We start from the raw sequence: 57,671 nt of genomic DNA on the forward strand, positions 1-57,671 counted from the left end.
CAAGTAAGGCTCACCAGGACAACAGACTTTTTCCCCCAGAGTAAAAAGATCACGAACACACTTAAGAACAAGAAGAAAAGTCCCGCTGCATAAACGAGATAACTCTTACTCATCACATATAAAACCAATTGAGACTTAGAATGATACAACGCACCAATAACTCCAGTGGGCAAAACCAACAAGACAAAAGGCGATAATATTAGTAGGACGATGGCTGCAGCTAAAAATAAATGCCTTGTTTCATAATCTCTCATTATTTCACCCCCCTATTCTAAAGAGCCATGAAAATAGCGCCCTCTAATCGAAGGGCGCTACTATTTAATTAATCAACAGTGACAGAAAGCTCTTTCACAAGCAGTGACGGCGAGCCAAAACCGCCCGGCGCAAATTCTAAATCTGAACCTGTTTCTACAATGTTTTTCATATACTCATAGTAGTTTCCGGCAATCGTCATTTGCTTCACCGGCGACGCTACTTTTCCGTCTTTAATATAGAAACCCGTAGCCGCAACCGAGAAATCGCCCGAAATTGTGCTGGCTCCCGAATGTAGACCGGCTAAATCTGTGATAAGAACGCCTTCCTCCACTGATTCGATTAGTTCCTGCTTACTTTTGACGCCAGGTGCAATATACAGATTAATCGGCGCAACAGAAAGTGTTCCTTTGTAGGATTCTTTATGCGCATGCCCCGTCGTTTCTACACCGTCTTTTTTAGCTGTTTTCCGGTTATGAAGAAGCGTTTCAAGTTTTCCGTTCGAAACGATGGTTTGTTTTTTAGTCGCAACGCCTTCCCCGTCAAAATTCGCCCCCATAATTGATTCAGCGTGAAACGGGTCATCGATCAATGTGAAAACTGAAGATGCGATTTCCGTGCCGACTTTTCCTTTTAATAAAGACTGATCTTTTTGCGTGTTTTCAGCTGAAAATATGGCTGTAAATGTAGCAAGTAAAGACGCAGCAGCATCATATCTCATAATGACCGGGTATTTCTTTGTCGGAATCGATTTTTCACCTAAATGAGATAAAGCTTCTTCCGCAACTTCTTTTGCGATTCGATCAGCATCAAGTGATTGATAGTCTCGCGTCATCTCAAAAGTCATGCCTGTTTTCATTTCATCGCCTTCTTTAACAACGGCTGAAATGAAAACAAGAATCCCGTTCTTCTTTTCATTCAATGAAAGGCCTTTGTTGTTCGCCATCATGCGGTCTTCTGAAAACTCTTGCAACACGCAATAATTAACTGTAGTGATGCGCGGATCGTAAGCGAGAACTTTCTTTTCGATGGACTTAATCAGCTCAATCTTTTCAGCAGTCGGGATATTCGCAAGTTCTTCACTGTAAAATCCATGGTCGTTATAACTATCGCTACCTTCAAAAATGTCGGTGCCGTCATCTTCATCAAGAACATCGGCATTGGCAATCGCGCTTTCGATTAAGAAAGGAATCGATGCTTCCTCTATTTTTTCCGTGTATGCATAACCCATTTTTCCGTTATGAAGCCCCCGAAATCCGAGCCCACCTTCTACAGAAGTTTCGTAAGTATCGATTTCCCCTTCAAAAATCATGCATTGGAATGATTCCGTCTTTTTATAAAAAATTTCAGCTTCCTTGAAATTAGCGTTCACCGCTTCAGACAACAACTTCTCTTGAAATTCATGAATCGTCATCATTCGTTATTCCCCCTTTGTCCCGCCGACAGTTATTTCACTGACTCGAATCATCGGCTGGCCGACGTTTACAGGCAAGCTTCCACTGATTGATCCGCACATTCCCGCTCCGTGCGCAAGATTGTTCCCGACCATATCAACTTTTTGCAGCGTCTTTGCACCATTCCCGATTAATGTTGCACCGCGGACAGGTCGGTCGATTTTTCCGTTTTTCACAAGATAGGCTTCTGAAACCGCAAAGTTATAGTCGCCTGTTGCCGGATTCACCGAGCCGCCCCCCATATATTTCGCATAAATTCCATTTTCCGTTGACGCAATAATATCTTCAGGTTTTGATTTCCCAGGCGCGATATAGGTGTTTGTCATCCGTGATGTCGGATTAAACCTGTACGATTCACGGCGCGAAGAACCTGTTGCTTCCGCATTCATACGGCGTGCGTTGAATTTATCGATGAGATAACCTTTCAAAATACCATCTTCAATAAGAATATTTTTACGCGTCTTCTCACCTTCATCATCAATATTGAGCGAACCCCATTCATTCGGAAGTGTCCCGTCATCGATATACGTCACGATATCCGGCGCCACTTTTTCACCGATTCTATTTGCGAAGACCGAGTTGTTTTTCGCTACGGAAGTCGCTTCAAGGCCATGGCCACATGCTTCATGAAAAATAACGCCGCCGAATTCATTGTCAATAATGACAGGAAATTTCCCACTCGGACATTCATCGGCTTCAAGCATCGTCACCGCAATACGCGCCGCCTCGCCCGCATAATAATCAAGGTCCAGGTTTTCAATAAACTCAAAACCCGCATGGGCGCCCGGTCCGTAAAAGCCAGTTTGCAATTCTACACCATCAGATGCCGTCGCTTGAATCGCCAATCGACTATAAACCCGCGTGTCTTCCACGAACTTTCCTTCGGAGTTTGCGATGAGTATGTTTTGTTCCTCGTCAATATAGCGCAAGCCGACTTGTTGAATGCGCTCATCGTAATTTCGTGCAATATCATTCGCTTTTTTCATCACAGCCGCCCTCCCGGCGTGCTTTACCGTTTGCGGCATTTGTGCAATCGTGTGGATTGGCTTGATAATTTCTTTTTGAAGCGGATGAATGGTGCCACTTCCCCCACCTTTTATCGCCAACGCTGCTTTTTTAGCCGCCTTTATTAATCCTTCTTCCGAAAAATCGGTTGTGTATGTATACACGTTTTGAAGGCCCGAAAAAATTCGAATTCCGATACCGAAATCGCGTCCCGATATACTTCTTTCAATTTTATTGTCTTGTAGTGCCAATGTGTTTGCATAGCGATCCTCCACAAACACCTCAGCAAAATCGCCGCCCGTCGATAATGCGACCTCGATTACATTTTCGATAATGGATTGTTTAATCATGTGTTTATTCCCCCCTTGTATTTAGTATAACGAATCTACCACAATACGAAAGTGATTTCTTTAATAGTTTAGTATTTTTAATTAATTCTAAAAGGAAAAAGGTTTTGCTTGCACTAGTGAGTGGTTTGCTTGCACTAATCACTGTTTTGCTTGCACTTAACCGATGTTTCCTTGCACTCCAGCGATTTTGCTTGCCAGTCGGGACCTTACTACTACCTCATACGTTCCAAAGGAAAGCGATAAAATCTTCCCCTGTTCACGCCGTCAGCTTCAAGTGGAAGTTCGCCCAATAATCTACTAGCCGTGTAGTTATTTGGAATATGTAAAAACTCCCTGCACTCGCTATTATTCATGGTTTCGCTTACAAGCATAAACCAATCAGTTATCGCTTGGATGTGGGCAGTTTTACTAATATGACGGCAAGTGTTACACCCCCACCCCTTTACGATACGTTGCATTCCTAGTGACCCGCATTTTTCACATTGGACGCCACTTCTAATTTCATCTGGTTTAATTTGATAGCTTTTGCATATCGGAAAAGGATTATAATCTTTATGGGCATCTAACAATTCATTAGCAACACGTCTAAAGGTTTTAAGGTCTATAACAGGCGGGTTTGAATCTCGTTTTCTAAGCATGGTTGGGACTTCATTTGGAAATAGAATGTTCAGGTGGGGGCGGGTATTTTCAACGAGCTGCCTTGGATTAGGAAAGACTACCGCTGTATGAATGGGTATGGAAAAATTTCTACTATGAAACCAATCCTCAAGAAGATAACGATTGCGTTCCAATTGTACGGACGGGCATTCAAATGCATCTACCTGACCAGTGTCTAGGGTTCGTATCATTTGATTTGTTTCTTCCGAAAAACGAATACGACCTTTAATGTTTTTCACTTCTAAAATAAAAACACCTTGCCGAGACAAAAATAAATTGTCTACTTGAAATTTCCCCGTGGATCTTAGGTTCATCCCGTGGTAAATGGCATGGTCAAATGTTAACTTGTATTTATTGAAGATCGCTTCTAGAACTTTTTCTCCGTTTATTCCTGCGTTGGCTATTCGAATTTTTTCGTCAAAGTCAATTTCCTTGGAACGACTTGGCGGTAATCGACGTTTTAATGCTTCTAATCCGAACAATTTATACGGGGTTGATCCTGTTTTAACTATCATCAACTTTCACCTCCAAGATGAGCGTAACACAGGATAAAACCGTTTACCATATACTGGGTGAAGATTGATTTTTGCCCTCAATCAAGGCATCAAAAATGAATTTTGCTCATAAAAAAGTGACCGGGAAAACTTTGCTTGCACTTGGACTGGTTTTGCTTGCACTCAACTACTATTTGCTTGCACAACTATGTAGTTTGCTTGCAGTTAGCAGCCATTTGCTTGCACTCCAGCGATTTTGCTTGCAAGTCATGACCTTCGCACCACCCACGCCACCCACCTCACCAACATTTCCGCCACATCCCCTGATTGCCCACTGCGATAAGTAATGATATACTATAGGAAAGAGATTTATCGACAAAGGAGTGAAATGCTCACATGTGGTTCTTATACATTATGTTCACATTATTCGCTTTCGTCATTGTTGGGACGACTGCAGGTCTGATTCGTACGTTCAGCAGCGACAAGTAAATCATACGAACTCAAAAGGGCTATCATCATAAATTGATGATAACCCTTTTTTCATTTATGCCGTTACGTCTCTTTTATTAAACGTTAAATAACTAATTGCAAGGAACAAAATGGCATACACACTCACAACTACGACCGAGAACCCCATCGTGTTGCTATCTAACATTTTGAAACCAAGCTCATATTGCGTCAAATCATGGGCAAAGAAGATATACTTCGCAATTTCAAATCTCTCCAGGAACAAAACAATCATCGTGCCTGAGAAAAATAAGAAAATCGATAAACCAACCGCCAATGAGGTAGAACGGAAAACCGATCCGACCATGAAGGCAAACGTTGAAATCATGAACACATTGATAAGCGATAAGAACATCATATAGGCTGACTTGCCCCAAATCGCCGACAATGCCAAATCTGAGCCGCTCCAAATAATTGAATTACCTTCCGCTGACGGGAAAAAGATAAATGCGCTGATGATGGTAAATACATACACGAGTACGGTTAATAACAATCCGAACAATAAAATCGTTAAATACTTAGAGGTTAATATCTTCCACCGTTTCACGGGTCTTGATAACAACATCTTTATCGTCCCTTGTGAAAACTCGGACGCCAAGATACCAGCTGAAGCAATAATCGTGAACAACGTGACAAGCGACATGGTCCCGTATGCATCAACGATGGTTCTTTCACGACTTCCTGGTTGACTCCATTCTTCGTTCATAACAATCGTTTCTACTAAACCTTGCTTCTCGGCCTCTATTTCAGCTCGTTCATCATCCGTTAAATCAGGTGATGCAAGTTGTTCGTCCATTTGAACAACATCTGCTTCCATCTCCTCAATCCAAGTCGTGTCTGTAAATCGTTCGGACAGTTTTGTAAGTCCAGAAAGTCCTATAATGGCGACAACAAGTAGTATGGCCATAATCCAAGTCGCTTTTTTATGCCATAATTTCATCCATTCATTTTGTATGAGCTTCAGCAATTTGGCCACCTCCTGTGATTTCTAAGAATTGATCTTCAAGCGTTTTACGATACGGATTAACCGCGAACAGCTCAATCTCTTCCATAGCAAGTTTTTTCATTAGCATTGGAATCTGTTCTTTTTCAGCCTCGATAATAAATCCATCATTATTTAATTCAACCGTGAAACCTTCTGCTACTAGTATGCTTTCAACCAAGGTAGTTGGCAAAGCTTCGATATAGTAATGCGATTTTTCGGTATCAGCCGTCTCTTCGACATCGATTAACTTTCCATTTTGGATAATCGCAATCCGATCACACATCAATTCAATTTCAGACAACATATGACTGGAAACAAAAACTGAAACGCCTTCCTCCTGCGCAATCTTACGCAAATACATCCGGAACTCACGAATTCCCGCCGGATCTAGTCCGTTAGTCGGTTCATCGAGTATCAAAAACTTCGGTCGGTGTAAAAGAGCTTGTGCAAGCCCAAGTCGTTGGCGCATCCCAAGTGAATACGTCGACACTTTCTCATGAATTCGATTTTGCATGCCAACTTGCGCAATAACCTCGTCAATTCGCGCTTTTGTTACGCCGTCATGCATTCTTGCGAAATGAAGCAAGTTTTTATACCCTGACATGAACTTATACATCTCCGGGTTCTCGACAATAACGCCGACCTTTGAAACGCTGCCTTCAAAGTCTTCTTTTAATGACTTTCCCTCGATTAATACATCACCCTCAGATGGTTTCATTAATCCAACCATCATCCGGATTGTTGTTGTTTTCCCAGCCCCGTTCGGCCCGAGAAACCCTGTAATTTGACCTGGATACAACGACAGATTCAAATTATCGATGATTTTTTTCTTACCGATTGTTTTCGATAAATTCTTCAACTCTACTACTGGTTTTACACCCACATTATGACCCCTTTCTAAACAAAGATACCATCCAACTCGTGGCATCTTTCCCGTGTGTATCACGGATTTCATCAACCGCCTCTTGCGCGATTATTTGCCCCTCTTTAAGTACTACGATTTCATCGAGCAAAGGTTCCATTTCTTTTAATTCATGCGTCGACATCAAGATTGTTTGGCGTTCTGTATCTGTAAAACGGATAAGCCCTTTCGCAATATCATCGCGCACCATCGGATCCAGCCCAGAGAAGGGTTCATCCAACAAATAGTAACTCGCTTCACGACCAAGCGTGACCGCAATTTTAACCCGACCGCGATTTCCTTTTGACAAGTTTTTTATTTTCGAATCAAGACTCACGTTCAAAAACTGCGCAATTTCCTTTGCTTTAATCAAATGAAAATCTTCAAACTGTGTAGCATAAAAGTCGAAAAGCTGCTCGACAGTAAAGTATGGATAGAAAAGGTCCGTATCCGGCATATAGGCAATTTCAGAGGCAATTTTTCGTGTAATCGTTGCGCCTCCATATAACGCTTTTCCACTATCCGGCGTTAATAAACCAGCCGTCAATTTTAGAAGCGTTGTTTTCCCACTTCCATTTTCACCGACCAACCCAATAATCTTCCCCTTTGGAATTATCAAATCGATATCATGAAGCGCCTGTTGTCCGCCATACTTTTTTGAAACTTTTTTCAGCTCAATCATTTTCGCCACCCCGTTTCGTTAAATAATCCACCATTTCAGACGTCGTAAAACCAAGCGCCTCAATATTTTGAATGAATGACGCGATGAGTTGTGATTTCATTTCGTCACGGAGCCCAGAGATTTTCCGAATATCTTCTGTAACAAAAGATCCCTGCCCCCTTTTCGTTTCGGTAATCTCCATTTGCTCCAGCTCCTTATAGACACGTTGCATCGTATTTGCATTCACACCAGCTTGAACGGCATACTCTCTAACCGACGGCAATTTCTCGCCAGGCATCAATGATCCACGAATAATATCGCCGATAATCCGGTCCATCAGTTGCTGATAAATTGGTTTATCTGGAAGAAAATCCATCGTCATAACCTCACTTTCTTCTCAAACAACTTGGCACCCACCGCGAAAAAGATTAAAGTTAAGGCACCATAAAGGATAAGGCCACCAACCGAGAAGATGACGCCATCAGGTACAATTCCCGTGAAAAAATTACTGTTATGTTCGTTATAAAAAGCTAATCCTGTTAATTTAACCGAGCCAAACCCTTTGATTGTTGTTAGAAGCTCTATTGATCTAAACAACTCTGCAATTACGGATCCCGTAAAAACACCTGCGAAAAAGAAGAGCGTGGTGAAAATGATTGATAAGCGTCTTGACCGCGAACGGCCGATTTGATAAAACGACCAGAACAGAAAACCAAAACCCATCATGTAAATTGACTTCAAAAAGATTGCAATCATGACACTGGCCATTGACAGCGCCCCGTCAAACCTTGATATCGCTCCGTACGCATCAGACATTATAAACAATATACTTAATAGAACACCATTCAATACGAGTATTAACCCCGTCACCGCTACCGCAAATACGGCTTTAACGCCAACGAGTTGCCACATTGGCACAGGAGAATGCAACCAAATATCGGGTTGTTTCATTTCCTTCTCAAGACTTGTCAATAAAATACTTACGCTTATAAACATCGAAAATACAAACCAAGTACCCGATATGATCAGCGCGTTTTCAAACGTATTCATCGGCAAATCGAATGCACGGTTAATCAGCGGAGGCACGGCCACCACAACTGCGACGTTCACAATAAACAGGACGAGAATTCCCCACTTTAAAAGAACCCATTCTTTTTGCAGTAACCCTTTCAAGCGTTTTACGTCCATATTAAAGCCTCACTTTCTTTTCGAATAAAGTGATTGCAACTATAAAAAACAAAGCCGCTATTACAAAATTAATCAGCAATTCACCCGCATAGATTTCCATACTTGCGAATTCAAAGAAGAAATTTTCTTTTTCTAGGTCAAAGCTATATTCCTGATTCAACTGACCGAAATGAGTCATTTTCCTATAAATTTCCGATTCCGCTAACCTCGCTTGCAACCAAGATAAAAACAAAAAGACGATCACAACGATTGGTCCTGAAAACCCTTTTACAACTGGTTTTAATAATTGATAGAGCACCCCAAGAAATAAACCCATGCACATGATAAAAATTGATAACAAAAAGAACATGACAGCCACTATCGTTCCAATTTGAAGTAGCACGTTAAATGGCATGGATATTTGAAACACTGAAAACCTTGATGCGATAAGAACAATCATAAGTGGGAGCAGTATATTCACAAATCCAATCATTGAAGCAAATAGCATCTTAACGCCGAAAAGTTTAACTGGCGGGGACGTTGAATGAAGCCAGATGTCCGGTCGATGCATTTCCTTATTCAATGAGACCAACAAAACAGTTGTCGGTAAAATAACGCCGAGCATCACTCCCCAAACCCCATTAAATATCGGCAAAATCTCGAACATACTTACTTCCGTCATTATGATAGTACTGACAAACGACAGAAAAAGGACACCAGATAATTGCGTAATGATTGATCCGTAAAACCAGCCTTTCATCGCAAGCCATTCTTTCTTCCACAACCCATTCCACTGTTTCATATGTTCATCACCTTTCCGTATTGGTGTATTAGTTATATAGTACACTATGCGTATGTAATTAGTAAAGTGTTTATTCGAAAATATTATTAATTATTTGAATTTGATTATACAAAAACACCTCTTCCAGGTGCAGAAGAGGCGTACCAATCAAATAAACCGATTTATAATGAGTTGAATAATCAGTGCGACAGTGACGCAGCGTAAAAGGATTTTAACATGTCGCGGGTTCAGTTTTTCCGCAAGGCGGACACCGATTTGTGCGCCCGACAATGATCCGGCCATAAGCGCGAAGGCAATCGGCCAAATGATTTTTCCCATGGCAATATAACTTATTGCCGCTCCAAAACCGCTAGAAAACGTGGCCAATCGAACGAAACCGATTGCTCTGAGGTACGCAATACGAAGATGACCGAATAAATACAGCAGAAGCGTTCCTTGCCCCGGCCCAAACATGCCATCGTACAGGCCAATGCTAAACAATCCCGGCACGGCCAGTTTGGTCGGCCGCAAATCTTCCTCGCCCGTGAAATCAGCTTTTGAAAAGAATGAAGTTAAAAATGCGAAAATTAAAAGCACAACAGCAACGGTATACATCGTACTTTCCGTCAACCGCGTGGCGATAAAGCCACCTGTGAATCCGCCTGTTAGCGACACAGGAATAATCCAAACTGATTCTTTCAAGGTAATCTGCTTTTTTAATAAAACCGTTATAAATGTTGAAAACGAGCTAACGGTTGTCGATATTTTCCCCGCCCCAATGACGGAATGAATCGGAATCCCCATCAAGAGCATGGCCGGAACAGTTATTAAACCGCCGCCACCCGCAAGCGTACCTAGCGTCATCGCCACCACGCCGATAAAATATAATAATACATAATCCAAATCAGCCACCGCCTTACTACAAGTATACGGCTAGTTCACTGATTAGGTAATTCGATTGTTTCAAATTAAGTACATAAGGTTTCCTTATGAGGTTAATTCCAAAAACGGTCATTGGGATTTCTAAGCGCTAACAGTATACTAAAGCTATGAGGAGGAGAGTTCATATGCATACATTTTTAACAGGTATTGACCATATCCAAATGGCAGCACCAAAAGGATCCGAAGACAAAGCGCGTGCGTTTTACGGTGAAATTCTTGGGATGAAGGAAATTCCCAAACCAGAAAACCTGCAAGCAAGCGGTGGTTGTTGGTTCCAAGTTGGTGCCATGGAAGTGCATATCGGCATCCAACCAGATTTTACGCCAGCAAAAAAAGCCCATCCAGGTTTTACCGTGAATGCGCTTGAATCACTTAAAAGTCGATTAGAAGCGTCCGGCTACGCAATCAGTGAAGAACTGCCTATCGCAGGTCGTTCCCGTTTTTTCACGCATGATCCATTTGGCAATCGCATCGAGTTTCTAGAATTTGATTGATCACGCTTCAATAATTTCCTGCTCTTGTATATCGAGCTTTTCCAAGCCATGAATGATTTCGTCTCGCTTTCTTGCCAGGTCATCTTGGACTCGCCGCACGTCTCTTAACACGTCATTCAGCTTGGATTTCGCGTCCGTGATCCGCGAATGGACTGCCCAATCCGAAAAGATATTGTCGAAAAAGATGTCCGTAAACGTAAAGATATCATTTTTGTTCACCACAAAAGATTCTGTCGCGACGTTTTGAACGTCCATTAACTCCGTTTCAAAATGTCGCAATGCACGCTGGGCGCGGTGAACATAGTCGTCCGAACTATTAATTTCCGAGTATTTTAACGCCGAGACAATCAGTCCGCCGCCAAGAAACGTATCCCAAACCGACATGCCTTCCGCTGAACCGAGCTTATCGATGGCCACACCAAGTGCACGGCTCGCTTTAGCTCCCGCATCCCGTGCTTCATCAATTTCACGCAAAATAGAACGCAGTGTCACACGCTCATCAGCAATCTTTTGCAGCGTGCTATTCGCCGCGGAATCATACCTGCGTATCCATGTTTCCTTCTCTTTTAAAAAATCCGCCCAGTCTTCATCAATGTAGGCAAAGTCCGGGTTTTTCATATCTGCTCTTAATCTTGTTACTTCGGCTTCGAGGTCTACAAGATTCTTTTCAGCTTCGTTGTATTTTAGTTCTGCTTCCGCAGCTTCTGCAATTTCCTTCTCCATTTTTTCAGTCCATTTTCCAGTCCACTCACTTATTTTATTGGCAAATGAAAATCGACCGAGTTTCGCGACGTCCTGCTGTTCTTTTGTGAGTTGTTTATGAAAACGATCGCGGATTAAGCGCGCTTCCTTCAATTGTTTTTCCGCTCCGTCAAGCCTCCGCTTTACACGATTTCGTTCCGTCCGTTTCATCGTCAACGCCAACTGCCGCTCATGAATGTCTTCTCTCATTGACACCGCCCCCTTTATTAATTTATACGTATTTGTGCGAATAAGGTTTCAAAGAAGAAGGAATATCCTGAACACTTCTCGAAGAAACAACTATGCGGAGCGCGACATTCCAAATGTCGTCTATGTCGAGCCGGATGATGGCGACGGAAATAACTTTCAAGTATTTGCTGAATCCTTCACGGAATTTACAAGTAAGTTGAATGATCCCGACAAATATATTGGTTAAAATAAAAAGTCCGCAATGAAACGCGGACTTTTGCATTGTTAATAATGGTTCGTTTTAATTCGTTCTTGACGATGTTCTCTTCTCGCGGGCCCCATATTGTATAACGCTTTTTCAGCTTCAGTTTCTGGTATGACTGCTGGAACAGGCGATGGCTTTTTGTTTTCGTCCATCGCAACCATCGTCAAAAAGGATTCCGTCGTTAGCCGCTTCACGCCCGTCAATAAATTCGTTGAGTGAACGAGCACATGCACTTCCATGGAGGTGCGCCCAGTTGAACTCACAACCGCCTCCAACTCCAATACATCACCTACATAAGCAGCTGATACAAAGTCGACGCGGTCAATGGATGCGGTAACCACAGCGCTATTGGAATGCTTCATCGCGGTAATTGCTGCAATTTCATCGATATAGGCAAGCACTTTCCCACCGAATATGGTTTGTAAATGATTCGTATCAGGAGGTAATACTAATTTCGTTTGAATTGTGCGGGATTGGCTCATTAATCGTGTTTCAGACATTTTATCATTTCCTTTTCTATGCAATCTCAATTCCAATATACCCCGTATTCCTACTGTTGAACAGCTTTTCCGGCGCAAAATGTCCAAACGACCAATAATTACTTCGAAACGACTAAAGCATATCCGCAAACGACCAATCACCGACTCCAAACGACTAACACACATCCAAATGCGACCAATCCCCCCATCCAAACGACCAAACAACACAAAAACAAAAAAGGCAGACCCCACAACTCGAGGTCCACCTTTACACCATTTTCGCCAACAACGCATAAATTCGTTTCATCTCTTCTTGCAACGCCCATTGATCGCGACCCAGCCATCTGCAATGAATTGCATTTCCTTCCAGTCGCGTCATGCTTGCTTGCAATCCTTCTTCCTCGCGCAGCGTCTCTTGTAACGCACGGATGTCAACAGCATCGATATTTGGCGTCACTAGCCAAACAGACCCGATGTACATCGCACCTTCAAGAACACCCATGCCGCCGAGATCCAATTCACGAGGTGAAAAATGGAGTGAATCAAATGCGATTAACTCGCCTTCGACAAATATCTTAAAGTTTGAGCGAAACGACTCGTAGTCAAAAATCTCGCCACGTTTCTCACGTCCAGGCGCGATAATTTCGCCCCATAACACCGTAGAATCAGCCGCCACACGAAGGGTTGTATCCATTTGAAACTTCGCATCGACAAATGGAATAATGACTTCTGGCATCCATTCGAGACGCGCGCGTTCTTCGATGTCAACGTCTAATTTATAAAAACAGGTTTCCCCAGTATGCGAAGGGTAAATCTTCATCGCCGATTGTTGGATTAATCGGACGCGGCTATCCGGTGCAAGCTTGATCGTGATATCATTACGGTCACCCGAAACCATACCGCCCGAAGATTCCATAATGTAAACAGTCGCCGTCGGGTCTTTCCCTTCGTACAACTCACGGCTGGCTTTTAACGGAGGTTGTTGGTAAACATGAGGCATCCGCGTAATACCCCTTCGCAGTTCGAATTCCAAATCTAGTTTTCCGTTATGATGCATGCGCGTGGGATTACCCATTTTCACCAACAGGCTTAGCTCCTTCTAAAAGCATATGATGCTTGATCCACTCGACTATTTTATCAACGTTCTTTTGCGTTCTCACGTCTGCGAAAATGTACGGGCGACCACCACGCATTTTTTTCGTATCGCTGTCCATTAAATCGAGATCAACACCTACATGCGGCGCAAGGTCCGTTTTATTGATCAATAAAAGATCCGAACGCGTTAATGCAGGACCACCTTTACGCGGAATATCTTGCCCTTCTGCAACGTCAATGACATAAATATACCCATCGACAAGCTCCGGACTGAATGTAGCGGATAAATTATCCCCGCCGCTTTCCACAAAAATAATGTCGAGATCTTCAAAACGGTTTTTCATTTCATCGATTGCCGCAAAGTTCATCGAAGCATCTTCACGGATTGCCGTATGCGGACATCCGCCAGTTTCAACACCGATAATGCGGTCTTCTCCAAGAACACCATTTGTCATTAAAAACTGCGCGTCTTCTCGTGTATAAATATCATTCGTTATAACACCGATATTATAATCTTTATGCATCGCACGTGTCAGTTGGTCTACAAGTGATGTCTTACCCGAGCCAACCGGTCCGCCGATTCCAATACGTACTGGTTTCATAGTAAAAACTCCTTTAGTTAAGAAATAAATAATCTTGAGAATAAATACTCATGCCTCATCGAAGCAAGTTCGATTCCGAGCGCATTATTGCTAATGTCCTCTATCGTCAATGTCGAAACTAATTCCGCAGCCTCTGTCACGGGTTGTATTAATTCATTTATCGCTTGAACACCCGTATTTTGGCCAAATGGAACGGCACGAACCGCATTTTGAACGAGCCCGCTCACCGAAGCGTATAAATACATCATAACCGCGTGGTGCACACTGACACCTGTTGTCGCGCTATAAATGCCATACAAAACAGCGTAATGTCCTTTGATAGATTTCGCTTCAATGAGTTCGTTCCATTCCGCAAGAAATTCGTCGGTCCCCAATGGAGAAACCGTTCGAATAAACTGCCTGCCAAGATTCACGCTCGCTTCGCGTGATTCTTTTGCTAGTTTCATCGCACCGCATAACTGTTCAAGTTCCAACAGCTTGTCCATATCCTGGTTCAATGCGGCAGCATATGCTTCTTGAATAAGAATCGCATCGCTCCGCACTAAATTATTGAACAAAAAAGACGTACAAAACTCGATTAAATCTTCTTTTGTACGAATAAGATCTGCTTGTATATACGTTTCCATTCCATAAGACTGCGTGTAAGAGCCAATTGGAAAAGCTGAATCATGAATTTGAAACAGCTGTAAAAGTGCTAAGTCAGTGGGAGTGGCCGCGGTATTTGAATGGCTGTTTAAATCGTCTTTCAGTCGTTTCATACGAAACACCCACTTCATCTAATAATGTATTCAATGTATGGTCCGCACGCACGATAATTTCGTTGTCATCAATTAGGGAAGGCGTATGCCGGTTACCCAATTCAAATGCTGCTTTCCCCATTTCCGTCATGTTTTTCGGACTGATAACGATAACGGGTTCCATTTTTGTTCGGACTGCTATCCGGCGTTCCGCATCTTCAAACAGGATATCCCCGTATTGAAGCGGTTCTTCCTGATTCAGCCTCAGAGCGACGTCGGTTCCATTGTCAGTTTCAGTGCGGAGGATGCGCTTGCTCAGTTCTTCCCAGTCAAGCTCGATCCATTCGGTCTTCTTGCCGGCAATTTCTTCTTCATTGCCTACGTTTCCTATCACTTGTTCAATTAGCATTGTGCAACCTCCATAAAAGACCTGCAGAATGCAGGTCATGAATTTTGTGTATCAAAACAAGAAATAACGCTGTGCCATCGGTAGCACATCAACTGGCTCACATGTAGCAAGTTCACCATCTAATTTAACTTCGTACGTTTCCGGATTCACATCAATATCCGGTGTTTCACTATTATGTTTCATATCCGCTTTTGTAATGTTACGGCAGTTTTTCACCGTTCCAATCATGCGTTTCAAACCAAGCTTTTCAGGCAGTCCTTCTTCAACAGCAATTTTCGGCAGGAAAGTCATCGCGGCATTTTGTGGACCTCTGCCATGGAAACCGTACATGCGACGTCCCATCATTGGTTGCGGTGTTGGAATCGAAGCGTTTGGATCACCTGTCATTGCATAAACGGCAATCCCGCCTTTAATGACAACTTCAGCTTTTACACCGAAAAATGCCGGATCCCAAAGAACAATATCCGCAAGTTTCCCTTCTTCGAGCGATCCCACTTCATGACCAATACCCGAAGCGACAGCTGGGTTAATATTTAACTTGGAAATATAACGCTTCACGCGGAAGTTGTCGTGATCTTTTCCTTCGTCTTGTGGAAGTGGTCCACGTTGCATTTTCATTTTATTCGCTGTCTGCCAAGTCCGGATTGACACTTCGCCAACACGTCCCATGGCTTGTGAATCGGATGACATAATGCTGAGGACACCCATATCTTGCATAATGTCTTCAGCCGCAATCGTTTCCGGTCGAATACGCGAGTCCGCAAACGCCACGTCTTCTGGTACGTCATGTTTCAAATGGTGACAAACCATAAGCATATCTAAGTGCTCGTCAATCGTATTTGTTGTAAATGGTTTGGTCGGGTTAGTCGATGCCGGCAACACATTCGGATACGAAGCCATTCTCAGCTGATCCGGTGCATGTCCGCCGCCCGCTCCTTCTGTATGGAAAACGTGAATCACGCGACCGTCAATGGCTTTGATTGTTTCCTCAACAAATCCAGCCTCATTAAGCGTGTCCGAGTGAAGCGCAACTTGAATGTCATACTCATCTGCCACAGACAAACTTTGATTGAGCGCCGCGGGAGTCGCACCCCAGTCTTCATGAATTTTCATGCCGATTGCACCCGCCCGAACTTGTTCCACCAACGGCTCTGGAGAAGACGCACTTCCCTTCCCGAGAAGCCCCACGTTAACTGGTAAATCTTCAACGGCCTGAAGCATGCGATGCAGATGCCATTCGCCAGGTGTTACACTTGTCGCTTTTGAGCCGGCTGCTGGACCAGTACCGCCGCCGATAAATGTCGTTGTCCCGGCATTAAGTGCTGTCTCAACTTGCTGCGGGCTGATAAAGTGAATATGTGTATCAATCGCTCCAGCTGTCGCAATCAACCCTTCACCGGCATACACTTCGGTCCCAACTCCGATAATCATGCCTTGATCGACACCGTCCATTGTATTCGGGTTACCCGCTTTTCCAATTCCGGCTATGCGACCGTCTTTAATACCGATATCTGCTTTCACAATCCCTGTATAATCGATAATCATGACGTTTGTAATGACTGTATCTAGCACACCTTCATCACGCACTGATTTCCCATCTTGTCCCATCGAAACACGAAGCGACTTTCCTCCGCCAAATACACCTTCATCGCCGTACTTTGTGTAATCTTTTTCAATTTCTATCCATAAATCCGTATCCGCAAGTCTAACTTTATCGCCAACTGTTGGACCGAACATTTTCGCGTATTGATCATGTGTTACTTTCATTTTCCTTCCGCTCCTTTATAGCCACCTTCAGATGCTTTTCCTACAATCTCATCTTTATTATGCGTGGAGCCTTCCGTTAACATGTTCAATCCGAAAACATGACGTTTTCCGCCAAACTCAGTCAACTCAACTTCTTTTTCTTCACCTGGTTCGAACCGTACCGCTGTCCCTGATGGTATATTTAAATGCATACCAACTGCTTGTTCACGGTCAAACTCTAAGTTTTTATTCACTTCAATAAAGTGAAAGTGAGAACCGACTTGAATTGGTCTGTCGCCTGTATTTGCGACACGAACTGTTTTCGTAGGGCGTCCAGCATTAATTTCAATCGTGCCTTCCGCTGGTCTAATTTCTCCTGGAATCATGAGTGTTTCCTCCTCTTATTGAATTGGATTGTGAACAGTGACTAATTTCGTGCCATCTGGGAATGTACACTCAATTTGAACGTCGGCAATCATATCGCCAACACCTTCCATAACATCATCGACAGTCAATACTTGTTTTCCTTCGCTCATTAGTTGAGCCACTGTCTTCCCGTCACGTGCACCTTCCATAATGAAGTGGCTGAGATACGCCATTGCTTCTGGATAATTTAACTTAACCCCGCGCTCTTTTCTTTTAATTGCCAATTCACCTGCTACGTGAAGAAGTAATTTTTCCTGTTCTACTGGTGATAACTTCATTAAAAACACCTCTTTTCTTAAAATTCAAATAAAACTACCCTTAGATAGGTTTAGATTTTTCATGATATTTAGTTTTGTTTCTATTTGTATGGGTGCATGAATATGCATAGGAACAATTTTGTCGTTCGAATGAAGCAACGCGAATGATTGCATATATCTTACAACGGGAGGGGGATAATCTTTTATTCACTAACCAATTGTAAAGGATAGGTATCACATATTCAACAATGACACATTGTAATTGTTGAAGAGTTTGAATCTTTCAAGATTACCCAAGACCTCCGTGTATACTTTCGGTTCATTTCACGCCTGGTAAAATCGTAAGCGTGAGATTATCTGCATCAAGTCTAGCCTCGACGCCAAGAGGGACTGCAAAATGTGGTTCACAATGGCCGATTTTAAATCCTTTGACGACCGGTTTTTTTAAGTCGCTGAAATAATGATTGAAAACTTCATCTAACGTCAATGTCCATTGTTTTTTCGTCTCTGTTTTCGAAAAATCACCTATAACGATACCCGCGGCATCCGCTAACTTCCCATTCATTCGGAGCTGATTAAGCAAGCCGTCAACTCGCGCAGGTTCTTCGCCGATGTCTTCCAATAGTAACAATTTCCCTTTCGTGTCAATTTCAAACTTTGTCCCGATTCCACGAGCCAACAACGACAAGTTGCCGCCGACCAATTCGCCTTCTACGGCACCGGAAGTGATCGCTGTCAATTCAGAGATTGCATTCGTATAATGAAGTTCCATTGGCTCAAATAATTGCTGAAACATCTTCCCCGACATCTCTTCAAAGTTATCAGTGCCTACGTTAGGGCCCAGCATAGGTCCATGGAAAGTGACAAGGTTTGAATAAAGTCCCATTGCCGTATGAAGAAATGTGATGTCACTGAATCCCCAAAATATCTTCGGGTTTTCATTCATCAATTGTAAATCAATTTGATCGGTAAAACGGGCAGCCCCGTAACCACCACTTGAACAGATTATGCCTTTCACCTCGGGATCTTTAAACATGTCATGTAAATCTTCCAATCGTTCTTCATCGGTTCCCGCAAGATAACCATTAATTTTTCTGGCATGCTTACCAAATTTCCATTTCAATCCCAGCCCTTCCAGAAACTTTAATGAACGCTCCAAGTTCTCTGGATTGGGTGGACTTGACGGTGAAATGATGCCAACCGTATCGCCTATCTGTAATCGTTCTGGACGTATTCTCATAATAAAATCATTCCCCTTTTTAATTTACTATCACTCATCTACCTTTAATCTATCATAACCTATGTGCAATTAAAAAAATCGCTACCCAGTTGCTGCCTGGATAGCGATTTTGTTTTTAGTAATTATTTAACTGAATCCTCTGAAGTTACGCCCCAAACCCATGGATAGTAATTATCTGAACCTGGATCGATTGAGAAGTTCGCAACACGTTTGTTAACTAAAGTTGTCGCATAACGGTATACAGTTGGTGCAACCGGAACGTCTTCAACCATTAGTTCTTGCCACTCGTCATAGATTCCTTTACGGTATTCAAAGTCAAATGCTTCCTCTGATGTACCTGCTGCAAGAAGTCTATCGTTTTCTTCGCTTGTGTAACGTGTGTAGTTAAATGAAGCTGTTTTACCATATAGACCTGATGGATCTGGGTCTGAACCAGTTCCCCAAGCAGCTTGGTAAATGTCAATTTTCGGATCATCTGCTTCTACCATATCGTAGAATGAGTTGAACTCATGTAGACGGCCATCTGTAAGTTGAACTTTAATACCTACATCTGCCCAGTTTTGGATATAATGATTTGCAATCGGTTCTGCAACTTCTCCACCTTCCATGGAAGCGAAGTTAAGAACAAACTCATTGCCTTCAGCGTCTTCACGGATTCCGTCGCCGTCGACATCTTTAAATCCTGCTTCGTCAAGCAATGCATTTGCTTTTTCTGGGTCATAAGCACGACCTGGATTATCAGCATCATGGAAGCTTGCGAATACTGGAATAATTAATGTTGTTGCTGGGAAACGAAGACCGTGGTACATTTTCTCACCAATTACTTCGTTGTCCATTGCATGCCACATTGCTTGACGTACACGCTTGTCAGCAAGTTTAGCATCTGGATCTGTAACGTTTTCTTTCGCTTTATCATCCCATTTACCAAGTTTGAACCCGATATATGTGTAAGCTAAGTCAACTTTTGCAAGTAAATCAACGTTTGTAAGTTCTTTTGCATTCAAATATTGGTCCGCAGGAACTTCTGCGATATCAATTTTTCCTGCTTCAAGTTCTTTAAGAACAGATTGAGTATTTACAACTGTTAAAACAATAGATTCTAGAGCTGGTTTACCTCTCCAGTAATCTTCGTTTCTTACAAATTGTACGGACTCGCCTGGTACAACTTTTTCAACTTTATAAGGTCCGAATCCAATTGGAGTTGTACGGATCTTATCAGATTCAATGATATCATCAATTGTTACGTCACCTTTTGTTACGTCTCCAAGGTAGTGACGTGGAACTGGGTTTGTCCAGATACCTGACATAAGTGATGGTGATGCTTCGATGTAATTAATCGTAATTGTTTTGTCATCTTCAGAAATCTCAATACCTGAAATTTCTTCTGCTTCGCCTTTGTGGTATGCATCCATACCTTCGACGTTAGTAATTGTATACGTGTAACGGTTACCTGTGTAATCAGGGTGACCTAGAAGCTCGTAAGCATATAAAAGGTCAGATGCTTTAACTGGCTCTCCGTCATGCCAATTTACGTTATCGCCAATTGTAATTGCGATTGTTTTATTTTCGTTTGAAACTTCGTATTTTGCTGCTCCCTCGTTAGTAATGAGGTAGTCACCGTCTGTTGCTAGTAGTCCTTCTTCAAAGAACTGCATAACATCAGCATCAGGTGCGCCTGAGTAAAATACTGGGTTAAGCGTACCTTCGAATGGCGTATCTGAAACTAATGCATAGTTCAGTGTACCATTTTCAATTACTGCGTCAGTGTTAGATACGTCTAGCGGGAAATCAAGCTCTTCTTTTGCTTCCGCTTCTTCATCTTCACCTTCTGTTTCTTCTGTTTTCTCTTTATCCTTGCCTGGGTCTTTCTTGCCTGCATCCTCTTTATCATCTTTACCCGTACATGCAGCTAAAAATACGCTTAGTGCAAGCATAAGACTGATAAGAAGCATTAATTGCCTTTTTCCCAATTGTATTACCTCCCCTTTTTGATTGGTCGACTTACGTCAACCTTTGTCTTGCATCGGACGCGCGTTTAATCGCTTGACCGATATAATTTATACACAACATCACTACTAAGATCAGCAACGATGCAGGTAACCATACCCACCACTTATTTTCCATGACGTCAGGATGTTGTGCGTAAGCGATTAGTGTTCCAAGTGAAGGTGTGCTTTCTGGCAAACCAAACCCAAGGAAAGTTAACCCTGTTTCAATCCCGATGTTTCCGGCTAAAGTAAGTGTCATATTAACTATGACGAGAGAGCTCAAGTTCGGAAAAACTTCGAATAACATGATTTTCCAGTTTGGAGTCCCTAACGTCTTCGAAGCATTGACATAGTCAAGCTCCCTTTCAGCAAGCGCTCTAGAACGAATGAGCCTTGCTTTTCCAAACCAGAGCAGAATACTCATTATCCCGATGAAAGTCCAAACGTTGAACGCTGGAACAATTACAACGAAAACGATAATAAGCATTAGCGTTGGCAGGACCATCAAAAAGTCGAGTGCACGCATAATTACAAAGTCTACCTTACCGCCAAAATAACCGGAGATTAAACCAATCATTAATCCGAGAAATCCAGCGATCAATGTAATTGCCGCTCCAATCGTGATGGAGTTTCGTGCACCAATAACTAATTGTACAAATATATCGCGGCCTCCGCGGTCTGTTCCAAGCCAAAATTCCTTCGAAGGTTTTTCATATATTTGCATAAAGTTTGTACGAGCTGCTTGGACTTGATCAATGAAAAGTGGCGCTATATAGGCTATAAGTAAAATGATTGATAAAATGAATAGCGCAATCAGCGCCATTTTATCGCCTTTAATTTCACGCCATATCGTTTTCCCAAAACTTGAATTTTCTGACTGCGATTCTAAAACTGTTGCGTCTTCCGCATCGATTGGTAGTTCTGTTTTCATTTTGTTACCTCCGTTCATTCAATTTTTCATCAATCAATGCGGATTCGTGGATCAACGATACTCAAAATGATATCCGATAACATGGTTCCAACAATAACTGCAGTGCCGGAAATCATAACGAGTGCTGATACAACTGTAAAGTCCCGTGTTTGAATCGATTGAATGAAGAGTTGTCCAAGTCCGGGATAACTAAAGATTGATTCAATGAACACTGACCCCGAAATAAGTAATGTAATTTCGTATCCCATGAAAGCCGCAATCGGCAAGAGAGAGTTTCGTAAAATATGGCGTGTGTACACTCTACCTTCAGGCACACCTTTTGCACGCGCTGTTTTTACAAAATCCTTTAACTTCGTATCAATAATGTCGTTTCTCAAATATTGGATTGTACCCGCGGTTCCAATGATGGCTCCTGATAATGTCGGTAACACAAGGTGATTCGCTTTACTGACAAAATACTCCCAAGTTCCATTTGGAATCGTTATATCAACGCTTCGTCCGGTCGGGAACCAACTAAAATAAAAACCGAAAACGAAAAGCATGATTAAGGCAAAGATAAATACTGGCGTTGCAATTGAAAAGTAGTTATACGTGACAATTGTTTTATCTGCCCACGAGTTATGCCAACGACCTGCAATAATTCCTAAAGGAATTGCGATGAGATAGATGGTAATCATGGTCGTTAATGACAAAAGTACTGTATTGCTGAGCTTACTTCCTAGTAAGGATGTTACTTTTTGTTTATGTACGTATGACATTCCCATGTCACCTTGAACAAAATTCGTTACCCAGCGTCCGTACTGTTCATACCATGGATCATTTAAGCCCATTTTTTCACGAATCTCTTCAATGTGTTCTGCGTTTGCTTCGGGATTACCTTGAAACGCTCCGGTTAACGCATCGCCCGGCATTGCTTTTGCTAAAAGAAAAATGATGATACTAAGCAAGAGTAGTTGCGGGATCATGACTAGTATTCTGCGTAATATAAATGTTAACAATTCATAATCCCCCTTTAAGGCAATGCAACGGAATGGGTGTTTGATATTTTCTTAAGATCGAATATACGCCCATCCTTGTCGAAGTAATTATCGTATCCTGTTCGATATTCATCATCTATCGCTTGGCGTAAATGTGTTTTTTCTAGACGCAGTGCAGGATCCATTTCCGGGATAGCAGAGATTAAACGTTTTGTATAAAGATGTTTTGGATTATTATAAATTTCATCCGCTAATCCTTCTTCTACTAATCTACCGCGATACATAATACCGATTCGGTCACATAAATGTTGAATGACACCCAAATCATGACTTATAAACAAATACGACAGATTAAATTCCTTTTGAATGTCTTGCATAAAGTTTAAAACTTGCGCTTGAACTGATACGTCAAGTGCTGAAACAGGTTCATCTGCAACGATTAGTTTCGGATTTAATGTCAATGCGCGAGCTATTCCTATACGCTGACGTTGCCCGCCTGAAAACTGGTGAGGGTAACGATAGATTGACTCTGGATTAAGCCCGACACGTTCAATTAACGCTTGCACTCTCTGTTTCTCTTCGGCTGGCGATAGTCTTTCGAAATTTCGTAGTGGTTCTGCAACTATATCGAGCACCCTTTTTCTAACGTTCAATGAAGAGTAAGGGTCTTGGAAAATCATTTGGATATCGCGTGTATGAAGACGCTTTTCTTTCCCACTAAGCTTTGCCAAGTCTTTTCCTTCAAAAAGAATTTCTCCTGATGTCACTTTATTCAGTCCGATAACCGCACGACCCGTTGTTGTCTTACCGCATCCTGATTCTCCAACAAGACCGTATGTTTCACCTGGCTGTATTTCAAAACTAACACCATCTGTAGCGCGAACATGGTCGACTACGCGCTGGAAGAAACCTCCTCGAATTGGAAAATGGACTTTTAAATCATTAACTTTAAGTAAGGACATTTTTTTCTACCCCTAACTCTTCCTCTTCAAAGTGGAAGTTTTTGTAACATGTGCACCGTACGAAATGACCGGGTTCCACCTCATGTAAAGTGGGGTCACTTTCATGTTCATCTGGCGCAATCCAAGGAACTCTCGGGGCAAAACGACAACCATTTCGGTCGAGGTTTTGTAGCGCCGGCACGATGCCTTGAATAACGTGAAGTCTGCCTTTATCCGGCATGTTTGACGGGATTGAACTAAGTAATGAACGGGTATAAGGATGTAACGGATTACTAAACATTTCATTTACACCCGAAAGTTCCACAATTTGTCCCGCATACATGACTGCAACACGATCCGCCATTTCCGCGACGACACCAAGGTCATGAGTAATTAGTACGATACCCGATTTCATCTGGGCCTGTAATTCTTTCATTAGGTCCATGATTTGCGCCTGGATAGTAACGTCTAGAGCCGTTGTCGGTTCATCTGCAATGAGTAAAACAGGATCACATGCCAATGCAATTGCAATTACAACACGTTGTCTCATTCCACCGGATAATTCATGTGGGTATTGTGAATAGACACGATTCTCATTCTTAATGCCCACGCGACGAAGTAGTTCAAGCGTACGCTTTTTCATGTCGGCTGGTGATAATTTAAGATGATATTTCATCGGTTCCGTGATTTGCGATCCAACCGTTGAAAGCGGATTTAACGCCGTCATTGGATCTTGGAAGATCATTCCCATGTCTTTCCCACGAATCTTATTCAGTTTGGCCCGTGATAAGTTAAGAAGATTCTGACCCCTAAAGTTTATCTGACCCTCGAGCTTTGTAACTCTAGCATCATGAAGTCCTATGATAGATAGTGCCAATGCACTTTTTCCACAACCTGATTCTCCTACGATGGCGAGAACTTCATTCTCGTGGATTTTCAAGGAAACATCATCTACCGCAGCGTAGTATTTTCCTTTGATGCTAAACGATGTGCGGAGATTTTCAATTTCCAATACAGTGTTTCCCAAGAAAAATTCCCCCTAACTTAAACTAGTCCTAAGCAAATAGTTAATTTTCAGATTTCAAACTACTTGCACTAATATACTACAGAAATTTCAAGATGACAACACCATTTTTTTGAAATTCATAGTGTTACAATAATTTCGTTTATGTCAATAGTGTTACAAATGTTGATATAAGTGCATTCTTTCACACTTTTCTCATAAACAATAAATATACTTTATTTAGATATAATTATTTTTCCCCATGAAAAAGCGGCCCTGCTGTAAAAAAACAGGGCCTAAAACGCTATGAGAATCATTGAATTTTTTTGAACCTTATACTAGTACAGACAAATGTCACAAGATGCAATGTTTTTATGTAGAACTAATGCTCCATAGATTATGGATTTGCGGAGTTTACTGAAGATGAGGCTGCCATCGCCGCTATTGTTGCGACCATCACCGCTTGTTGCGCTTGAATGAGTAACTCCACTGATGTTGCTAAACTAACAATCGCTTCATCTGCTTTCCCCACTAACTCATGGATGACATAACCAATGCCCAAAGAAAGTGCCATTTCCTTTTTCCATTTCAACGGACTTGATTCCTCAAGTGCAGTAGCTAGCTCGATAATTTTTTTCAGTTCTTTATCTGGCACATTGAATATTGTCAGAAATCCTATTAGCGGGTAGTGTATCGGCCGCACTTTTGTATCTTTAGCTAGGTACTGTTGGATGTCCGTGGCCCTTTCAATTAGAGATGGATTATAGTCTTCATTCACATAAGTCATGACTTGCGATAGCCATTGGAGTTCATTGCCCGCGCGAAACTTTTCCTTGCGAAGTGCATCATAGTACATACGCATTGTCTTGGCTTGGGTTACTGGATTAAACCCTCGCTTCGCTAGCAAAACCGCATATGTATAATCATCATCTGATGTTAAAAAGAAATGATGCTTTTTCATTTCACCAAATAAAGCTTTCGCGAGTCGCGCTTCGTTATCATAGGACTCTTTATCATTTGTCATAAAGAGTGCCGCTAAATAGGAATGGATTGTATTCCGAAAACCGAAAGTCCGTAGAATGCGTTGTTTTTCGAATAAGCGAATGACCTCTTCTTCGATGTTAACGCCTGGTTGATCGAGAAATGCTGCCATCATCGGCAAAAGATTTCCCCGCAAAGGCGAAAACCAACCCGCTTTCTGTTTTATCGCATCCATCGAGCGGCTTAAGCTCTCCGCATCAAACTCACGATCTGAAGTGACGTAGTACGAAGTAATCGTCAACACGACATTCCGGTCGACTGTCCAACCAGCCAACGATTTAACTTTTTCATACGTCATTTCAACATCTTGCCTAATCGCATTCGTATCCAATTCACCCAACTCCTTAATCTATTGGTACGATTTGACCCACGAAAGGTTTCAACAGGTTACAATTTTACGAAGTATTCGCTCACATGCTTTACCAGAGGAAAGTGCCCTTATATAGAAGGAACTTTATTTTTCGATGCGTTAACAAGTTTTTCAACTGTCTTAAAGTCTCCTTTGTGAAGCGCAGTTACAATTGCACTTCCTACAATTACGCCATCTGCAAAACTTCCGATTAACGCGACTTGATCCGGTGTTGATATTCCAAACCCAGCAAGAACGGGTACTGAACTTACCGCTTTCAACCTCTTCAAATGTTCCTCGAGTTGCCCTTCAAAACCATCGCGGACACCTGTAATGCCATTCACAGTTACAGCATAAATAAAGCCTTCTCCAGCGGCTGTTATTTTTTCAATCCGGTCGGGTGGACTTGTCAACGAAACTAGCGGAATAAGCGCAATATCCTCATTCGTCATCGCATCTCGAACTAAATCTACTTCTTCGTATGGCAAATCCGGGATGATCAATCCGCTAATTCCACCGTTTCGACAGTCTTCTGCAAATTCCTCAATGCCATACTGTATAATCGGGTTCAAATAAGTCATTAAGATAATCGGCACCGTCACTTCATCTTTAAACGAAGCCACCGTTTCTACGACTAAACGAAGCGTAACCCCTTCCGCGAGCGCACGTTCACCGGCTTCTTGAATAATAGCGCCGTCCGCCACTGGATCGGAAAAAGGAATGCCTAGCTCGATTGCAGTGACACCAACTTTTTGCAGGAACAAAATCGTTTCTTTCAATGTTTCGATACCACCATCGCCTGCCATGATATAGGGAACAAATGCTTTATCACCACGTTCGTTGCATGCTTGAATCGCTTCTGTAATTTGTTGTTTCGTCATGCTTGATCCCCTCCAAGTGCCGCCTTCACCGTTTCTACATCTTTATCTCCACGTCCCGATAAACAGACGACAATAATTTCTTCTTTTTTCATGCTCGCCGCAAGTTCCACCGCGTATTGCACGGCATGCGAACTTTCCAATGCCGGAATAATCCCTTCTGTTTGTGATAGTAATTGAAGCGCTTCAAGAGCACCTGCATCTGTAATCGATGTATATGTTGCCCTTCCGCTATCATGCAAATGACAATGTTCCGGTCCAATCGCAGGATAATCCAAGCCCGCTGAAATCGAATGCGCTTCTTGTATCAACCCATCCTCATCTTGCAACACATACATATAAGCACCGTGCAAAACACCTTCTTTTCCACCAGCAACTGCTGCTGAATGAAGTCCAGTCTCAATTCCGCTGCCCGCCGCTTCCACGCCGAATAACTTCACGTTTTTATCTTCGACAAATGGATAAAACATACCGATTGAGTTGCTTCCTCCGCCGACACAAGCGACGATTGCATCCGGTAATCGGCCTTCTTTCTCCAAAATTTGCGCCTTTGTTTCATCGCCAATCACTCGTTGGAAATCACGAACAATTTCCGGAAATGGATGCGGCCCCAATGCGGACCCCAAAATATAATGCGTATCTTCGACATTCGTCACCCAATAGCGCAACGCTTCATTAACCGCATCTTTTAACGTACCCGCGCCTTTATCAACAGATTTGACAGTCGCACCGAGCAACTCCATACGGAAAACATTCAATTCTTGTCGACGAATATCTTCTTCCCCCATGAAAATCGTGCACTCAAGACCGAACAATGCGCAAACTGTCGCGGTTGCAACACCGTGCTGACCTGCGCCTGTCTCGGCGACAACTTTCTTTTTCCCCATTCGAACTGCTAGCAGTGCTTGACCAACCGTGTTGTTGATCTTATGCGCGCCTGTATGGTTCAAATCTTCTCGTTTCAAATATATCTTCGCGCCGCCCGCATGTTTTGTAAGTCTTTCTGCAAAATAAAGCGGTGTTTCGCGTCCGACAAAATCCTTTAAATAATCGTCCACCTCGGCAAGAAACGCCGGATCCGCGATTGCTAAGTCATACGCTTCTTCCAATTCAATCAGCGCCGTCATTAATGTCTCTGGCACATATTGGCCACCAAATTTCCCGTATCGTCCGGCTCTTGTTTGTTCTTTAACCATTACAATCGCTCTCCTTCTTTTACTTCTTGTATAAATTCTCGGATAAGTCCTGCATCTTTTCGTTTATTTAGTTCGACACCGCTAGAAACATCCACCATAAAAGGACGAACACGCCCGACAGCTTCTTTTACATTGCTGGCATTTAGTCCGCCCGCAAGAATTATTTTCTCCACAGGAATTTCAGCATCTTTCAGCAACGCCCAATCGAACGTGATCCCGCTACCGCCTTTATAAACCGTACCCGGCGCATCAAACAAATAATAATCGACATCATATTTCGCTGCTTTCTCGACGTCATCGGTACTTTTCACCGGTAACGCCTTGATAGAAGGCAACTGCATTTCGCGAATAAAACCCGCGTCTTCATCCCCATGAAATTGCACATAATCGAGCGGAACTGCTTCGAAAATTCGTTTGATCTCTCCCAGTGTTTCATTGACAAATACACCGATTTTCAGTATATTATCCGGAATTTCCCTTGCCAGTTTTTGCGCCTGTTCAACGGTTACTCTCCGGCTACTCGGTGCAAAAACAAACCCAATCGCATCCGCACCGGCATCTACTGCAGCTTTCACATGTTCACTTTCCATCAGCCCACATATCTTCACCTTCGTCATCGTACAGCCCTCCTGAGCGGAACTTGCAGCGCTTCAATCGCTTCTTTCACTGAACCGCTTCGCATCAACGTTTCACCTACGAGTAAACCGCTCGCACCAGCTTCTGCAGCCCGAATCGCATCTTCACGGCCGACCAAGCCACTCTCGCTGATCAATACCCGTTCTTCATCAAAAGGGAAATGCGCCGCCACTTCTTCCGTCCTCGCCAAATCCACTTCAAACGTTTTAAGATCACGGTTATTCACACCTATTAATTTCGCATCGATGCTTAACGCTTGTTGTAGTTCTTCTATGTCGTGCACTTCGACAAGAACTTCAAGCCCCAAACCCGTGGCATATGCATAAAGTTCACATAATTCCTTCGGCTTCAAGGCCGAAACAATCAGTAAAATAACAGAAGCGCCCGCACGATTGGCACGATCGATTTGCACTTTGTGAATGATAAAGTCTTTGCATAATAACGGCGTTGAAACAGCATCCGCAACAGCTTCCAAATCTTCGAATGAACCTTTGAAAAAAGGCGCATCCGTCAACACTGAAATGCAAGCGACATCCACTTCACTGTAGATTGTTGCTTGTTTTACGGGATCCGCGCCTTCAGCGATCAACCCTTTAGAAGGTGACGCCCGCTTCATTTCTGCAATGACTTGCAACTGCTCGGCTTTATACAATCTATTAAATAAAGAAGGTCGCGTACGCTTACGGTTCACGACGACTTTTTCTTCCAAAAGCAATGCTTCCACTTCAAGTCGTTTTTCCTGTAGTATTTTGTCTAATATTGTCATATGCTCAGCGCCTCCTTCTGTCCAATCTTTTCACTAAATGCAACCACGGCTTCCAACTTCTCTAATGCGCGTCCGGATAAAATACTATCTATCGCCAATTTAACACCTTCTTGAATCGTTCCCGCTTGCCCGTTTGCAAACAAGCCAATTCCTGCATTGAACACAACGACATCAAAACGTGGACCGCGCTCCCCGCCTAGAATAGAGCGAGTAATTCCCGCATTTTCTACAGCAGTTCCTCCCCGAATTTCCGTTAAATCTGCCGACTGTAATCCGACATCTTCCGGCGTAAGTGAAAACGGAATTAAATCTCCTTGATCGAGCAGTACAAACGCATTTTGTCCCAGCAACGAAGCTTCATCCATGCCCCCCGCGCCAGAAACGACAATCGCTCGTTTACGTCCAAGCATTTGAAGAACCGAAGCATATTCCATGATGAAATCCGGTCGACTGATCCCCGTAAACTGCGTGTTCAATTGAAGCGGGTTAGTTAATGGACCAACGAGATTGAATATCGTCGCCTTTCCAATTTCACTGCGCACTTCTCCAATTCGCTTCATTTTCGGATGTACATTCGGCGCGAACAGAAAGGCAATCCCTTCCTGACGAAGCAAACTGCCCATATCATCCGGGCTGAAATTCGTATGGATGCCTAGCGCATCTAATACGTCTTGACTGCCTGCCGCGCTCGATATTTTCCGGTTTCCATGCTTTGCAACCGATGCACCCGCACCCGCCAAAACGAAAGCGGCCGTCGTACTTATATTAAAACTGTTAACGCCGTCTCCACCCGTCCCGCAATTGTCCATAAAAGAACCCTTTTCTACGTTCAAATCAATCGCAAAGGACCGCATGACTGACGCAAGCGCTGCCACTTCATGAGCGGTTTCTCCTTTTGCAGATAAAGCGATTAGGAACTTCTTGATGTCTTCTTTCGGTGTGTTTTCATCAAATAATAACTGTGCCGCCACTTTCATTTCTTCATACGGCAAATGCTTACGCTGCTCAACTATTCTTAAATACTTTTTCATGCTCATCTCTCCTCATCTCAATCAATCTTGAATAATCTCTAGTAATGATTTTGCTTTATTCACAGTTTCCAAGTATTCATCTGTCGGATTCGATTGCCTAACCACACCAGCGCCCGCTTGAACATACGCTTTTCCGTCCTTTATGAGCATGGTACGAATCGTCAACGCAAAGTCGATATTGCCATTCAAGCCGATATAACCTATCGCGCCACCGTATATACCGCGATGCTGCTTTTCCAATTGATCGATGATATCCATCGCCACTGCTTTTGGAGAACCCGTCACCGTTCCGGCTGGTGAACTCGCTTTGAGTGCATCAAGCGCATGCAATCCGTGCGCCAATGTTCCTTCAATCTCTGAAACGAGATGCATCACATGTTCATAGCGAACCGTTTCCTTGTAATTCGAAACGCGAACAGTTTCAGGCATGCACATTGCGTTCATTTCTTTTTTGCTTAATTCCACGAGCATATCGTGTTCAGCAAGTTCTTTTGGATCTTTCCGTAATTCTTCTTCTAATGCGCGGTCTTCCGCATCGTCTTTTCCGCGCCGACGCGTTCCGGCAATCGGGTTAACCATGACCGTGTCTCCAGTTACCTTCACAAGACTTTCCGGTGACGTCCCAATAACGGTATGATCTTCGAATTCCATGTAATACATATATGGAGACGGATTGCTTTTCCGCAATTTGCGATAAAGCGCGAAGGGATCCCCTTGAATATCCGCTTCCAATCTACGGGAAACCACAATTTGTTCAGCGACCCCATCATCAATAAAGGAAATTGCTTCACGCACTTGATCTTCGAATTGTTGCTGCGAAATTCCACAACGATAGGCGGACATGCTCACCCCCGCTTCTTTTTCAGTGACGCCGTTTATAATCATTTCTTCCAACGCTTCTAAGTTAGGCCCGCCGTATACGGGGTTGATTTCCGTATGCAGAAACGTCACTTCATGTAGTTCATGATCATAGATAATGATCGTATCGTAAATATTGAAGTAGACATCCGGCAATTCTAAGTCATCTGACGCGCGCTTTTCGCCATTTCGAGCAGCCCCATAACCGACATATCCAACCGCGCCGCCTGTAAATGGAAAATTCACATCATCCGAAATGCGCGGCATCAGTCTTTTTAATAATTTGTACAAATCACCTTCATGGGTGTAGGACCGTCCGTTTGTATAATCTAACTCCTCAATTTGACCTTCTTGGCCGCGGTACGCTTTCACTGGATTCATCCCAATAAACGAATACCGCCCGGAACCTTTTTGAATAGATGAACTTTCAAGTAAAAATTTCTGCTTCCCTTGCAGTCGCCGGAAAATTAGAATCGGCGTAAGCGAATCGCCATTTATTTTTTTAATTGTCGTCCGTAAGTTTTTTGATGTCGTTGTCATCTCATCACTCCTCGTTTTTCATGGAAATAAAAAAAATCCCCTGCAAAAGGACAGATTAGTCCGATTGCAGAGGACGGTTTCACCGCGTTGCCACCTCTAGTTGAAGTATTGCTACTTCCTCTTGGCGTGCTTTACATAAAAAAGCACTTCCCGTAACGTGGGCTAGACGTCCCCCTTGACTATTTCTTCAAAGGGACTCTCATAAGTCCATTCACAAAGGCCGCGTATCAGTTTTCACCACCCACTGATTCTCTAACAAACGCTACCCGTGCTACTCCTCTTATTCAACAATTTCTCAGCTATGCTCTTCTCATCTAAGCTCATCTGTTCCGTGGGCGGCACCGCTATCAGTACCTCCTGCCCGTCTTGTGAAACAAAAAGTTCTTACAAGCATAGAGCATGAAATCTGAATTGTCAACCACCTTAATGCAAATTAATTAGAATTGACAATAAACCTGTAGCTATCCCATTAATTGATATCCATCGATTCGTCATTTACACTGGATATAAAGAGAAAAACACACCAACAGACAGGATGAATTCAATGAGAATCAATAAATACCTAAGCTCGGCTGGCATTGTCTCAAGACGCGGCGCAGATAAATGGATCGAAGACGGGCGCATCACGATTAACGGGCAGCCCGCAGAACTCGGTAGCCGGGTTAATGAAGGAGACGTCGTCCTTGCAGACGGAAAACCAGTGAAAACCGAAGAACAACTCGTCTATATTGCACTGAATAAACCCGTCGGCATTACGAGCACAACAGAACGCCATATTGAAGGGAATGTCGTCGACTTCGTTAACCATCCATTGCGTATTTTTCATATCGGTAGACTCGATAAAGACTCGGATGGCCTCTTACTTTTGACGAACGATGGGGATGTCGTGAACGAAATCCTTCGTGAAGAACACGGTCATGAAAAAGAATACATCGTCACAGTCGACAAACCGATTACCAGAGAGTTTGTGAGGAAAATGGAGTCCGGCGTCGATATTCTTGGGACGACGACAAAACCATGTAAAGTGAAACAACTCGGACCGCGAAAATTCAACATCACACTTACACAAGGCCTCAATCGACAAATTCGTCGTATGTGTTCCGCACTCGGCTTCACAGTCAAAAGCCTACAGCGCACACGCATCCTAAACATTCATCTCGGAGACTTACCAAATGGACAATGGCGCGATTTAACCGAAGATGAACTTCGTGAAATGTTTAAGATGATGAATTATGAACCGAAACGATAAGAAAAGCTGTTCCAACCGGGGGAAATTTCGGGATGGAATAGCTTTTCTTATTTTTATTCATCGGATGATATGAATTGGGAGGAGTTCGCGCTGGATTGAGAGGACTTCAAACCGATTGCGCGGAATTCCCAACCGATTCAGAGGACTTCAGAAATCACGGAAGGAACTTCATATAAAATAAAAACAGCTACTAAACATCACCCTCGATGTTTAGCAACTGTTTATTTTACACATTGACCATTTCTAAAAATTGTCGTGTGCGTTCGTTTTTTGAGTGATTGAAAAATTGTTCAGGCGTGGCATCTTCAATGATGCGTCCTTCATCTAGCATGATGATCCGGTCAGCTACTTCCTTGGCGAACTTCATTTCATGAGTAACGACGACCATTGTCATTCCACCATTTGCCAAGTTTTTCATCACTTGAAGCACTTCCCCGACGAGTTCAGGGTCAAGGGCCGATGTCGGTTCATCGAATAACAAAGCTTTCGGTCTCATCGCAAGGGCTCTCGCAATTGCGACACGTTGTTTTTGCCCACCGGATAATTTATTGGGGTACACATTTGCTTTGTCAGCCAAATCGACGTTTTCGAGAATCATCAACGCCTCCTTCTTGGCCTCTTCTTTATTCATCTTTTTTACAATAATCGGTGCTTCTATTATATTTTCAAGCACTGTCTTATGGGGAAAGAGGTTGAAATGTTGGAACACCATGCCAACTTCTGCGCGTACATTTGATAAGTTTTCTTTCTTTCGATTGATTTTGCGGTTATCAATTGAAATTTCACCTTCATTGATTATCTCCAAGAAATTTAAACAACGAAGGAGCGTGCTTTTTCCAGATCCGCTCACGCCGACAAGAACAATGACTTCTCCAGCTTTTACATCAATGTCGATTCCTTTTAATACTTCCAAATCACCAAAGGACTTGTGAATGTTTACCGCTTTAAGCATCGAAACGCCTCCTTATGCTTTATCAACATCTAATTTATTTTCGTACCATTTTAATAATCCAGAGAATATCAGCACGAGTACTAGGTAGTAGAATCCAACGACTAGAAACGTTTCGAATGGTTGGAAAGATGAAGCTGATTCCCGGTTAGCAAGCCCAAACAGTTCAGAAACACCGATGACATAGACAAGCGATGAGTCTTTCAGCGTGATGATGAACTGGTTTCCCAATGGCGGAATCGCTCTCCGTAGTGCTTGCGGGAAGATGATTCGGCGCATTGTTTGCGAACGGTTCATACCCACGGCAAGGCTCGCTTCACGTTGTCCGCGGTCGACGCCCTGTATGGCACCTCTAAAAATTTCAGCAATATATGCACCATTATGAACACCTAGCGCAATTGCGCCTGCCCAAAAATTCGACAGGATGATAATCGAGGTAATTCCGTAATAAAGAAACATGATTTGTACAATTAATGGCGTCCCGCGAATTAACGTAATATACAAGTTCGCAATTGTTTGCAGTATTTTTGATCCCGATATTTTCATTAAAGCAAAGACAATACCAAATGCGGTACCAATCACGACAGCAATCGCTGTTAATTGCAATGTAATGAGTGCTGCTTTTAGAAAACCTTCATATGTTCGCATAAATACTTCATATAAAGTAATAAATATTTCAGGCACCGGCAATGACCTCTTTCTTCACTAAGTAGATTGGATTGTTCACTCTAACAATTCAACGCCTTCTAAATCGAGGTCCAGTAAATTTCGGTCAAACCACTTTTTCGAAATTTCATCATAAGTTCCGTCATCAATTATCTCTTGAAGTGCTTCGTCAATCGCTTCTCTTAACTCGTCATTGTCCTTTCTCACGGCAATGGAAGGTTGTTCAACCCAAAGCGGTTTTCCGACTTCTTTGACTTCAAATCCATTCTCAATCGCTTCAAATCCGACGATATCCGCTGTAATCACTGCATCTAGTCGTCCTTTAATCGTTAAGTCTTTAAGTGCGACGACGTCACTGCTGTAATACTGCAGGTTGTCAGAAAGTGTTTTGGCTGGCTCTTCGTAAGTCGATTGCGCAACAACGCCAATTTTCTTCCCTTTAAGATCATCTGCTGATTTTATCTCCGTGTTATCTTTTGAAACAAATATCATGCCGCCAGAGTAGTAATAAGGTTCAGTGAAATTTGCCTGTTCTGCACGTTTTTTTGTGTAGGCCATTGAACCAATGATGGCATCGTATTTTTCCTCCACGAGGCCTTGTAAAATTGTCTCAAATGGATTCGTCACTGGATTTGGTTCTAGACCCATCTTCTCCGCGATTGCGTTCCCAATTTCAATATCAAATCCAGTGAGTTCGCCGCCTTCTTCGAAGTTAAATGGCTTATATAATCCACTTGCCGCGAATGTTAAACTACCTTTTTTAACAAGTTCATAGTTTACCCCAGGTTCTTTACTTGCCCCATTATCTTCAGCTTTTTTATCTTCCCCACATGCTGATAATAGTAGAACTGTAGCAACTAGTAATAGAAATAATGATTTCAATTTCGACATCTTCTTAAATCTCCCCTTTTTTATAAACTTACCACTGTAACTTTCCCTTCCCTACATCTCTACCGATAAACAAATTATTAGAAGATTGGTTCAAAAGAATGTTTTCATCGATAGGAAAAAAGTCACTTATTCATCTATGGATTTAGATGTATGCACAGCCTTCACTAATCCCGCTTATAGCTCGCAATGATCACCGCAATTTCATCTAACAATCCATACGCGGTATCATCTAAGTGATTATTGATAATGGCAGAAAAGATTAACACTTCTCCATCTTTTGTTTCCGCATACCCCGCCAAAGACGAAACACCGTTTAATGTTCCTGTTTTCGCTTTGACTTTATTTTCTGCGGCTGTGCCGTTCATCCGATACCGCAATGTTCCGCCGACAAATCTTTCTTCAATACCCGCTACGGGCAATGAATTCATGAATTCTTCGTACCAGGGTTTTTCTTGCGCTAGATATAGGAGGTTAGTGACTTCATTGGCGGTGACGAGGGTTTTATGAGACATTCCCGAACCGTCGCGCAGCAACATCGTGTTCATATTTATGCCTATGTCAGCGAGTGTATGATTCATCATCCCAAGTCCTTTGTTCCAACTGCCTGTGCCGCCGATTACTCGTCCCATTTCTTTAACGAGAACTTCACCATGTCCGTTATTGCTTAACTTCATAAATGGCGTGAGTAGTTCTTTCAAGGGCATGGACTGTTTAGTGGCTAGAAGAGTTGCGCCGCTGGGAACTGAGCCTGTTCCGACTTGAGTCACGTTGGTGAATTTGATGCCTTGTTCGTCTAATACGTGTTTGAATACATTCATCGTGTAATTCGTTGGTTCCCATACAGATGCCCAGGAACGGTTTTGTTTTAAGCCGAGCGGAATTGTTCCGGTGACGATGATTGTATTGGAGCCATGCATGCGCTCCGCTTTAATATAAGAAGTTCCGTTCTTCGCAACGGTTTTTGTTTTGTTGACGATTTTTAAATAACTGTTTTCCGGTACCATTCGAATTGTACCGGGTTCACCTGATTTGGTTGCGGGATACACATCGACAATAACCGTTCCAGCGTCAAAGTCGTCGTTCGGAGATAGCGTCAACGCGGATACTTGCGCGCCAGAATAATACGGCTCATCTGACCAGTTTAAATCTTGAGAGAGGCGTTCATCGTCGTACCAAGTATCATCTCCGAATAGATTTCCGGCAACGGTATGAATGCCTTTTTCCTTTAATTCCGTTACAAATGTGAATAAATCGCCGGTTGTTAGTGTCGGGTCGCCTAGCCCTTTTATATAAAGATTCCCTTGAAGCTTTCCGTCTTTAATTTTCCCGTCGGTGTACAGTTCTGTTTTAAATGTGTGCTGGGGTCCAAGCGTTTCAAGTGCGGCCACGCCGGTAAAAAGTTTCATGACGGAGGCTGGATGAACTCTTGTATCGCCTAAGTTCGAGTAAAGTACTTTCCCATCCACAGCGTTCCGGATGCTGATAGAAGTTGTTGCTCCTTGTAGTCTGGCATCTTTTAAGACTTTGTTAAGTTGATCTTCCAAGTTAGCATGGGTAGGTATTGGTGCTTTCATTTCTTCATTTGGCTGAATTTCTTTAAAAACGTATTCTTTAGAAGAAGGCGAGACAACTTCTGATTTGTCTGATGGATTCAGGAGCACTGGGACAATTACCACTAGCAGTATAAGCACGAAAAAAACAATTGTTTTTACTATCCGTCGTTTATTCAACTGACCGCACCTCAGCTTTCATTTTTTAAGAATTATCATGCAGGTTTTTAAAGTGCACTTTCAGGGCAAATTAAAAAAGAGAACCGTTTATTTTCAGGAAAGAGGTGATGTCATTGATTAACAATGTGGAAAAAGATGAAATTGCAATCGGTTTAATACAACTGCTAAAAGAAGGCAAGAAAGAAGCGTTTCAAGATGTCATCAAAGAACTTATGCCTTATGACGTCGCGCATCTGTATAAGGAATTACCAGTTAAGCGCCAACCCCTGTTTCTTGAGTATTTGGAGTTGAAAGAGTTAGCGAACCTTTTGCGTTACTTAACTCGAGATGAACAGCTTCATGTCATTGAAATTCTGAAGCCTGATCGTTCAGCAGAACTATTAGACCTTATGAAAAATGACGAGCTCGCAGTCATGTTGACAGGATTATCAAGTAGCGTCATTGATAAACTTATTAAGAAGATGAAACACGAAGAATCTGCCGTAATCCGAAAAATTCTTTCTTATCCTGAAAAGTCTGCTGGGCGCTCGATGTCTGACCGCTTTGTTTGGATTGACAAGTCGTACACGGTTGAAAAAGCCACCCAAAAGCTGAAACACTTCTCCGATTTGGCGGAGTACTTAAACTACCTATACGTCATTGATCATGAACGAAAACTCGTCGGCGTCGTTTCTTACCGTGATTTATTGCTCGCGGATTTTGATGTGGTCATTGAAGATATTATGGTCAAGAATGTTGTGAAAGTAGACGTCTTAACGAAACAAGAAGAAGTGGCGAAACTGATCGCCAGACATGACTTCGTCTCCATTCCGGTTGTGGTGGAGGATAATACGTTAGCGGGCATCATAACAGTTGATGATGTTATTGACATTATTATGCGGGAAGCAGATGACGATATCGGAATGCTCATGGCTTCCGGTAAAGATATTGACTTCAATACGCCACCATTCATTGCAGCCTATAGACGCCTTCCATGGCTTGTTTTATTATTATTTATCGGTCTTGTTTCCGGAAGTATTATTGCAAGATTTGAAGCAACACTTGAAGCAGTTGTCGCACTGGCCTTTTTCATGCCGATGATTGCGGGTATGACAGGAAATACAGGTACTCAGTCTCTCGCGATTGTTGTACGTGGGTTTGTTACTGAGGATTTGAGTCCAAAGAAAACGATGAAACTGATTTTCAGAGAGCTATTTGTCGGTATTATTATTGGCGTAACTTGCGCAATCCTTATTTCAATCATCGCTTACATTTGGCAAGGCAGTATCGTTCTTGGATTAGTTGTCGGGGCTTCCTTACTCGTTACACTCATTATCGGGACACTCTCCGGCACGATTATCCCACTAATTTTACACAAGTTCAAAGTGGATCCAGCAGTTGCATCCGGGCCGCTAATCACAACAATTAATGATATATTATCGCTTCTAATTTACTTTGGCATTGCGACAATGTTTATATCAAAACTGATGTAAGTCATTGCGTGAATAAGTAGACACCCGTAAATAACAAAATCAAATAAGTGAAAATCCGAAAGTACTTCTGATTGATACGGTGGAATAGGCGTTGTCCAAAGTATAGTCCTAAAACGACTAGGGGCAACCCCATTCCACTCGATATCCAAACGGTTTTATTGGACCCGGCAAATAAAACTTGAACGACTAGGCTAATTGAATAAATGAAAAGATAAAAGGCTAATGTCGTCGCACGCAATTGTGCTTTCGGTGTGCCTGTTCCAGAAAAGTAAAGCAGTAATGGCGGTCCGGGCATGCCGATACCGGTTGTCAGTAAACCAGATAAGCCACCGACAAAAAAATCGCGGCGCTTGGTCGTCTTCAAGTGAAAATTCAACATAAGCAAAAATGTTAAGGCTAAAATGACTACGCCAATACCAACTTTCAAATTTCTCGTTTCCGCAAATAAAAAAATCAGAATCCCAATTGGTAATCCTGGTAAACTTCCAATCATAAATCGTTTTAAAATACCCATATCAACATCTGCGCGGATTTTTCTAATAAGCGCTGCGGAAATGACTAATGATAATACGAAATTGATTTGAATGGCTTCTTTAGGTTCGAAAATCAACAATAAGAACGGCGTTGCCATGATAGAAAAGCCGAATCCCGTGCTTGTTTGTAAAATTGACGCAAATAATATGATGACGATAAATAATATAATAGTCATATTAATTCCACCTCGTAATTGTTTCTTATCATACCATTTTGATAGATGAATTACCCTTCCTTTGTAAGCGCTGTCAATCCTGAGTCAATTAATCGGAATAGTTTTACTTCAATCATTTCGTTGACTTATCATTCTTTTCAATCTAAAGTAAGGATTAATTCTTGCGACAATCGAATAGCAAAACATCACTTTCTTATCAAGAGAGATCGAGGGACAGGCCCTATGACATCTCGGCAACAGATTCATGACGAATGAATACTGTGCTAATTCCTGCAAGTGCTTCGGCATTTGGAAGATGAGAACGAGATGGTTTCTTACATAGTAGAAGCCCTCTTTTTTCTTATCATTCTATTGATAAGTGAATCGGGGCTTTTTCGTTTTTCTTAGATGGCTGAGAAGTTGTGAACGCGGAATGAGTGTTTTTTATCAGGAGGTTTTGACATGATTGAATTTAAAAATGTCTCGAAGACGTTTAGTCTTGGAAAACGAGAAGTGCATGCGGTTAAAGATGTTTCGCTATCGGTTAAAAAAGGAGAAATATACGGTATTATCGGATTTAGTGGTGCCGGAAAGAGTACGTTGCTACGTTTAGTGAATATGTTGGAACGTCCAACTTCTGGCTCTGTGTTCATCCAGAATGTTGATGTCAGTTCATTATCCGCGAAGGAATTACGCACGCAACGCCGCAACATCGGGATGATTTTCCAAAACTTTAACTTATTTAATTCAAGAACTGTTGCTGGAAACGTTGCTTATCCTTTAAAGTTGGCCGGCGCTACCAAACAAGAAGTCCAGGAGCGTGTGAAAGAACTATTAGCTTTTGTCGGTCTATCCGATAAGGCGAAAGATTATCCAGATCAACTATCAGGCGGACAAAAACAACGTGTCGGGATTGCTCGGGCGCTTGCCAGTTCTCCGGAAGTTCTCATCTGTGATGAAGCGACATCCGCTTTGGATCCTGATACCACCGCTGATATTTTACGGTTACTCAAAAAGGTAAATAAGGAGTTGGGAATCACCATTCTTCTTATCACACATGAAATGCATGTTATCCAATCCATTTGTGACAAAGTGGCGGTCATGGAGGAAGGCGAAGTAATTGAGTCTGGTGCGGTTTTCGAAACCTTTACGAATCCGCAACACTCAACGACGCAACGCTTTATCCAATCCATTCAACAAGACTTGCCTTCTGAGAAGCTTTTAGACGAATGGCGTTCCAAGGGCGGTACCCAGTTATATCGCGTCATTTTTAAAGGCGAAATTGCAAGCGACCCTGTTCTATCGCAAATCACTCGAAAACACGGCATCGATTTCAACATCGTCTATGGTTCAGTTCGAGAAGTTCAAGAAAGGTTTTTCGGTAATCTTCTGATTTCCTTTGAAGGTGAACCGGCAAAGATCCAAAAAGTATTGCAGACACTTGAAGCGATTGTAGATATCAAGGAGGTCATTAAAGATGAGAGTTGATTGGTCCACGTTTTGGCCACGAATTATAGAAGCGACGGGCGAAACGCTCATCATGGTGCTTGCCACACTTATTTTCGGTTCGATTATCGGAATTTCACTGGGGCTTCTATTATTTGTGACAAGAGAAAATAATATCTTGGAAAACAAAGCAGTTTCACGCGTCTTAAATATTCTTATCAATATCATACGGCCGATTCCGTTTATCATCTTCTTAGTTGCCATTTCACAACTAACGAGATTGGTTGTCGGGACAACCATTGGAACGACCGCAGCGATTTTCCCGATGACGATTGTGGCGAGTTTTGTTGTTGCTCGAGTTGTTGAAAATAACTTAGTTAGTATCGACCCGGGCGTTATAGAAGCTGCGCAAGCAATGGGGGCAAGCCCACTTCGGATTATCTTTACTGTATTAATTCCAGAAGCGCTTGGGCCTTTGATTTTAGGATTAACTTTCGTTTCGGTCAGTCTAATCGACTTTTCTGCGGTTGCTGGAACAGTGGGCGGCGGAGGTCTTGGACATATCGCCATGACTTATGGTTATCAACGGTTCGATGCGAGTGTCATGATTGTTACGGTTGTTATCTTAATTTTGATGGTGCAACTCGCGCAGTGGATCGGCAATACGCTATCTAGAAAGATTATGCGTCGTTAACATTAAAATTGATTTAGTGCTCCGTCATTCGCTTTCCTGCGGGCGAGCGCCGAGCCGCTTCCCTTGCTACACTCAGTCCAGGGTCTCGGCTGTCTCGCTGATTCCGCGGGAGTCTCACGACTGCGCACTAAATCAGGAAGTAGTCTTATATAAGACTTCTCTATAACCTTTCAATAACTTAGTTTTATGTCAAAAAGAACTTTACCTAAAAGGAGAAGATAAAATGAGAAGATTAATGATTTTATGTTTAGCGATTGTAACAGCGGCTTTATTAACAGCTTGTGGCGGTAAAGGAAACGCGGATAGTGAGACAGTTAAGGTGAAAATTGGGGTCAATGGTTCTGATGGTGTTCAATGGCCGATTTTGAAAGAAAAGGCGGCGAAAGAAGGCATCGAAATTGAACTTATCGAGTTCGCAGATTACACTTTGCCGAATAATGCACTTGCGCAAGGCGATGTGGATCTAAATGCATTCCAACACTTTTCTTTCTTATCCCAATACGTAAAAGAAAGCGGAAATGAACTTGTTCCAATTGGTTCGACGATGTTTGCACCACTCGGCGTTTATTCTGAAAAGATTAAAGATATCGCGGAAATAAAAGAAGGAGATAAAATCGCAATTCCAGATGACCCTTCTAACCAAGCACGTGCGCTACGCTTACTTGAAAGTGCTGAACTTATTACACTTTCGGATGACTTTGGATTGTTTGGAGATCCGAGTAAAGTTGTTGAAAACCCTTTGAAATTAGACATTATTCCGATGGTCGCTCAACAAACACCACGTGTATTGCCGGATGTAACCGCAGCGATTATTAACAACGGAATTGCAGGACAAGCAGGTTTTTCACCAGGCGAAGATCCAATCTTTAGAGAAACTGGCGACGATGAAAGTATTCACCCGTATGTGAATATTATTGCGGCAAGCGCGAAGGAAAAAGACAATAAAACATTCAAACGAATCGTTGAATTATATCAAGAAGAAGATATTGCACAAGCTGTAGAAGAAGATACAAAAGGTGGATCTTATCTGATTAATTTAACGCAGGATGAGATTGATAAAGTGTTTGAAGGACTTATAAAATAATACTGGGGGGTATTTATAATGAGCATTGTAAAAGAAGAGACGAACACATTATTCCAATCAATTGAAAATAACCGCGGGTTATATATTCAAACGAGTCAGGATATCCATGCGAATCCCGAAATCGGAAATAAAGAAGTGTTTGCCAGTGCTAAACACGTTGCCATACTGGAAAATGCGGGTTTTAAAGTAACAACAGCGGTTGCTGGTCATGAAACATCCTTTTATGCCGTGAAAGACAGTGGAAAAGAAGGCCCGACAGTCGCCTATCTTGCTGAATATGATGCACTTCCAGGATTGGGGCATGCATGCGGACATAATATTATCGGTACAACAAGTGTCGCTGCGGGTATTGCACTCGCTGAAGCACTTCCTGAAACCGGAGGACGCGTCGTCGTTCTCGGGACCCCTGCTGAAGAAGGCGGCCCGAATGGGAGTGCGAAAGGTAGTTTCGTTAAACATGGCTACTTAAAAGATGTGGATGTGGCACTGATGATTCACCCATCTGGTAAGACTGCAACTACCGGAGAATCGCTCGCTGTAGATCCACTTGACTTCCACTTTTTCGGAAAACCAGCGCATGCATCTGGTTCACCGCATCATGGCATTAACGCGTTAGATGCTGTTATTCAATTATTCAATGGCATTAATGCACTTCGCCAACAGTTGCCGTCTGACGTCCGGATTCACGGAATTATTACACACGGCGGGGATGCACCGAATATCATTCCGGAATATGCATCGGCACGTTTCTATATTCGCGCCGCATCGTGGAAAAAAACAGTGGAAGTTTCGGATAAAGTACGAAATATCGCTGAAGGAGCTGCGCTTGCGACAGGGGCAACCGTCAAAATCGAACGCTTCCAAAATGAAGTAAAAGATCTTGTCCTAAACGCAGTTCTTGATCAGGTCTTGGTTGAAGAACTTTCTGCACTCGGCGAAGTGGTCCATACCGAAAAGAGAGAAGGCAAAGGTTCCACGGACGCTGGGAATATTAGTTACGAAGTGCCAACTGCACATCCGTATATCAAGATCGGGCCAGATAATCTCGTTGCGCATACAGACGAGTTTAGAGAGGCCTCGAAGTCGGAAATCGGAGATGAAGCTTTGATTACAGGAGCAAAAGCTTTAGCGTCAACAGGGTATCGTTTATTGACGGATTTTGAATTGCTTCATCGTGTGAAGCAGGAATTTGAAAGGGGATTGGCTGCGAAGGCGGAGTGATTTTAAGGGATGAAAGTACGACGTTTGCAAATCAGCGGCTTTAGTCGGTTAAAGATGGGTATTAGTCGTTTACCCAAATTATTACTATTTCCACATAGAAAAAGGTTGCCACATCACATGGCAACCTTTTTTATGTTAGTAATTATGCAAACTCTTCCACCAGTTCACGCATTGTCCCGTGCTTCGCCAAATTCGTGTGCCAGGAAAGTGCTTTTTCCAAAACATGCGGAGTCTGCCCGCCTCTTTCAAGCGCTTCGCTGTAATACGCGCGTAGTTGGTCGCGATACATTGGATGTACGCAATTCTCGATGATCAATCCTACACGTTCTCTCGGCGCGAGTCCGCGGAGATCTGCATAGCCCTGTTCCGTTACAATCACATCAACATCATGTTCTGTATGATCAACATGCGAAACGAAAGGAACGATGCTTGAAATATCGCCACCCTTTGCAACCGACTTGGTCACAAAAATCGCAAGGCGCGCATTCCGTGCAAAGTCACCGGAACCGCCAATCCCGTTCATCATCTTCGTTCCAGAAACATGCGTCGAATTGACATTGCCGTAAATATCCAGCTCCAGCGCCGTATTAATCGATATTAAACCGAGACGGCGAATGATTTCCGGGTGATTCGAAATTTCTTGCGGGCGCATAATGAGCTTGTCGCGGTACTTATCAAACTCACCAAATACTTGCGCCATCTTGTCTTCAGACAATGTAATCGACGCACAAGACGCGAAACGCACCTTCCCCGCATCAATCAAATCAAACACTGCATCTTGCAGTACTTCCGAATACACTTCCAAGTCCTCAAATTCAGCGTTAATCATGCCGTGCAACACCGCATTGGCAACCGACCCGATTCCCGACTGCAACGGCGCTAACTTATTTGTTAACCTACCTGCTTGTACTTCCGAACGTAAAAAAGTCAATAGATGTTCCGCCATGATTTCTGTTTCTTGGTCTGGTGCCACAATCGTTGACGGAGAGTCTAGTTGATTGGTGAAAACAATGCCTTTCACCTTTTCCACGTCAATCGGAATCCCGATTGTGCCGATACGGTCATCGGCGTTTGTTAACTGAATCGGCTGACGCTCGCCTTGTTTTCCTGGATCATACAAATCATGTAATCCTTCAAGCTCAGTTGGCTGCGCCATATTGATTTCAATAATAATCGACTTTGCATGCGCTGCGAATGTTAATGAGTTTCCAACAGATGTTGTCGGAATGATCATACCGTCTTCTGTTATTGAAACCGCTTCCAAAATTGCGAAATCAATTGGTTCGATGACTTCTGCTCGAATCAGTTCCGCAGTATGCGATAAATGGTGATCGACAAAGAGATGTTCACCGTCATTAATTTTCTTTCTCATCGTTGGTTCGGCTTGAAATGGCAGTCGTTTGTTCACAATGCCTGCTTCTGCAAATAACCGGTCAATATCCGATCCCAAAGATGCCCCAGTAAACACATTCACTTTAAACTTTTCCTGTTCTGCACGTTTCACCAATGCCAATGGAACAGCTTTCGCGTCACCAGCCCGGGTAAATCCACTTAACCCCAATGTCATACCGTCTTCAATCCAAGATGCCGCCTCTTCTGGCGTCACAACAGCCTCTTTCAATTGATGATGTTTAATACGATTCATAGGTTTACCCATCGATTTATACCCCTTTTCATAACTTTTAGTTAATTCTACAGGATGGAAATAGTCGATGGGCGGTTTCGGTTTTGAATAAAGAATTACTGCCTAAAGTACTTAAAATCACGTCTGAAACAGTATAAATCAAAACCCTAATAGCTTTCGAAAATAACTGGCATACGATTGACTGACCGGTATTTTCGTTTCGTCATCCATCGCTAAAACAAAAGTCGAGTGCGTATCTGGGAAGATTTCTTTTATGTGATGGACATTTACGATAAACGAACGATGGCATCGGACAAAGGAATCTCTGGGCAATAAATACTCAAACTCCTGCAAAGTATTCTTATGTGTTCCTGAAAAACCATCCGCCACGACAATGGTTTTACGATCCTTCACTTCAACATATTTTACATCTGTAAATGAAACCGGATTCCAACCATCAGGTGTTTTTACCGTCACAACCGACTTCCCATCCGTATAAGCAGGGTAAATCGCCATCACGCACCCTTGCAATTCACCATCATGATGAAAAGGAACCGCCATGCCGTGATAAGGCACCCCAAAAACATCCCGGTCAATAAACTCAGACACTTTTTGTTTCTGAGCAAGCGCTTTATAAGCAATCGTTCCCGCTTTCACTGGATCCCCCGCACTAATTTTCAAGTCAATTCGTTTACTCGGACGATAATAAATATATTTTTTCGTATCTGAAATGGCGATTGATATTTCATCTGAAAATAATTCACCCATCACATCTAAAAGTGAATCGATTGTAAAACTTTTCATTTCTGAGCTCCTTTAAATAACTCCGTCATGTCTACTCATTATACTACAACCAATCTATCGGTTCACCACGAGTAAAAAACAAAAAACCGAGGCCATGAACAATGAATCGTTCAGACGCTCGGTAAATTATGAGTCCCGCATTCTATCATGACATACGCACTGCATCTGGCTCAGGCACAAAGCGCAGAACGACAATCCCGATAATGAACAGAATTACCAAACTGAATACCCCGTATGATGAATGACCCGTCAATTGTGACGTCACACCAACAAGCAACGGACCCATAACTGACGCAAACTTCCCGAAAATATTATAAAAGCCGAAGAACTCGTTCGCTTTTTCTTTCGGAACTAGTTTAGCGAAATAGGAACGACTGAGTGCTTGAATCCCACCTTGCGAAGTTGCAACCAACATAGCAAGAATCCAAAAATCCGTCTCTGTTTTCATGAAAAACGCATAAATACAGACAATAATATATACGAAAATCCCAACATACAACATCTTTTTCCCCGTGAACTTTTGCGATAAACGACCGTAAATAATCGCAAACGGCGCAGCGACGACTTGCGTAACAAACAAAATGATAAGGAGCGACGTCGCACTAATGCCCAAGTCAGTTCCATACGCTGTCGACATCGAAATAATCGTTCCGACCCCGTCAATATAAAAGAAATAAGCAACTAAAAATAAAAACACATGACGATATTTTCGAATGTCTTTAAACGTACGTCCCAACCTTATAAAACTTCCTTTAATAAGGCTAACATTAGGTTCTCGTGGGATTGAATGAATCTGAACTACATATTTAAGCATCGGCACCGTGAAAACAATCCACCAAATCGCCGTAATAACAAACGCAAGCTTCATCGCAAATCCTGTCGCAAGCGGAATAACCCCTTTATCAGCCAACATTATTAACGCGATACTGATAATGAACGGAATCGTACTCCCGATGTACCCCAATCCAAAACCGCGAGCCGACACTTGGTCCATCCTTTTCTCCGGTGTCACATCGACTAAAAATGCATCGTAAAATATATTTGCCCCGTGAAACCCAACCGCTGTTATCGCATAAAAAACTAATAATAACGTGCCATTTCCTTCTGGAACGAAAGCCAATGCTGCCGTCGATAAAGAACCGATTGCAAAGAAAGTAAAGAAAAACTTCTTTTTCATTCCTTGATAATCCGCAAGCGCCCCTAAAACAGGTCCAATCATCGCGATAATAAACGTTGCGAAAGCGACCGCATAGCCTAAATAGGCCGTTGAATCCGCGTTTGAGATCCCAGCATTCGAAGCAACAGATTTATAAAATAAAGGAAAAACCGCCGTCGTAATTATGATCGAGTACGCTGAATTTCCCCAGTCGTACATCATCCAACCAGTCTCTGTCTTATTAAACTTCTTCACTTCAATTCCCCCCTCCCACACTTCTACTATCTAGTGTACAACAATAGAGATGAGAATATATATAGTATTCTAACTTTTACTAACTATTCTATTTCCAAAACTTGTTCAATCACTTTCCCATCCGTCTTTCCCAAATCAAGACCGAGAAGACGCGCAAAAGTCGGCCCTTCATCGATCAATCTCATAACAGGAATTTCAACATTCGGCTTGATGCCTTTACCAGTCGCTATGAAAATCGTTTCATAGTTGCCCTTTGTCGGCGAATACCCATGTGAGGCAAACGTATACTTCCCGCTAGCCACATCGTCCTCTGTAATCACATCAATTGAATCCCCATCCAAATGCTCTGTAAAATAATATCCCCGACGTGCCTCGACCATAAAGGTTGCATTTTCATCAGCGCCGCGTCGACCCGCTTCCTCACCGTCGATCACAAACTCAACGCCATTTTCTTCATTCATCACCAATGAGTTCAATAAGGCTCGCACGCGCTCTTTCGTCCCGGTATCGCTTTTATCTTTCAAATAAATATAAGCCGAACCATCATTACTTTTACAGTACGCTTTCCAACGCTTCACTTTTCCTCGTTTCGTCACTTCTATCAAACCACTTTCTATCAATAAAACATTCAATTTCACGGCCTTAGAATGATCCAGCGAACTATGATCGCCTAACGCCACAATTGTGGATTTTTCATACAGACCGCTGTCCTTCAAAGCCGTTAAAATCTGACCGAGACGTGCATCATGACGAAGAATAGCCGCATCCGCTTCCGCAGATGAAAAGCCATGACGATGACGTTGTGAATCCAAATCCACCAAATGAATCAGCATGAGATTCGGTTTTTTCGTTTTAATCGTATGAACAGCCGATGCGGTCACGAAATCATCAAGTTCCGGTTGTTCAGTCCCTTTACGAAGATGGCCAAATCGTTTATTCATGTCAAATTGATACCTTTTGCTGCCATTCCACAAAGAAGTTACAATTTGATGATGCCATGGTCGATTCGCAAAAATTTCCGGCATATGATAATCGATTTTTGCTTTTGCTGTTACAGGCCACAACAATGCCGCTGTAGACATACCCGCTCTTTTCGCTTCATCATATAATGTCGTGCCTTGAATATAACGCCGCCCCCAATACCAATCAGGCGATTCCCTTCCCGGCTGAAGCAGCGTATTTGTTGGAACCCCATGTTGATTGGGGTAATTTCCAGTCACGATACTAGCATGACAAGGATACGTGACAGAAGGATAAATCGTTTCGACATTTTCGCAAATCGAGGCAGACCTTAAAAGCGCTTTGAAGTTTGGTAACGCCTTCAACTTTCGAATGTCCTGTGCAGATAAACAATCGAAAGAAATGACAATTAAATGATCCGTTAATCGTTGCAAACAAACTCACACCCGTCCCAATATAGTCTTTTCATTCTACCAGACAAAAAAACTGGTCACCAAAGGATTATGTCTCCTCGGTGACCAGTTTTCCCCATTATTTCATTGGCAAATCGAAAAGAACAGACTTTTCTTTAAATAAAGTCTTTACGTTTTCATCTACTAATGGCCCTACTTGGAATTCCAACTCTTTCAGTAAATTAAATTCATCTTCTCTAAACAGGTAAACAAATAGCGCCTCATGCGCCTCGCCGGGTGCAATCTCTCCACGTACAGTTGGCTCGAGCATACCATTTGAAAGCATCGTACCACGGTTTTGATCTAAATGAAGATTCGTTTTTATCGACTTGGAAACTAACGCATCACTTCCATTTTCTACAGAAAGCTTAATCGTTAATGCGACAAGTGGTCCTTCCCCGAAATTACTGAATCGGTCTGCATGCGCGGTTGTCGGTGTTATATTAGCATATTGAACACCTTCCAGCGTAACCTTCACGTCATCAATCGATTGTTCTTTGCTAATATCTTCTTCAGAAAAGAACAATTCTTTGTCTGCAATGCTCTCCGTGACCATCTTGTCTGCATACAATTTGGAAGTCGCTTCAGCTTTTTTTGTGCCTTCTTCAGTAATTGGAAAGAAAAAAACTGCTTCTTCTCCGAATGGTTTACTTGTATCTTCTTCCAAGTACGGTGTAGAAATCGTCATTCTTGGAGATTCCAACTTTTCAAATTGTGCCTTCGTAATCATATGCGCGGACAGTCCAGTAAAGGAACCTTTTGAATAAAGACTGACTGTATCATTTGAATCATCATTCATCCATTCATCCCGTGACACAAAATGACTTCTACCTGGCAGATGTTCCGTTGCATCATCCGAATAAAATAATACCCCTTGATTGAACGATATATCTTTATCGCTTTTATTCTCGAGTGTCAGTTTATATGTTAAAACATAACCTTCATCTTCTTCAGCGAAACTAGCTTTCGCAGATTCGTTCATATTCGTCACATGCACGACTTGATATTCGTCGATTGTAATGGTGACATCGTCGCTATAAGCATGCGTTAAACCTGGGTTTGTGTTTGTCATAATAATTTCAATATCACCGCCAGTTTCTTCTTCAAGATAGGTATTTAACATCTCACCATCTGAACTAGCCGCGACTTCTTCATTTTCAACTTCTTCCTCTTCTTCTACCTCAGTTTCAGTTTCTTCGATGTCTTCGGGTTTTTCTTCCGCCTCCACCGCATCTTCTTTCTTCGGATTGCTACAAGCCCCTACTAGTAATATCAATGACAGCAGGCCAACAATGAACCAATTCTTCCATTTCATAGACAATTTCTCCCCTTTTGTGTATTAAATATTCATCCTACCACTATTCAATACCCTAAAATGTATATATTATCCATTCAACACTTTGAACCTAGGTAATAAATACATTCCAGGAGGAAACACCCATCTGGTTTTATTCGAATAAAAAAACACTTCCCTAAATTACTTGGGAAGTGTTTTTGGAAACACAATGCGCCAACCCACTGAAATAAAAATGAGCAGAACAGCACTATATATATACGCCCCATAGTTGATGAATGTTGAAATCAAATGGGCAACCACAAAAACACCGGTGAATATGCTTAACAAAAACATTTTAAAGCCATCCGTCTCTTGTGCAAACTCAAATGAATTCGAAAAAGGATAGGTTTCATTATTGATCATCTTATACGTAATCAACGTCTGCAAGATTCCGCCCAATAGCACCGCAAGCAGTTCTGGAATCACGTTTAGTGTAAATATCCAGGTGAAAACACCGCCTAAGAGAAGAAAAACTGGAAGATATAACTTCACCAAAAATGCTTTTAAGGCGCCACTATAGGCGGCAGATTGATTTTTAATCGGAGCTGCTTTTAACAGCCAACTACCTTTATAGCTTCCCGAAAACTTTAACATATGAACCGTCATCGGAATGAGGAAATTACAAAAATAAATGAATAAAAACGTCCGCCCTGTTGAAATATCCGCCAAACTCCGTTCACTCAACTCTGTAAAAATAAAGATGAACGGAAAAACAAGCGCAATCCCTATGCCGGGATACACTTTCAACTTAAACTCGCGCTCTTTTTTCATCATTGTCATCGCAAATCGAAAAAATAATCGTTCCTCTTTGTTACGACACGTTAGCGTAGCCCATAAATTCACAAGCCGATTGCTATTCCGTTCTTTTCCCGAATCACTTAATAATTTCTCCAAGTTGCGTTCAAATGAAGGCATCAGACGTGCATAAAGGAAGATAGCAATTACCGGAATGACAAACCCAAGTATGGCTAAGGTCATCAACGGCCCCTTAAAGTTTTGATACATCACAAGATCGAATGTTGCCCCGTACCATAACGGTGGAATGAATACATGCCACCAGCTAAACGAGTAAATAACATCAAAATCAACCACATTAAATGCGCGAATCATGATTTGATAACCGACGATGACACCGACAGATAACAGGATTTGAAAATAGTTGATCATATCTTTTAGCCTTTCACCATCGAAAAAGCGTAGAACGAATAAATAAAATAACGCCGTCAATACAACTATAAAAAGCAATGTAAATATCAAGTCTATAAAAAATACGATTGAAAATATAACCCCATGTTTAAATACGCTGACAAGTAGCGGAATCGCCACGAAAGCACCCGTAATAACTGTCATATAAATCATCACGTGGATAATCTTCGCTGCGCTAATCGTCCGGCCGTTAATCGGCTTCGTGTTTAAAATGTTTTTATCGCGCACATCTAAAAGTACAGTTGAGAAATCTGAAATCATAGACGTCATAATGATAAAAATAATCATGCCGAACACAAGACTCATTTGAAAAATATAATTCGTTCCCAATAGCATAAACGGCACTAGGATAAGCCCATATAATGCATAAATCCATAATGACTTGAAAAAGTGATTGCCTTCCTTCTTTTTAGATTCATTAAAAATGGTTGGCACTCTTCTTTGGTCCATCGTCAATTTAATCATTAGGATTTTTTGCATCGCTTCAAAATCAATGCCAAACTTCTCAAATAAGCCTTTAAATAGTCTGAGGAACTGCAATGATTTAAAGTTCTGCATCGCGAGAACCCTCACCAACAATCGATACGACTCGTTCTGCAATCGTATTATGCTTTGTAAAGCCCGTTAATTGATTGAAAATATCCGAAAGCGTTCCTTTTTCACTTAATATCTGCAATTCTTCGAAACTACCATCAGCAACAACTTTTCCTTCAACTAGCAAGACTATCCGATTACTAATCTTCTCGACAAGATCCATAATATGTGACGAATAAAATATCGTTTTACCTTGCGCTGCCAATTGCGTTAATAACGCTTGAATAATCATAATGCTATTCGCATCAAGACCGCTTAATGGCTCATCCAAAAATAGCAAATCTGGATCATGCAATAAACTGGAAATAATCAACATTTTTTGTTTCATGCCTTTTGAAAACGAAGAAAGTCTTTTATGAGCAACATCTTCCAAATCAAATTCATTCAGCAATCTTAACGCTTTATCCTGTGCAATGTTTGGATCCAGCCCATATAATTCACCTGTAAATTGTAAATATTCAAGTGCAGTGAGCGTATCATACGCTTCTGCATTCTCAGGAACATAACCAATTCTTCGTTTATAATCGGGATTACCTTCTGAAATGTCATACCCGAAAAGTTCAACTTTCCCCTCATAACCATCGATTAACCCAAGCATGATCTTAACCGTTGTACTTTTCCCCGCGCCGTTCGGACCAATATAGCCAATAATTTGTCCTTTGAAAACTTCTAAATCCACGCCGTTTAATATGCGCTTAGGACCGTAATTCATGGATAGATTGGTAAGTGACAACACTTTTTCAGACTTCATATTCATCCCCCCGTTGTCATTATATTACCACAATTTTCAAATACGAAAAGACGAAAGAAATAATTTTTCTTTCGTCTAGATGAACCTATTTAATTATATAAACATACCCGCAATGGCCGCGCTTAATAATGAAGCCAACATACCGCCGGCAACCGCTCGAATTCCCATTTTTGCTATATCGGGACGTCGACTCGGCGCCATTTCACCTAATCCACCTAGAAGAATTGCCAATGAACTTAAATTCGCAAATCCACATAACGCAAAACTGACGATAATTACGGTTTTAGGTAGTAACTCGGGAATTTGAGGCGCAAAAGCAGCATAAGCTACAAACTCATTTAACACAAGCTTTTGACCGATAAAACTTCCTGCCGTAATCGCTTCTGACCACGGAACGCCAATTGCAAAAGCAAGCGGAGAAAACAGAACGCCTAAGATTCCTTCAAGCGTAATAGAACCATATCCAAACCAGCCGCCAATACCGCCTAACAGCCCGTTAATCATAGCGATTAACGCAATAAACGCTAATAACATCGCACCGACATTTAACGCGAGTTTTAATCCATCGCTCGCCCCGCGCGCCGCTGCATCAATCACGTTTACGGAATCGCTGTCCTTTTCCATTGTAAATTCTGTAATGGCTGATTCTTCTTTCTCTGGTATCATCATTTTCGCAATGATCAATCCCGCGGGTGCCGCCATGAAACTTGCAGCAAGCAGATATTCAAGTGGTACACCTAACAAGGCGTAACCCGCCAGAACAGAACCTGCAATAGAAGCCAGTCCACCCGTCATAACAGCAAATAGTTCCGACTTTGTCATATTTGCCAAGAATGGTCGAATCACGAGTGGCGCCTCTGTTTGCCCAACAAAGATATTCGCTGCAGCAGATACCGATTCCGCCCGACTCGTTCCAAGCAGTTTTGACAAGCCACCACCGATCAATTTAATGATCATTTGCATAATACCGAGGTAGTATAGAACAGAAATTAAAGCCGAAAAGAAAATGATAATCGTTAATACTTGGAAAGCGAAAACAAACCCAAAATTTTTCGTATCCGCAACGGGACCAAATAGAAATCCAATCCCTTCACCTGCGTAGTCAATCACATTTTGAACTTTGTCTGATAACTTTTTCAACAATTTCCTTCCCGTTTCCCACTCCAACACAATAAACGCAAATGATACTTGTATCGCCAAACCGACTAAAATGGTTCTGAAATTTATAGACCTTTTCGCATTTGACAAAAGAAATGCAATTCCGAGCACAACAAATATCCCGAAAAGTCCCCATAGTAAATTCAATTATTCCACCTCATAAAATTCATTTTTCCCACATGAAAAACCATTACGAAAATGCACAAAATTGCATTAATGACAAGCTTTATCAATAGGTGACCTAGGAATTTTAACAAACTATTTCACGAATGTAAATCAAAATAAAAAGGTTCCTCCTAATAACTAGGATGAACCTTTTCAAATTTTTAATACTAATTTTTATTTCATTGAGGAGAGCAGTTCTTTCGCTTGCTCACGCATCATGAATTTTTGGATTTTTCCACTCGCATTTCGAGGAAGTTCATCCACGATGTGATAAGTTTTTGGTCGTTTATACCCCGCCAGTTTTTCATGATTTTTGCAAAATTGATCCAGCTCATCTGCCGTTAGCGACGGGTCTTTACTGACAATGAATGCAACCACTTGCTCGCCCCACTTTTCATCTGGTGCACCTAAAACGGCAACATCAAGAACCGCCGCATGCTCATGTAAAACATCTTCTACTTCACGCGGATAAATATTTTCACCACCGCTAATTATCATATCGTCAACGCGGTCCGCAATATATAAATAGCCATCCTCATCCATATAACCGAGATCACTTGAGTGATACCAACCTTGACTTAATGCCTCGTTCGTATCTTCCGCGCGGTTATAATACCCGACCATCATGCAAGGACCTTTGACAATAATTTCGCCAACTTCACCGGGCGGCAATACATCTTCAGGATTCGAGGGACCATCCGCATTTGCACGCACCACTCGAATCTCATGATTGTAGCAAGCTTTTCCTGCAGATCCGGCTTTCGTTAACTGCTCGTCCTCCATTAAAAACGTAATGGCAGGTCCCATTTCCGTTTGGCCATACGCCTGAACCAAATCAATTTTCAACACTTTATTCACTTCATTCACAAGTACTGGCGCCATTGGAGCTGCACCGTATAAGCCTAACCTCATTGATTGCGTATTATAGGCAGCAACATCTTCTTGAAGCATCATATTCCACATCGTCGGTGCCGAAAACATAATCGTCACCTTTTCTTCTTCAATTGTTTTTAACGCTTTTGCGGGGTTAAACTGATGCATAATAACGCTTTTCGCACCGGCTTGTACGCGAGGAATCACGTTGCAATGCAATTCAGCACAATGAAACATCGGTGCGGCAACAAGCCCGATATCGTTTTTCGTGCATGTTAAAGCAGTAATGCATATCAGACTCTGCTCAGCCATTGCACGATGGCGGTGAATGACGCCTTTCGGTCTGCCTGTCGTCCCGCTCGTATACATGATGGCATACATATCCGTTTCGCTCACGTCCACCTGGGGACTCGCAGTAGATGCCTTCGCGACTTCCGCTGCATAGCTTTTAGCATAGTCAGGCGCATCTTCTTCAATGAACCAAAATTGAATTTCTGGGAACTTTGCTTGCACAGAAGCTACAACCTCCGCCAAGGCTTTTTCAAACAAGACAACTTTTGGACTTGCATCTTTTAATATATAGGAAAGTTCTTCTGATTTTAAACGAAAATTGATGGGATTAAACACTGCCCCTATTTTAGCCGTCGCAAAAAGCGTCGTGATTAGTTCGCTCGTGTTGAATAAAAATGTAGAAACCCGATCCCCTTTTTTCACGCCAGCTGATTGCAGCGCGTTTGCGAGGCGATTCACATCGACCGCCCACTCTTCATAGGTCCATCTTTTATTTTTCTTTATATCTACAAGCGCTTCTCTTTCAGGATAATTACGAACGGTTTGATCAAAAATTTTCCCCAATGTCGCGTACATTTCTATCATCCCCTTTATTGAAAATATATCCCACTTTAATAATGTCAGATAATACTAATTATTGCAATACCATTTGTGCCAAATTAAAAAACCACGTTCACATTCGAACGTGGTCAACCTATTTTTTTAACCCGCTTACTTCTTCATCCGTTAAATACCGCCAATGACCGAGTTCCAATTGACCCAATAAGAGATCTTTAATCCGCACGCGTTGTAGTTTTGTAACCGTGAATTGGAAACGCCTGCACATTCTTCTAATTTGACGGTTTAATCCTTGTGATAAGGTAATTTTGAATCGATAATCATCTAGTTGAATGACTGTACATTTTTTAGTTGTGATGATTGCTTTTTTTCTCGGATTATAAATTTCCACGCCGCCTGCCATGCTGGCTATAAATGCCGCGGTTATTTCTTTATCAACCGTTACGATATAATCTTTTTCTTCATTATGTTCTTCTCGTAAGAGTTCATTCACGATGCTACCATCATCGGTTAGTAGAATTAGCCCTTCAGATAATTTGTCGAGCCGACCCACCGGAAAAATACGTTCAGGATAATTAAGATAGTCGATAATATTTCCATCTATATTTCCGGCGGTTGTACAGGTTATTCCAGGTGGTTTATTGAGCATGATGTAAATGTCGTTTTCTTTCGCTAATAGAAGTTGACCTTCTACTTCAACCTTATCCCCTTCACTGATCATACAACCAATCCCAACTGTAACATCGTTTACAGTCACCTTTTGTTCTCTAATCAACACATCCGCCCGTCGTCTTGAACAATATCCGGATGATGCAATAAATTGATTTACCCTCATTTTTTCCTCCATCTATTTCGAAAAAAAAGACTTACCTTTTAGGCAAGTCTAGTTCCTGATACAATATGCGATATTCGCCGTCTTCAGCAACTTCAGCGTGAAACAAAGCTTTAAGGGCGAAACTTTTTTCTATATCCATTTCTTTCATAATTTGGTTTAAGCGCACTTGCAGATATTCATTCTCTTTAACAAGTTGCTTCATTTGCGATTTATAGTACTTCATAACTTTTTTACTCCTTCCGGAAATCAAATCTCTCTATTAAGTATAGCATTACTTACTTCATCAATCGAGGTATCGTCTTGCCCCTGCATATTCAGAAGTCCAATGTTTTGATTCAAATACATCCACCATTTCTACAGTGCTAGCTGGGTTCGGTGCATGAATCATTTTTCCGTCACCGATATACATGCCAACATGGTGAACGGCACCTTTTCCTTGCTCATACGCAAAAAACAACAGGTCACCCTTTTGCAAATCATCTTTATTTACAGCTGACCCATGTGTCGCTTGTACGGATGAATCCCTTGGTATTGTGATTCCATTTGCTTGATAGATTGTATAAGTGAAACCGGAGCAGTCAAACCCGAATCC

At 42.2% G+C, this 57,671-nt stretch carries 57 protein-coding genes, 1 riboswitch and 1 other annotated feature (2 of these 59 cut by a window edge); of the genes, 7 read left to right on the top strand and 50 right to left on the bottom strand.

The window, feature by feature from the left end; genetic code table 11:
* The 11 genes from J4G36_RS15805 to J4G36_RS15855 all read right to left on the bottom strand — a co-directional run.
* Positions 1-254 carry the 5' portion of a hypothetical protein gene (locus J4G36_RS15805; protein WP_210471364.1) on the bottom strand. It extends 304 nt beyond the left edge of the window, so only the first 254 of its 558 coding nucleotides appear in the window; the start codon lies at positions 252-254; the stop codon falls past the left edge of the window.
* 68 nt (positions 255-322) lie between these two features.
* Positions 323-1,669: a TldD/PmbA family protein gene (locus J4G36_RS15810; protein ID WP_246880668.1), complete on the bottom strand. Its 1,347-nt coding sequence runs from the start codon at positions 1,667-1,669 to the stop codon at positions 323-325.
* Between the two features lie 3 nt (positions 1,670-1,672).
* Positions 1,673-3,061, bottom strand: a complete 1,389-nt coding sequence (locus tag J4G36_RS15815; RefSeq protein WP_210471365.1) for a TldD/PmbA family protein — start codon at positions 3,059-3,061, stop codon at positions 1,673-1,675.
* Positions 3,062-3,273: 212 nt separating this feature from the next.
* A complete protein-coding gene (locus J4G36_RS15820) occupies positions 3,274-4,233 on the bottom strand; it encodes a nuclease-related domain-containing protein (RefSeq protein ID WP_210471366.1) in 960 nt (319 codons plus the stop codon).
* A gap of 523 nt (positions 4,234-4,756) precedes the next feature.
* Entirely contained in the window at positions 4,757-5,686 is a 930-nt protein-coding gene (locus J4G36_RS15825) for an ABC transporter permease (protein WP_210471367.1), read from the bottom strand.
* Positions 5,664-6,587, bottom strand: a complete 924-nt coding sequence (locus tag J4G36_RS15830; RefSeq protein ID WP_368668797.1) for an ABC transporter ATP-binding protein — start codon at positions 6,585-6,587, stop codon at positions 5,664-5,666. The genes J4G36_RS15825 and J4G36_RS15830 overlap by 23 nt, the downstream gene beginning before the upstream one ends.
* 1 nt (position 6,588) lies before the next feature.
* Positions 6,589-7,287, bottom strand: a complete 699-nt coding sequence (locus J4G36_RS15835; protein ID WP_210471369.1) for an ABC transporter ATP-binding protein — start codon at positions 7,285-7,287, stop codon at positions 6,589-6,591.
* Positions 7,280-7,648: a GntR family transcriptional regulator gene (locus J4G36_RS15840; RefSeq protein ID WP_210471370.1), complete on the bottom strand. Its 369-nt coding sequence runs from the start codon at positions 7,646-7,648 to the stop codon at positions 7,280-7,282. The genes J4G36_RS15835 and J4G36_RS15840 overlap by 8 nt, the downstream gene beginning before the upstream one ends.
* A complete protein-coding gene (locus tag J4G36_RS15845) occupies positions 7,645-8,454 on the bottom strand; it encodes a hypothetical protein (RefSeq protein WP_210471371.1) in 810 nt (269 codons plus the stop codon). The genes J4G36_RS15840 and J4G36_RS15845 overlap by 4 nt, the downstream gene beginning before the upstream one ends.
* A gap of 1 nt (position 8,455) precedes the next feature.
* Complete coding sequence (locus J4G36_RS15850) at positions 8,456-9,235, bottom strand: hypothetical protein (RefSeq protein ID WP_210471372.1); 780 nt, start codon at positions 9,233-9,235, stop codon at positions 8,456-8,458.
* 147 nt (positions 9,236-9,382) lie between these two features.
* Positions 9,383-10,117 (bottom strand): sulfite exporter TauE/SafE family protein, encoded by a 735-nt coding sequence (locus tag J4G36_RS15855; RefSeq protein WP_210471373.1) that lies wholly within the window; start codon positions 10,115-10,117, stop codon positions 9,383-9,385.
* A 164-nt stretch (positions 10,118-10,281) separates the two neighbouring features.
* Here J4G36_RS15855 and J4G36_RS15860 point away from each other — a divergent pair, with 164 nt between their 5' ends.
* Positions 10,282-10,650, top strand: coding sequence for a VOC family protein (locus tag J4G36_RS15860; protein ID WP_210471374.1), 369 nt, complete (start codon positions 10,282-10,284; stop codon positions 10,648-10,650).
* Here J4G36_RS15860 and J4G36_RS15865 read toward each other — a convergent pair whose 3' ends face one another.
* The 22 genes from J4G36_RS15865 to J4G36_RS15970 all read right to left on the bottom strand — a co-directional run bounded on the left by J4G36_RS15865 (position 10,651) and on the right by J4G36_RS15970 (position 31,971).
* The gene (locus J4G36_RS15865) at positions 10,651-11,601 is read right to left on the bottom strand and encodes a hypothetical protein (protein ID WP_210471375.1); all 951 of its coding nucleotides are present in this window, start codon (positions 11,599-11,601) and stop codon (positions 10,651-10,653) included. It lies immediately after the preceding gene.
* Positions 11,602-11,865: 264 nt separating this feature from the next.
* Entirely contained in the window at positions 11,866-12,345 is a 480-nt protein-coding gene (locus J4G36_RS15870; protein ID WP_210471459.1) for an acyl-CoA thioesterase, read from the bottom strand.
* Between the two features lie 247 nt (positions 12,346-12,592).
* Entirely contained in the window at positions 12,593-13,399 is an 807-nt protein-coding gene (locus J4G36_RS15875) for an urease accessory protein UreD (RefSeq protein WP_210471376.1), read from the bottom strand.
* The gene (ureG, locus tag J4G36_RS15880; protein WP_210471377.1) at positions 13,392-14,021 is read right to left on the bottom strand and encodes an urease accessory protein UreG; all 630 of its coding nucleotides are present in this window, start codon (positions 14,019-14,021) and stop codon (positions 13,392-13,394) included. The genes J4G36_RS15875 and ureG overlap by 8 nt, the downstream gene beginning before the upstream one ends.
* A 17-nt stretch (positions 14,022-14,038) precedes the next feature.
* A complete protein-coding gene (locus tag J4G36_RS15885; RefSeq protein ID WP_246880669.1) occupies positions 14,039-14,779 on the bottom strand; it encodes an urease accessory protein UreF in 741 nt (246 codons plus the stop codon).
* Positions 14,721-15,167, bottom strand: a complete 447-nt coding sequence (locus tag J4G36_RS15890; RefSeq protein WP_210471378.1) for an urease accessory protein UreE — start codon at positions 15,165-15,167, stop codon at positions 14,721-14,723. Before J4G36_RS15890 ends, J4G36_RS15885 begins: the two co-directional genes overlap by 59 nt.
* Before the next feature lie 51 nt (positions 15,168-15,218).
* Positions 15,219-16,934: an urease subunit alpha gene (gene ureC, locus J4G36_RS15895; RefSeq protein WP_210471379.1), complete on the bottom strand. Its 1,716-nt coding sequence runs from the start codon at positions 16,932-16,934 to the stop codon at positions 15,219-15,221.
* The gene (locus J4G36_RS15900) at positions 16,931-17,299 is read right to left on the bottom strand and encodes an urease subunit beta (protein WP_210471380.1); all 369 of its coding nucleotides are present in this window, start codon (positions 17,297-17,299) and stop codon (positions 16,931-16,933) included. The genes ureC and J4G36_RS15900 overlap by 4 nt, the downstream gene beginning before the upstream one ends.
* 15 nt (positions 17,300-17,314) lie before the next feature.
* Positions 17,315-17,617 carry an urease subunit gamma gene (ureA, locus tag J4G36_RS15905; RefSeq protein WP_210471381.1) on the bottom strand — a complete coding sequence of 101 codons (303 nt, stop codon included), beginning with the start codon at positions 17,615-17,617 and terminating at the stop codon, positions 17,315-17,317.
* 298 nt (positions 17,618-17,915) lie between these two features.
* The gene (locus J4G36_RS15910; protein ID WP_210471382.1) at positions 17,916-18,836 is read right to left on the bottom strand and encodes a S66 peptidase family protein; all 921 of its coding nucleotides are present in this window, start codon (positions 18,834-18,836) and stop codon (positions 17,916-17,918) included.
* Between the two features lie 122 nt (positions 18,837-18,958).
* Positions 18,959-20,788, bottom strand: a complete 1,830-nt coding sequence (gene opp4A, locus J4G36_RS15915; protein ID WP_210471461.1) for an oligopeptide ABC transporter substrate-binding protein — start codon at positions 20,786-20,788, stop codon at positions 18,959-18,961.
* Positions 20,789-20,837: 49 nt separating this feature from the next.
* Entirely contained in the window at positions 20,838-21,755 is a 918-nt protein-coding gene (locus J4G36_RS15920; protein ID WP_210471383.1) for an ABC transporter permease, read from the bottom strand.
* Positions 21,756-21,784: 29 nt separating this feature from the next.
* The gene (opp4B, locus tag J4G36_RS15925) at positions 21,785-22,753 is read right to left on the bottom strand and encodes an oligopeptide ABC transporter permease (protein WP_210471384.1); all 969 of its coding nucleotides are present in this window, start codon (positions 22,751-22,753) and stop codon (positions 21,785-21,787) included.
* Between the two features lie 14 nt (positions 22,754-22,767).
* Positions 22,768-23,694 carry an ABC transporter ATP-binding protein gene (locus tag J4G36_RS15930; RefSeq protein ID WP_210471385.1) on the bottom strand — a complete coding sequence of 309 codons (927 nt, stop codon included), beginning with the start codon at positions 23,692-23,694 and terminating at the stop codon, positions 22,768-22,770.
* A complete protein-coding gene (locus tag J4G36_RS15935) occupies positions 23,681-24,700 on the bottom strand; it encodes an ABC transporter ATP-binding protein (protein WP_210471386.1) in 1,020 nt (339 codons plus the stop codon). Before J4G36_RS15935 ends, J4G36_RS15930 begins: the two co-directional genes overlap by 14 nt.
* Positions 24,701-25,073: 373 nt before the next feature.
* On the bottom strand, positions 25,074-26,048 hold the full coding sequence (locus tag J4G36_RS15940; RefSeq protein ID WP_210471387.1) for a DUF4003 family protein: 975 nt from the start codon (positions 26,046-26,048) through the stop codon (positions 25,074-25,076).
* A gap of 107 nt (positions 26,049-26,155) precedes the next feature.
* Positions 26,156-26,947, bottom strand: a complete 792-nt coding sequence (trpA, locus tag J4G36_RS15945) for a tryptophan synthase subunit alpha (RefSeq protein ID WP_210471388.1) — start codon at positions 26,945-26,947, stop codon at positions 26,156-26,158.
* A complete protein-coding gene (gene trpB / locus J4G36_RS15950) occupies positions 26,944-28,140 on the bottom strand; it encodes a tryptophan synthase subunit beta (RefSeq protein WP_210471389.1) in 1,197 nt (398 codons plus the stop codon). The genes trpA and trpB overlap by 4 nt, the downstream gene beginning before the upstream one ends.
* The gene (locus J4G36_RS15955; protein WP_210471390.1) at positions 28,140-28,757 is read right to left on the bottom strand and encodes a phosphoribosylanthranilate isomerase; all 618 of its coding nucleotides are present in this window, start codon (positions 28,755-28,757) and stop codon (positions 28,140-28,142) included. The genes trpB and J4G36_RS15955 overlap by 1 nt, the downstream gene beginning before the upstream one ends.
* The gene (trpC, locus tag J4G36_RS15960) at positions 28,754-29,542 is read right to left on the bottom strand and encodes an indole-3-glycerol phosphate synthase TrpC (protein ID WP_210471391.1); all 789 of its coding nucleotides are present in this window, start codon (positions 29,540-29,542) and stop codon (positions 28,754-28,756) included. Before trpC ends, J4G36_RS15955 begins: the two co-directional genes overlap by 4 nt.
* Positions 29,539-30,579 (bottom strand): anthranilate phosphoribosyltransferase, encoded by a 1,041-nt coding sequence (trpD, locus tag J4G36_RS15965; RefSeq protein ID WP_483315907.1) that lies wholly within the window; start codon positions 30,577-30,579, stop codon positions 29,539-29,541. The genes trpC and trpD overlap by 4 nt, the downstream gene beginning before the upstream one ends.
* Before the next feature lie 15 nt (positions 30,580-30,594).
* Complete coding sequence (locus J4G36_RS15970) at positions 30,595-31,971, bottom strand: chorismate-binding protein (RefSeq protein ID WP_210471393.1); 1,377 nt, start codon at positions 31,969-31,971, stop codon at positions 30,595-30,597.
* Between the two features lie 66 nt (positions 31,972-32,037).
* Positions 32,038-32,268, bottom strand: a binding site (T-box leader).
* 247 nt (positions 32,269-32,515) lie between these two features.
* Here J4G36_RS15970 and rluF point away from each other — a divergent pair.
* Complete coding sequence (gene rluF, locus J4G36_RS15975) at positions 32,516-33,220, top strand: 23S rRNA pseudouridine(2604) synthase RluF (RefSeq protein WP_210471394.1); 705 nt, start codon at positions 32,516-32,518, stop codon at positions 33,218-33,220.
* Positions 33,221-33,446: 226 nt separating this feature from the next.
* Here the strand turns inward: rluF and J4G36_RS15980 are convergent, their stop codons facing one another.
* From J4G36_RS15980 to dacB, 4 genes are all read right to left on the bottom strand, one after another.
* Positions 33,447-34,172 carry an amino acid ABC transporter ATP-binding protein gene (locus J4G36_RS15980; protein WP_210471395.1) on the bottom strand — a complete coding sequence of 242 codons (726 nt, stop codon included), beginning with the start codon at positions 34,170-34,172 and terminating at the stop codon, positions 33,447-33,449.
* A gap of 12 nt (positions 34,173-34,184) precedes the next feature.
* A complete protein-coding gene (locus J4G36_RS15985; RefSeq protein WP_368668799.1) occupies positions 34,185-34,853 on the bottom strand; it encodes an amino acid ABC transporter permease in 669 nt (222 codons plus the stop codon).
* Between the two features lie 39 nt (positions 34,854-34,892).
* Complete coding sequence (locus J4G36_RS15990) at positions 34,893-35,726, bottom strand: transporter substrate-binding domain-containing protein (protein ID WP_210471396.1); 834 nt, start codon at positions 35,724-35,726, stop codon at positions 34,893-34,895.
* Positions 35,727-35,890: 164 nt separating this feature from the next.
* Positions 35,891-37,456, bottom strand: coding sequence for a D-alanyl-D-alanine carboxypeptidase/D-alanyl-D-alanine endopeptidase (dacB, locus tag J4G36_RS15995; protein ID WP_210471397.1), 1,566 nt, complete (start codon positions 37,454-37,456; stop codon positions 35,891-35,893).
* Between the two features lie 107 nt (positions 37,457-37,563).
* Between dacB and mgtE the strand changes: the two genes are divergently transcribed.
* A complete protein-coding gene (gene mgtE, locus J4G36_RS16000; protein ID WP_210471398.1) occupies positions 37,564-38,928 on the top strand; it encodes a magnesium transporter in 1,365 nt (454 codons plus the stop codon).
* 1 nt (position 38,929) lies between these two features.
* On the opposite strand, the gene J4G36_RS16005 is transcribed toward mgtE, so the two are convergent.
* On the bottom strand, positions 38,930-39,637 hold the full coding sequence (locus J4G36_RS16005) for a sulfite exporter TauE/SafE family protein (protein WP_210471399.1): 708 nt from the start codon (positions 39,635-39,637) through the stop codon (positions 38,930-38,932).
* Positions 39,638-39,827: 190 nt separating this feature from the next.
* Positions 39,828-39,939, top strand: a riboswitch (SAM riboswitch).
* A gap of 139 nt (positions 39,940-40,078) precedes the next feature.
* Here J4G36_RS16005 and J4G36_RS16010 point away from each other — a divergent pair.
* From J4G36_RS16010 to J4G36_RS16025, 4 genes are all read left to right on the top strand, one after another.
* Complete coding sequence (locus tag J4G36_RS16010; protein ID WP_210471400.1) at positions 40,079-41,104, top strand: methionine ABC transporter ATP-binding protein; 1,026 nt, start codon at positions 40,079-40,081, stop codon at positions 41,102-41,104.
* Complete coding sequence (locus tag J4G36_RS16015) at positions 41,094-41,756, top strand: methionine ABC transporter permease (RefSeq protein ID WP_210471401.1); 663 nt, start codon at positions 41,094-41,096, stop codon at positions 41,754-41,756. The genes J4G36_RS16010 and J4G36_RS16015 overlap by 11 nt, the downstream gene beginning before the upstream one ends.
* A 223-nt stretch (positions 41,757-41,979) precedes the next feature.
* Positions 41,980-42,840, top strand: coding sequence for a MetQ/NlpA family ABC transporter substrate-binding protein (locus J4G36_RS16020; protein ID WP_210471402.1), 861 nt, complete (start codon positions 41,980-41,982; stop codon positions 42,838-42,840).
* An 18-nt stretch (positions 42,841-42,858) separates the two neighbouring features.
* Complete coding sequence (locus tag J4G36_RS16025; protein WP_210471403.1) at positions 42,859-44,061, top strand: M20 family metallopeptidase; 1,203 nt, start codon at positions 42,859-42,861, stop codon at positions 44,059-44,061.
* Between the two features lie 142 nt (positions 44,062-44,203).
* Here J4G36_RS16025 and J4G36_RS16030 read toward each other — a convergent pair whose 3' ends face one another.
* From J4G36_RS16030 to J4G36_RS16085, 12 genes are all read right to left on the bottom strand, one after another.
* The gene (locus J4G36_RS16030; protein ID WP_210471404.1) at positions 44,204-45,718 is read right to left on the bottom strand and encodes a succinyl-CoA:acetate CoA-transferase ScpC; all 1,515 of its coding nucleotides are present in this window, start codon (positions 45,716-45,718) and stop codon (positions 44,204-44,206) included.
* A 126-nt stretch (positions 45,719-45,844) separates the two neighbouring features.
* On the bottom strand, positions 45,845-46,489 hold the full coding sequence (locus J4G36_RS16035; protein ID WP_210471405.1) for a LytTR family DNA-binding domain-containing protein: 645 nt from the start codon (positions 46,487-46,489) through the stop codon (positions 45,845-45,847).
* A gap of 145 nt (positions 46,490-46,634) precedes the next feature.
* A complete protein-coding gene (locus tag J4G36_RS16040; protein ID WP_246880680.1) occupies positions 46,635-47,867 on the bottom strand; it encodes an MFS transporter in 1,233 nt (410 codons plus the stop codon).
* 116 nt (positions 47,868-47,983) lie between these two features.
* Positions 47,984-49,294, bottom strand: a complete 1,311-nt coding sequence (locus J4G36_RS16045; RefSeq protein ID WP_210471407.1) for an alkaline phosphatase family protein — start codon at positions 49,292-49,294, stop codon at positions 47,984-47,986.
* 97 nt (positions 49,295-49,391) lie between these two features.
* Positions 49,392-50,627, bottom strand: a complete 1,236-nt coding sequence (locus tag J4G36_RS16050; protein ID WP_210471408.1) for a DUF5068 domain-containing protein — start codon at positions 50,625-50,627, stop codon at positions 49,392-49,394.
* Between the two features lie 162 nt (positions 50,628-50,789).
* On the bottom strand, positions 50,790-52,412 hold the full coding sequence (locus tag J4G36_RS16055) for a hypothetical protein (RefSeq protein ID WP_210471409.1): 1,623 nt from the start codon (positions 52,410-52,412) through the stop codon (positions 50,790-50,792).
* Positions 52,399-53,205 carry an ABC transporter ATP-binding protein gene (locus J4G36_RS16060; RefSeq protein WP_483315908.1) on the bottom strand — a complete coding sequence of 269 codons (807 nt, stop codon included), beginning with the start codon at positions 53,203-53,205 and terminating at the stop codon, positions 52,399-52,401. Before J4G36_RS16060 ends, J4G36_RS16055 begins: the two co-directional genes overlap by 14 nt.
* Positions 53,206-53,292: 87 nt before the next feature.
* Complete coding sequence (locus J4G36_RS16065) at positions 53,293-54,504, bottom strand: NupC/NupG family nucleoside CNT transporter (protein WP_210471411.1); 1,212 nt, start codon at positions 54,502-54,504, stop codon at positions 53,293-53,295.
* Between the two features lie 192 nt (positions 54,505-54,696).
* Positions 54,697-56,262 (bottom strand): fatty acid--CoA ligase, encoded by a 1,566-nt coding sequence (locus J4G36_RS16070; RefSeq protein WP_210471412.1) that lies wholly within the window; start codon positions 56,260-56,262, stop codon positions 54,697-54,699.
* Positions 56,263-56,380: 118 nt separating this feature from the next.
* Entirely contained in the window at positions 56,381-57,079 is a 699-nt protein-coding gene (locus tag J4G36_RS16075) for a pseudouridine synthase (RefSeq protein WP_210471413.1), read from the bottom strand.
* Between the two features lie 31 nt (positions 57,080-57,110).
* Complete coding sequence (locus J4G36_RS16080; protein WP_210471414.1) at positions 57,111-57,302, bottom strand: hypothetical protein; 192 nt, start codon at positions 57,300-57,302, stop codon at positions 57,111-57,113.
* 60 nt (positions 57,303-57,362) lie between these two features.
* A protein-coding gene (locus J4G36_RS16085; protein WP_246880670.1) for a C40 family peptidase crosses the window boundary here: on the bottom strand, positions 57,363-57,671 show its 3' portion. The gene runs 963 nt beyond the window's last position; the window shows 309 of its 1,272 coding nt (coding positions 964-1,272); its start codon lies beyond the right edge, outside the window — the gene reads right to left on this strand; it ends in the stop codon at positions 57,363-57,365.

Source organism: Sporosarcina sp. 6E9, assembly GCF_017921835.1.
Classification (GTDB): domain Bacteria; phylum Bacillota; class Bacilli; order Bacillales_A; family Planococcaceae; genus Sporosarcina.

Coding starts and splice junctions, on each gene's coding strand:
- J4G36_RS15810 (WP_246880668.1), bottom strand. CDS start 1,669: ATGATGACGATTCATGAATTTCAAGAGAAGTTGTTGTCTGAAGCGGTG.
- J4G36_RS15815 (WP_210471365.1), bottom strand. CDS start 3,061: ATGATTAAACAATCCATTATCGAAAATGTAATCGAGGTCGCATTATCG.
- J4G36_RS15820 (WP_210471366.1), bottom strand. CDS start 4,233: ATGATAGTTAAAACAGGATCAACCCCGTATAAATTGTTCGGATTAGAA.
- J4G36_RS15835 (WP_210471369.1), bottom strand. CDS start 7,287: ATGATTGAGCTGAAAAAAGTTTCAAAAAAGTATGGCGGACAACAGGCG.
- J4G36_RS15840 (WP_210471370.1), bottom strand. CDS start 7,648: ATGACGATGGATTTTCTTCCAGATAAACCAATTTATCAGCAACTGATG.
- J4G36_RS15845 (WP_210471371.1), bottom strand. CDS start 8,454: ATGGACGTAAAACGCTTGAAAGGGTTACTGCAAAAAGAATGGGTTCTT.
- J4G36_RS15850 (WP_210471372.1), bottom strand. CDS start 9,235: ATGAAACAGTGGAATGGGTTGTGGAAGAAAGAATGGCTTGCGATGAAA.
- J4G36_RS15860 (WP_210471374.1), top strand. CDS start 10,282: ATGCATACATTTTTAACAGGTATTGACCATATCCAAATGGCAGCACCA.
- J4G36_RS15865 (WP_210471375.1), bottom strand. CDS start 11,601: ATGAGAGAAGACATTCATGAGCGGCAGTTGGCGTTGACGATGAAACGG.
- J4G36_RS15870 (WP_210471459.1), bottom strand. CDS start 12,345: ATGTCTGAAACACGATTAATGAGCCAATCCCGCACAATTCAAACGAAA.
- J4G36_RS15875 (WP_210471376.1), bottom strand. CDS start 13,399: ATGGGTAATCCCACGCGCATGCATCATAACGGAAAACTAGATTTGGAA.
- ureG (WP_210471377.1), bottom strand. CDS start 14,021: ATGAAACCAGTACGTATTGGAATCGGCGGACCGGTTGGCTCGGGTAAG.
- J4G36_RS15885 (WP_246880669.1), bottom strand. CDS start 14,779: ATGAAACGACTGAAAGACGATTTAAACAGCCATTCAAATACCGCGGCC.
- J4G36_RS15890 (WP_210471378.1), bottom strand. CDS start 15,167: ATGCTAATTGAACAAGTGATAGGAAACGTAGGCAATGAAGAAGAAATT.
- ureC (WP_210471379.1), bottom strand. CDS start 16,934: ATGAAAGTAACACATGATCAATACGCGAAAATGTTCGGTCCAACAGTT.
- J4G36_RS15900 (WP_210471380.1), bottom strand. CDS start 17,299: ATGATTCCAGGAGAAATTAGACCAGCGGAAGGCACGATTGAAATTAAT.
- ureA (WP_210471381.1), bottom strand. CDS start 17,617: ATGAAGTTATCACCAGTAGAACAGGAAAAATTACTTCTTCACGTAGCA.
- J4G36_RS15910 (WP_210471382.1), bottom strand. CDS start 18,836: ATGAGAATACGTCCAGAACGATTACAGATAGGCGATACGGTTGGCATC.
- opp4A (WP_210471461.1), bottom strand. CDS start 20,788: ATGCTTCTTATCAGTCTTATGCTTGCACTAAGCGTATTTTTAGCTGCA.
- J4G36_RS15920 (WP_210471383.1), bottom strand. CDS start 21,755: ATGAAAACAGAACTACCAATCGATGCGGAAGACGCAACAGTTTTAGAA.
- J4G36_RS15930 (WP_210471385.1), bottom strand. CDS start 23,694: ATGTCCTTACTTAAAGTTAATGATTTAAAAGTCCATTTTCCAATTCGA.
- trpA (WP_210471388.1), bottom strand. CDS start 26,947: ATGACGAAACAACAAATTACAGAAGCGATTCAAGCATGCAACGAACGT.
- trpB (WP_210471389.1), bottom strand. CDS start 28,140: ATGGTTAAAGAACAAACAAGAGCCGGACGATACGGGAAATTTGGTGGC.
- J4G36_RS15955 (WP_210471390.1), bottom strand. CDS start 28,757: ATGACGAAGGTGAAGATATGTGGGCTGATGGAAAGTGAACATGTGAAA.
- trpC (WP_210471391.1), bottom strand. CDS start 29,542: ATGACAATATTAGACAAAATACTACAGGAAAAACGACTTGAAGTGGAA.
- trpD (WP_483315907.1), bottom strand. CDS start 30,579: ATGAGCATGAAAAAGTATTTAAGAATAGTTGAGCAGCGTAAGCATTTG.
- J4G36_RS15970 (WP_210471393.1), bottom strand. CDS start 31,971: ATGACAACGACATCAAAAAACTTACGGACGACAATTAAAAAAATAAAT.
- rluF (WP_210471394.1), top strand. CDS start 32,516: ATGAGAATCAATAAATACCTAAGCTCGGCTGGCATTGTCTCAAGACGC.
- J4G36_RS15980 (WP_210471395.1), bottom strand. CDS start 34,172: ATGCTTAAAGCGGTAAACATTCACAAGTCCTTTGGTGATTTGGAAGTA.
- J4G36_RS15990 (WP_210471396.1), bottom strand. CDS start 35,726: ATGTCGAAATTGAAATCATTATTTCTATTACTAGTTGCTACAGTTCTA.
- mgtE (WP_210471398.1), top strand. CDS start 37,564: ATGTCATTGATTAACAATGTGGAAAAAGATGAAATTGCAATCGGTTTA.
- J4G36_RS16005 (WP_210471399.1), bottom strand. CDS start 39,637: ATGACTATTATATTATTTATCGTCATCATATTATTTGCGTCAATTTTA.
- J4G36_RS16010 (WP_210471400.1), top strand. CDS start 40,079: ATGATTGAATTTAAAAATGTCTCGAAGACGTTTAGTCTTGGAAAACGA.
- J4G36_RS16015 (WP_210471401.1), top strand. CDS start 41,094: ATGAGAGTTGATTGGTCCACGTTTTGGCCACGAATTATAGAAGCGACG.
- J4G36_RS16020 (WP_210471402.1), top strand. CDS start 41,980: ATGAGAAGATTAATGATTTTATGTTTAGCGATTGTAACAGCGGCTTTA.
- J4G36_RS16025 (WP_210471403.1), top strand. CDS start 42,859: ATGAGCATTGTAAAAGAAGAGACGAACACATTATTCCAATCAATTGAA.
- J4G36_RS16030 (WP_210471404.1), bottom strand. CDS start 45,718: ATGGGTAAACCTATGAATCGTATTAAACATCATCAATTGAAAGAGGCT.
- J4G36_RS16035 (WP_210471405.1), bottom strand. CDS start 46,489: ATGAAAAGTTTTACAATCGATTCACTTTTAGATGTGATGGGTGAATTA.
- J4G36_RS16040 (WP_246880680.1), bottom strand. CDS start 47,867: ATGATGTACGACTGGGGAAATTCAGCGTACTCGATCATAATTACGACG.
- J4G36_RS16050 (WP_210471408.1), bottom strand. CDS start 50,627: ATGAAATGGAAGAATTGGTTCATTGTTGGCCTGCTGTCATTGATATTA.
- J4G36_RS16055 (WP_210471409.1), bottom strand. CDS start 52,412: ATGCAGAACTTTAAATCATTGCAGTTCCTCAGACTATTTAAAGGCTTA.
- J4G36_RS16060 (WP_483315908.1), bottom strand. CDS start 53,205: ATGAATATGAAGTCTGAAAAAGTGTTGTCACTTACCAATCTATCCATG.
- J4G36_RS16070 (WP_210471412.1), bottom strand. CDS start 56,262: ATGTACGCGACATTGGGGAAAATTTTTGATCAAACCGTTCGTAATTAT.
- J4G36_RS16075 (WP_210471413.1), bottom strand. CDS start 57,079: ATGAGGGTAAATCAATTTATTGCATCATCCGGATATTGTTCAAGACGA.
- J4G36_RS16080 (WP_210471414.1), bottom strand. CDS start 57,302: ATGAAGTACTATAAATCGCAAATGAAGCAACTTGTTAAAGAGAATGAA.